The organism is Streptomyces sp. NPDC005811 (assembly GCF_040630405.1).
Classification (GTDB): Bacteria; Actinomycetota; Actinomycetes; order Streptomycetales; family Streptomycetaceae; genus Streptomyces.
This window is the reverse complement of the sequence record NZ_JBEXXK010000011.1, coordinates 57,672-114,425: the sequence shown is the minus strand read 5'-3', so window position 1 is coordinate 114,425 and position 56,754 is coordinate 57,672. Positions and strand designations below refer to the sequence as shown.

49 protein-coding genes and 4 pseudogenes (2 of these 53 running past the window's edge) are annotated in these 56,754 nt (G+C 70.2%); 33 read left to right on the top strand and 20 right to left on the bottom strand.

Features of this window, described 5'->3' with window-relative positions; translation table 11 throughout:
• The 8 genes from ABZ490_RS14270 to ABZ490_RS14235 all read left to right on the top strand — a co-directional run.
• Positions 1 to 1,376, top strand: the 3' portion of a protein-coding gene (locus tag ABZ490_RS14270; protein WP_358989027.1) for an aldehyde dehydrogenase family protein. It extends 103 nt beyond the left edge of the window; only the last 1,376 of its 1,479 coding nucleotides appear in the window; its start codon lies beyond the left edge, outside the window; it ends in the stop codon at positions 1,374 to 1,376.
• 169 nt (positions 1,377 to 1,545) lie between these two features.
• Positions 1,546 to 3,042: an amino acid permease gene (locus ABZ490_RS14265; RefSeq protein WP_358989025.1), complete on the top strand. Its 1,497-nt coding sequence runs from the start codon at positions 1,546 to 1,548 to the stop codon at positions 3,040 to 3,042.
• A gap of 173 nt (positions 3,043 to 3,215) precedes the next feature.
• A complete protein-coding gene (locus ABZ490_RS14260; protein ID WP_358989023.1) occupies positions 3,216 to 4,556 on the top strand; it encodes a DegT/DnrJ/EryC1/StrS family aminotransferase in 1,341 nt (446 codons plus the stop codon).
• A gap of 103 nt (positions 4,557 to 4,659) precedes the next feature.
• Entirely contained in the window at positions 4,660 to 5,874 is a 1,215-nt protein-coding gene (locus ABZ490_RS14255) for a helix-turn-helix domain-containing protein (RefSeq protein ID WP_358989021.1), read from the top strand.
• 129 nt (positions 5,875 to 6,003) lie between these two features.
• Complete coding sequence (locus ABZ490_RS14250; RefSeq protein WP_358989019.1) at positions 6,004 to 7,371, top strand: L-serine ammonia-lyase; 1,368 nt, start codon at positions 6,004 to 6,006, stop codon at positions 7,369 to 7,371.
• Between the two features lie 95 nt (positions 7,372 to 7,466).
• On the top strand, positions 7,467 to 7,991 hold the full coding sequence (locus ABZ490_RS14245) for a hypothetical protein (RefSeq protein WP_358989017.1): 525 nt from the start codon (positions 7,467 to 7,469) through the stop codon (positions 7,989 to 7,991).
• 403 nt (positions 7,992 to 8,394) lie between these two features.
• On the top strand, positions 8,395 to 8,973 hold the full coding sequence (locus ABZ490_RS14240) for a hypothetical protein (RefSeq protein ID WP_358989015.1): 579 nt from the start codon (positions 8,395 to 8,397) through the stop codon (positions 8,971 to 8,973).
• Positions 8,970 to 9,437 carry a hypothetical protein gene (locus tag ABZ490_RS14235; protein ID WP_358989013.1) on the top strand — a complete coding sequence of 156 codons (468 nt, stop codon included), beginning with the start codon at positions 8,970 to 8,972 and terminating at the stop codon, positions 9,435 to 9,437. The genes ABZ490_RS14240 and ABZ490_RS14235 overlap by 4 nt, the downstream gene beginning before the upstream one ends.
• 115 nt (positions 9,438 to 9,552) lie before the next feature.
• Here ABZ490_RS14235 and ABZ490_RS14230 read toward each other — a convergent pair whose 3' ends face one another.
• Entirely contained in the window at positions 9,553 to 11,607 is a 2,055-nt protein-coding gene (locus tag ABZ490_RS14230; protein WP_358989011.1) for an RICIN domain-containing protein, read from the bottom strand.
• Positions 11,608 to 11,730: 123 nt separating this feature from the next.
• Positions 11,731 to 12,795: a LacI family DNA-binding transcriptional regulator gene (locus tag ABZ490_RS14225; protein WP_358989009.1), complete on the bottom strand. Its 1,065-nt coding sequence runs from the start codon at positions 12,793 to 12,795 to the stop codon at positions 11,731 to 11,733.
• Between the two features lie 808 nt (positions 12,796 to 13,603).
• Here ABZ490_RS14225 and ABZ490_RS14220 point away from each other — a divergent pair.
• The 7 genes from ABZ490_RS14220 (at position 13,604) to ABZ490_RS14190 (ending at position 21,139) form a co-directional block, all read left to right on the top strand.
• Positions 13,604 to 14,329: a GntR family transcriptional regulator gene (locus ABZ490_RS14220; RefSeq protein WP_358989007.1), complete on the top strand. Its 726-nt coding sequence runs from the start codon at positions 13,604 to 13,606 to the stop codon at positions 14,327 to 14,329.
• Between the two features lie 124 nt (positions 14,330 to 14,453).
• Positions 14,454 to 15,524, top strand: a complete 1,071-nt coding sequence (locus ABZ490_RS14215) for an Ldh family oxidoreductase (protein WP_358989005.1) — start codon at positions 14,454 to 14,456, stop codon at positions 15,522 to 15,524.
• On the top strand, positions 15,521 to 15,823 hold the full coding sequence (locus ABZ490_RS14210; RefSeq protein ID WP_358989003.1) for a putative quinol monooxygenase: 303 nt from the start codon (positions 15,521 to 15,523) through the stop codon (positions 15,821 to 15,823). The genes ABZ490_RS14215 and ABZ490_RS14210 overlap by 4 nt, the downstream gene beginning before the upstream one ends.
• Before the next feature lie 29 nt (positions 15,824 to 15,852).
• Positions 15,853 to 16,290: a cupin domain-containing protein gene (locus ABZ490_RS14205; RefSeq protein WP_358989001.1), complete on the top strand. Its 438-nt coding sequence runs from the start codon at positions 15,853 to 15,855 to the stop codon at positions 16,288 to 16,290.
• Complete coding sequence (locus tag ABZ490_RS14200) at positions 16,287 to 17,675, top strand: aldehyde dehydrogenase family protein (RefSeq protein WP_358988999.1); 1,389 nt, start codon at positions 16,287 to 16,289, stop codon at positions 17,673 to 17,675. The genes ABZ490_RS14205 and ABZ490_RS14200 overlap by 4 nt, the downstream gene beginning before the upstream one ends.
• A gap of 222 nt (positions 17,676 to 17,897) precedes the next feature.
• Positions 17,898 to 19,277 carry a C4-dicarboxylate transporter DctA gene (dctA, locus tag ABZ490_RS14195; RefSeq protein WP_358988997.1) on the top strand — a complete coding sequence of 460 codons (1,380 nt, stop codon included), beginning with the start codon at positions 17,898 to 17,900 and terminating at the stop codon, positions 19,275 to 19,277.
• A 920-nt stretch (positions 19,278 to 20,197) separates the two neighbouring features.
• Positions 20,198 to 21,139 carry an AraC family transcriptional regulator gene (locus ABZ490_RS14190; protein ID WP_358988995.1) on the top strand — a complete coding sequence of 314 codons (942 nt, stop codon included), beginning with the start codon at positions 20,198 to 20,200 and terminating at the stop codon, positions 21,137 to 21,139.
• Here the strand turns inward: ABZ490_RS14190 and ABZ490_RS14185 are convergent.
• The 4 genes and pseudogenes from ABZ490_RS14185 to ABZ490_RS14170 all read right to left on the bottom strand — a co-directional run bounded on the left by ABZ490_RS14185 (position 21,030) and on the right by ABZ490_RS14170 (position 23,376).
• Positions 21,030 to 21,455 carry an aquaporin gene (locus ABZ490_RS14185; RefSeq protein ID WP_358988993.1) on the bottom strand — a complete coding sequence of 142 codons (426 nt, stop codon included), beginning with the start codon at positions 21,453 to 21,455 and terminating at the stop codon, positions 21,030 to 21,032. The two genes, ABZ490_RS14190 and ABZ490_RS14185, sit on opposite strands and share 110 nt — an antisense overlap.
• Before the next feature lie 85 nt (positions 21,456 to 21,540).
• Positions 21,541 to 21,723 (bottom strand): annotated as a pseudogene (locus ABZ490_RS14180) (aquaporin); the annotation flags it as partial.
• A gap of 150 nt (positions 21,724 to 21,873) precedes the next feature.
• Positions 21,874 to 22,686: an MBL fold metallo-hydrolase gene (locus ABZ490_RS14175; protein ID WP_358988991.1), complete on the bottom strand. Its 813-nt coding sequence runs from the start codon at positions 22,684 to 22,686 to the stop codon at positions 21,874 to 21,876.
• A 39-nt stretch (positions 22,687 to 22,725) separates the two neighbouring features.
• On the bottom strand, positions 22,726 to 23,376 hold the full coding sequence (locus tag ABZ490_RS14170; RefSeq protein ID WP_358988989.1) for a DsbA family protein: 651 nt from the start codon (positions 23,374 to 23,376) through the stop codon (positions 22,726 to 22,728).
• 524 nt (positions 23,377 to 23,900) lie between these two features.
• On the opposite strand from ABZ490_RS14170, the gene ABZ490_RS14165 reads away from it, so the two are divergent.
• Genes ABZ490_RS14165 through ABZ490_RS14155 form a run of 3 tightly spaced genes read left to right on the top strand, consistent with a single transcriptional unit; the run spans position 23,901 to position 25,051 of the window.
• The gene (locus ABZ490_RS14165; protein ID WP_358988987.1) at positions 23,901 to 24,653 is read left to right on the top strand and encodes a hypothetical protein; all 753 of its coding nucleotides are present in this window, start codon (positions 23,901 to 23,903) and stop codon (positions 24,651 to 24,653) included.
• Positions 24,654 to 24,890 (top strand): hypothetical protein, encoded by a 237-nt coding sequence (locus ABZ490_RS14160; RefSeq protein ID WP_358988985.1) that lies wholly within the window; start codon positions 24,654 to 24,656, stop codon positions 24,888 to 24,890.
• A complete protein-coding gene (locus ABZ490_RS14155; protein ID WP_358988983.1) occupies positions 24,887 to 25,051 on the top strand; it encodes a hypothetical protein in 165 nt (54 codons plus the stop codon). The genes ABZ490_RS14160 and ABZ490_RS14155 overlap by 4 nt, the downstream gene beginning before the upstream one ends.
• Positions 25,052 to 25,218: 167 nt before the next feature.
• Here the strand turns inward: ABZ490_RS14155 and ABZ490_RS14150 are convergent, their stop codons facing one another.
• From ABZ490_RS14150 to ABZ490_RS14140, 3 genes and pseudogenes are all read right to left on the bottom strand, one after another.
• The gene (locus ABZ490_RS14150) at positions 25,219 to 25,632 is read right to left on the bottom strand and encodes a peptidase inhibitor family I36 protein (RefSeq protein WP_358988981.1); all 414 of its coding nucleotides are present in this window, start codon (positions 25,630 to 25,632) and stop codon (positions 25,219 to 25,221) included.
• A 203-nt stretch (positions 25,633 to 25,835) separates the two neighbouring features.
• Positions 25,836 to 26,442, bottom strand: a pseudogene (locus ABZ490_RS14145) (hypothetical protein); the annotation flags it as partial.
• 57 nt (positions 26,443 to 26,499) lie between these two features.
• A complete protein-coding gene (locus ABZ490_RS14140; protein ID WP_358989206.1) occupies positions 26,500 to 27,360 on the bottom strand; it encodes an alpha/beta hydrolase in 861 nt (286 codons plus the stop codon).
• Between the two features lie 224 nt (positions 27,361 to 27,584).
• Between ABZ490_RS14140 and ABZ490_RS14135 the strand changes: the two genes are divergently transcribed.
• Positions 27,585 to 28,427, top strand: a complete 843-nt coding sequence (locus tag ABZ490_RS14135; RefSeq protein ID WP_358988979.1) for a PhzF family phenazine biosynthesis protein — start codon at positions 27,585 to 27,587, stop codon at positions 28,425 to 28,427.
• 51 nt (positions 28,428 to 28,478) lie between these two features.
• Here the strand turns inward: ABZ490_RS14135 and ABZ490_RS14130 are convergent, their stop codons facing one another.
• On the bottom strand, positions 28,479 to 28,931 hold the full coding sequence (locus tag ABZ490_RS14130; protein WP_358988977.1) for an Lrp/AsnC family transcriptional regulator: 453 nt from the start codon (positions 28,929 to 28,931) through the stop codon (positions 28,479 to 28,481).
• Positions 28,932 to 29,085: 154 nt separating this feature from the next.
• Here ABZ490_RS14130 and ABZ490_RS14125 point away from each other — a divergent pair, with 154 nt between their 5' ends.
• The 3 genes from ABZ490_RS14125 (at position 29,086) to ABZ490_RS14115 (ending at position 33,199) form a co-directional block, all read left to right on the top strand.
• The gene (locus ABZ490_RS14125) at positions 29,086 to 30,270 is read left to right on the top strand and encodes an aminotransferase class I/II-fold pyridoxal phosphate-dependent enzyme (RefSeq protein WP_358988975.1); all 1,185 of its coding nucleotides are present in this window, start codon (positions 29,086 to 29,088) and stop codon (positions 30,268 to 30,270) included.
• 235 nt (positions 30,271 to 30,505) lie between these two features.
• Positions 30,506 to 31,816, top strand: a complete 1,311-nt coding sequence (locus ABZ490_RS14120) for an amino acid permease (protein ID WP_358989204.1) — start codon at positions 30,506 to 30,508, stop codon at positions 31,814 to 31,816.
• A gap of 90 nt (positions 31,817 to 31,906) precedes the next feature.
• Entirely contained in the window at positions 31,907 to 33,199 is a 1,293-nt protein-coding gene (locus ABZ490_RS14115) for an amidohydrolase family protein (protein WP_358988973.1), read from the top strand.
• Between the two features lie 1,147 nt (positions 33,200 to 34,346).
• On the opposite strand, the gene ABZ490_RS14110 is transcribed toward ABZ490_RS14115, so the two are convergent.
• A complete protein-coding gene (locus ABZ490_RS14110) occupies positions 34,347 to 34,541 on the bottom strand; it encodes a hypothetical protein (protein WP_358988971.1) in 195 nt (64 codons plus the stop codon).
• A gap of 127 nt (positions 34,542 to 34,668) precedes the next feature.
• On the opposite strand from ABZ490_RS14110, the pseudogene ABZ490_RS14105 reads away from it, so the two are divergent.
• The 4 genes and pseudogenes from ABZ490_RS14105 to ABZ490_RS14090 all read left to right on the top strand — a co-directional run.
• Positions 34,669 to 34,830, top strand: a pseudogene (locus tag ABZ490_RS14105) (carbohydrate kinase); the annotation flags it as partial.
• Positions 34,831 to 35,047: 217 nt separating this feature from the next.
• Entirely contained in the window at positions 35,048 to 37,573 is a 2,526-nt protein-coding gene (locus ABZ490_RS14100) for a GH32 C-terminal domain-containing protein (RefSeq protein ID WP_358988969.1), read from the top strand.
• 120 nt (positions 37,574 to 37,693) lie between these two features.
• Positions 37,694 to 38,185, top strand: coding sequence for a DUF2975 domain-containing protein (locus ABZ490_RS14095; protein WP_358988967.1), 492 nt, complete (start codon positions 37,694 to 37,696; stop codon positions 38,183 to 38,185).
• Positions 38,186 to 38,309: 124 nt separating this feature from the next.
• Positions 38,310 to 38,864 carry a GNAT family N-acetyltransferase gene (locus ABZ490_RS14090; RefSeq protein WP_358988965.1) on the top strand — a complete coding sequence of 185 codons (555 nt, stop codon included), beginning with the start codon at positions 38,310 to 38,312 and terminating at the stop codon, positions 38,862 to 38,864.
• A gap of 195 nt (positions 38,865 to 39,059) precedes the next feature.
• Here the strand turns inward: ABZ490_RS14090 and ABZ490_RS14085 are convergent, their stop codons facing one another.
• On the bottom strand, positions 39,060 to 39,494 hold the full coding sequence (locus ABZ490_RS14085) for a MarR family transcriptional regulator (protein WP_358989202.1): 435 nt from the start codon (positions 39,492 to 39,494) through the stop codon (positions 39,060 to 39,062).
• 85 nt (positions 39,495 to 39,579) lie between these two features.
• On the opposite strand from ABZ490_RS14085, the gene ABZ490_RS14080 reads away from it, so the two are divergent.
• The 3 genes from ABZ490_RS14080 to ABZ490_RS14070 all read left to right on the top strand — a co-directional run bounded on the left by ABZ490_RS14080 (position 39,580) and on the right by ABZ490_RS14070 (position 41,884).
• Positions 39,580 to 40,359 (top strand): oxidoreductase, encoded by a 780-nt coding sequence (locus tag ABZ490_RS14080; RefSeq protein WP_358988963.1) that lies wholly within the window; start codon positions 39,580 to 39,582, stop codon positions 40,357 to 40,359.
• 73 nt (positions 40,360 to 40,432) lie between these two features.
• Positions 40,433 to 40,888, top strand: coding sequence for an SRPBCC family protein (locus tag ABZ490_RS14075; protein WP_358988961.1), 456 nt, complete (start codon positions 40,433 to 40,435; stop codon positions 40,886 to 40,888).
• A 105-nt stretch (positions 40,889 to 40,993) separates the two neighbouring features.
• Complete coding sequence (locus tag ABZ490_RS14070; protein WP_358988959.1) at positions 40,994 to 41,884, top strand: MBL fold metallo-hydrolase; 891 nt, start codon at positions 40,994 to 40,996, stop codon at positions 41,882 to 41,884.
• Between the two features lie 39 nt (positions 41,885 to 41,923).
• Here ABZ490_RS14070 and ABZ490_RS14065 read toward each other — a convergent pair whose 3' ends face one another.
• The 3 genes and pseudogenes from ABZ490_RS14065 to ABZ490_RS14055 form a co-directional block, all read right to left on the bottom strand.
• Positions 41,924 to 42,361: a VOC family protein gene (locus ABZ490_RS14065; protein ID WP_358989200.1), complete on the bottom strand. Its 438-nt coding sequence runs from the start codon at positions 42,359 to 42,361 to the stop codon at positions 41,924 to 41,926.
• Between the two features lie 150 nt (positions 42,362 to 42,511).
• A pseudogene (locus ABZ490_RS14060) lies at positions 42,512 to 43,714 on the bottom strand (MFS transporter); the annotation flags it as partial.
• A gap of 379 nt (positions 43,715 to 44,093) precedes the next feature.
• The gene (locus tag ABZ490_RS14055) at positions 44,094 to 45,629 is read right to left on the bottom strand and encodes a DUF4331 domain-containing protein (protein WP_358988957.1); all 1,536 of its coding nucleotides are present in this window, start codon (positions 45,627 to 45,629) and stop codon (positions 44,094 to 44,096) included.
• Between the two features lie 853 nt (positions 45,630 to 46,482).
• On the opposite strand from ABZ490_RS14055, the gene ABZ490_RS14050 reads away from it, so the two are divergent.
• A complete protein-coding gene (locus tag ABZ490_RS14050; protein ID WP_358988955.1) occupies positions 46,483 to 49,398 on the top strand; it encodes an AAA family ATPase in 2,916 nt (971 codons plus the stop codon).
• Between the two features lie 322 nt (positions 49,399 to 49,720).
• On the opposite strand, the gene ABZ490_RS14045 is transcribed toward ABZ490_RS14050, so the two are convergent.
• The 4 genes from ABZ490_RS14045 to ABZ490_RS14030 all read right to left on the bottom strand — a co-directional run bounded on the left by ABZ490_RS14045 (position 49,721) and on the right by ABZ490_RS14030 (position 53,737).
• A complete protein-coding gene (locus ABZ490_RS14045) occupies positions 49,721 to 50,512 on the bottom strand; it encodes a hypothetical protein (protein ID WP_358988953.1) in 792 nt (263 codons plus the stop codon).
• 65 nt (positions 50,513 to 50,577) lie between these two features.
• Entirely contained in the window at positions 50,578 to 50,955 is a 378-nt protein-coding gene (locus tag ABZ490_RS14040) for a hypothetical protein (protein ID WP_358988951.1), read from the bottom strand.
• Between the two features lie 371 nt (positions 50,956 to 51,326).
• Positions 51,327 to 52,625, bottom strand: coding sequence for an MFS transporter (locus tag ABZ490_RS14035; RefSeq protein ID WP_358988949.1), 1,299 nt, complete (start codon positions 52,623 to 52,625; stop codon positions 51,327 to 51,329).
• Positions 52,622 to 53,737 (bottom strand): PLP-dependent cysteine synthase family protein, encoded by a 1,116-nt coding sequence (locus ABZ490_RS14030; protein WP_358988947.1) that lies wholly within the window; start codon positions 53,735 to 53,737, stop codon positions 52,622 to 52,624. Before ABZ490_RS14030 ends, ABZ490_RS14035 begins: the two co-directional genes overlap by 4 nt.
• Before the next feature lie 656 nt (positions 53,738 to 54,393).
• Here ABZ490_RS14030 and ABZ490_RS14025 point away from each other — a divergent pair.
• A complete protein-coding gene (locus ABZ490_RS14025) occupies positions 54,394 to 54,861 on the top strand; it encodes a hypothetical protein (RefSeq protein ID WP_358988945.1) in 468 nt (155 codons plus the stop codon).
• Between the two features lie 203 nt (positions 54,862 to 55,064).
• Here ABZ490_RS14025 and ABZ490_RS14020 read toward each other — a convergent pair whose 3' ends face one another.
• On the bottom strand, positions 55,065 to 55,208 hold the full coding sequence (locus tag ABZ490_RS14020) for a hypothetical protein (RefSeq protein WP_358988943.1): 144 nt from the start codon (positions 55,206 to 55,208) through the stop codon (positions 55,065 to 55,067).
• Between the two features lie 385 nt (positions 55,209 to 55,593).
• Here ABZ490_RS14020 and ABZ490_RS14015 point away from each other — a divergent pair, with 385 nt between their 5' ends.
• Positions 55,594 to 55,968: a BlaI/MecI/CopY family transcriptional regulator gene (locus ABZ490_RS14015; protein WP_358988941.1), complete on the top strand. Its 375-nt coding sequence runs from the start codon at positions 55,594 to 55,596 to the stop codon at positions 55,966 to 55,968.
• A protein-coding gene (locus ABZ490_RS14010) for a M56 family metallopeptidase (protein ID WP_358988939.1) crosses the window boundary here: on the top strand, positions 55,965 to 56,754 show its 5' portion. It continues 128 nt past the right edge of the window; only the first 790 of its 918 coding nucleotides appear in the window; it begins with the start codon at positions 55,965 to 55,967; its stop codon lies off the right edge, out of view. Before ABZ490_RS14015 ends, ABZ490_RS14010 begins: the two co-directional genes overlap by 4 nt.

The following is a 56,754-nucleotide window of genomic DNA, read 5'->3' as shown; positions in this document are numbered from 1 at the left end:
TGGAGAACCCCGGCCGCCGCGAGATCATCGCCCGGGTGCCGGCCTCCGGTGCCTCGGACGTCGACCGCGCCGTGGCCGCCGCCAGGGCCGCGTTCCCCGCGTGGCGTGCGCGGCCCTCCCGCGAGCGCGGCGCCCTGCTGATCAAACTCGGTGACAGGATCGCCGAGCACCAGGAGGAACTGGCCCGGATCCTCGCGTCCGAGACCGGCAACGCGCTGCGCACCCAGGCACGGGGCGAGGCCGCGTCCGCCGTGGACGTCTTCCGCTTCTACGGACAGGTCGCCTCGGAGCAGAAGGGCGAGACCCTCCCCCTGGGGGACGGGCTCCTGTCGTACACCGTGCGCGAGCCGCTGGGTGTGGTGGGCGGCATCGTTCCCTGGAACGCCCCGGTCCTGCTGTCCGCCCTGAAGATCGCCATGGCTCTGTCGACCGGCAACACCCTCGTCCTCAAGACCGCCGAACTCGCTCCGCTGGGCGTGCTGAAGGTCGCGCAGTGGGCCGCCGAGATCCTCCCCGACGGCGTGCTCAACGTCCTCTGCGGCACAGGCGAGACGGTCGGCGCGGCCATCACCGCGCACCCCGACATCGCCAAGCTGACGTTCACCGGCTCGACCGGCGTCGGCAAGGCCATCCTCGCGGCGGCCGCCGACCGGATCGTGCCGGTCACCCTGGAGCTGGGCGGCAAGTCGCCCGCCATCGTGTTCCCCGACTCCGACGACGACGCCACCGTCGACGGCGTGATCGCGGGCATGCGCTTCACCCGCCAGGGCCAGTCCTGCACCGCCGGCTCCCGGCTGTATCTGCACGAGGACATCTTCGACTCGTTCCTCGCCAAACTGACCGACAAGCTCGACCGGCTGAAGATCGGCGACCCGCTCGACGAGGAGACCGACATCGGCGCCATCGTCAGCGAGAAGCAGCACGCCACCGTCTGCCGCTACATCCAGTCCGGCCTGGACCAGGGCGGCAAGCTGATCACCGGTGGCGTCCAGCGGCCGATCGACCAGGACGGCTACTACGTGGCCCCGACCGTCATCAGCGGTGCCGAGGCCGACTGGGACGTCACCCGCGAGGAGGTGTTCGGGCCCGTCCTGGTCGTCATCCCCTGGCGCGACGAGGACGAGGTCGTGGCCGCGGCCAACGACTCCCCCTACGGCCTCGCCGGCTACGTGTGGTCGAAGAACATCGACCAGGCGCTGCGTACCGCGCACCGCCTGGACGTCGGATGGATCCAGATCAACCGCGGCGGCGGCCAGATCCCCGGCATGGCCTACGGCGGCATCAAGCAGTCCGGCCTGGGCCGGGAGTACTCCGTGGCCGGTGCTCTGGAGAGCTTCACCCAGCACAAGAGCTTCACCATCGCCTACACGGCCTGACCGCTGCGCGCACCCCCCACGCGCACCCGCAGCACCTCAACGACGTCCGACAGGCGTCGCCCAAGCCCCGCACCCGGACCCGGACCCGCACCGGTTCGTCATTCCTCAACTCCGCTCACGGCGGCGCCTGTCACCTGGACGGCTCCGCCGTACCCGAAGGAGACCTTCCATGGGTACCACCACCCCACAGCCGCCGGCCGCCGGCGTCGAACTCACCGATGACGGACTCGCGCAGAGCCTCAACAAGCGCCACATCCGGATGATCGCCGTCGGCGGCGCCATCGGTGTGGGCCTCTTCCTCGGTGCCGGCGGCGGCATCGCCAAGGCCGGCCCCGCTCTCATCGCCGTCTACGCCCTCACCGGCGTGTTCATCTACATCATCATGCGCGCCCTCGGCGAGCTGCTGATCTACCGTCCGGTCAGCGGCAGCTTCGCCGAGTACGCCCGTGAGTTCATGGGCCCCGCCTACGGCTTCATCACCGGCTGGGGCTACTGGACGACATGGACCGTCATCGGCATGGCCGAGATCACCGCCGCCGGCATCTACGTCCACTACTGGTTCCCCTCCGTCCCGCAGTACGTCACGGCGCTCGTCGTCCTCGTCGCGCTGGTGCTCCTGAACCTGCTGAAGGTGGGAGCCTTCGGCGAGGCGGAGTTCTGGTTCGCCTCCATCAAGATCGCCGCCATCCTGGCGCTGATCATCGGCGGCACCCTCGTCGCCGTCTTCGGCATCGGCGAGGCGGGCGACAACAGCGCGATCGCCCACCTGTGGAACCACGGAGGCGCCGCCCCCAACGGGTGGATGCAGGTCCTGCTCGCCTTCCAGATCGTCGTCTTCTCCTACCAGGGCGTCGAGCTGATCGGCATGACCGCCGCCGAGACCAAGAACCGCGAAACCGTCCTGCCCAAGGCCATCAACTCCATCCCCTGGCGGATCGGCATCTTCTACGTCGGCTCGCTCCTGGTCCTGCTGACGCTGTTCCCCTGGACCGAGTTCAGCGCGGGCGAGAGCCCGTTCGTGAAGGCCCTGACCCACATCGGCCTGCCGGCCGCGGGCAGCATCATGAACTTCGTCGTCCTCACCTCGGCCCTGTCGTCCTGCAGCTCGGGGCTGTTCAGCAACGGCCGCCTGCTCAAGCGCCTCGCCGCGGACGGTGTGGCCCCGGGCCGCTTCGCCACCGTCAACAAGGGCCATGTGCCCGCCGCGGCCATCCTGGCCTCCGGCGCCGCGATGATGCTCGGCGTCCTGGTCAACGCGGTCGTCCCCGACCAGGCGTTCGTGTACATCTCCTCCGTCGCCACCCTGGGCGCCATCTGGAGCTGGCTCGTCATCATCGTCTGTCACATGATCTACCGCCGCCGCCTGGCCCGCGGCGAGGTGCACGAGAGCTGGTTCAAGCTGCCCTTCGCCACCCCGCTGAGCTGGCTCGTCATCGCGTTCCTGACCTTCGTCACGGTGATCCTCGGCTTCGACCCCGACAACCGCATCGCGCTGTACGCCCTGCCGGTGTGGGCCGGCGCCCTGATCGGCGGCTACCTCTACGCCCGCCCGAAGATCGCCGTGAGAGAGGCGGCCGCGGCGCAGGCCGCACGGGCAGGCGTCACCCGTACGGCGACGGTCGTCGCCGGAGCGGGCGAAGAGCCCGCGGCGAGCGTCGCGGACTGACCCCACCGTCCGTCGCCGCCGCACCGGCGACCCGCGGGTCCCTCCCCTTGACCCGCACCCGGCGGGCTGCCGAACCACGGCGGCAGCCCGCCCTCATCAGTTGTCCTCCGCTTGTCCTTCTTGTCCTTCGCTTGTTCTTCGCTCGTCATCCGCAGCCTCAAGGAGCTCTCCTCGTGAACGCCCTCCCGTCCTCCGTCATCGCCCCCTGGGCCGATGCCACCAGCCTCCGGCGGCTGCACGAACTGGAGACCCTGCATCGCGAGGACGGCGCCGTGGCCGTTGCGGATGCGGTCAGCCGCGTGCTGGACGCCTACCACCACCGCATGACCACCGACGGCCTGGTGCTGTACGCCGGCACGAACGTCCTGTCCCCCGCGGTCCGCGCCGCCCACGACGGCGCCCTGTCCACACGCCCGGCTCTCGGCTGGCCCGGCGGAAAGCTCCAGACCGGCGTCGAGGAGATCGAGGAGCTCGAGGTCATCGCGACCACCCAGGTCGCCCGTGCGATGCGCGCGCGGTACGCCGAGGTCCGCTTCCTGACCGCGACCATGGCCAATCTCGCCCTCTACAGCGCCTTCACCCGGCCCGGGGACACCATCGCGGTCCTGTCGCCGGAAGCCGGCGGCCACGCCAGTCACCACGCCCACGCCACCGCGGGAGTACGCGGTCTGAACGTCTCCCACCTGCCGTACAGCAGCACGGACCTGGATGTCGACGCCGGTCTCCTCGACCGCTTCCTGGCCACGCACCGTCCCAAGCTGGTCCTGGTCGGCGGCAGCGTCAGCCTCTTCCCCCACCGGCTCGACGTACTGCGCGAGGCCGCCGACCGGGTCGGTGCTCTGCTGGCCTACGACGCGTCCCACACCGCCGGGCTCATCGCCGCCGGGTACGTGCAGGACCCGCTCGCCGAGGGCGCCCACGTCGTCACCTTCTCCACCTACAAGACTTTCGCGGGGCCCGCCGGAGGAGCCGCCGTCACCAACGACCCCCGGCTTGCCGAGGCGGTCTCGCACGCGGCCTACCCGGTCCTCAGCTCCAACTACGACCCGGCTCGCCTCGGTCCCCTGGCCGTCGCCGCCGCCGAGGCCGTCGAGCAGCAGCCGTCCTGGGCCGCGCCGACCATCACGGCGGCACAGCACCTCGGCGCGCACCTTGCCGAGCACGGCTACCACATCCTCGCTGCCGACCGCGGGTACACCCGCACCCATCAGGTGGTCGTCGACGCCTCCGGCCTGGGCGGGGGCGGCCCCGCCGTCGCCCGTCTGGCCGCCCACGGCATCTACGCCGGAACCTGCCGCCTGCCCTGGCAGCTGCCCGACGCTCCCGCCCAGGGCGTCCGGCTGGGCACCCAGGAGATCGTCCGCCGCGGAGCCGACGCCTCCACCATGGCCGACATCGCCGCGCTGATCCACCACGCCCTGACCCACCGGGGTACCGCGACCACCGACGGAGCCGCCGAGCTGCGCGCCGGCCTCGGACACGACCTGTGGACCCCCACTCGCCGGAGCGTCTAGCCAAGCGCCGCGCCTGCCTCGGTCCTAGCCTGAACGACACACTCGGCGCACGTCCCGGCACCCCGGTCCCTCCCGGCAAGCATCACCCGAAGAATGGCGCGGCATGAACACCAGCGACATCCAGGACATCGTCGACGAGATCGCCGCCGCCCTCGGCATGGGCGTCTCGGTCGACGACCTCAGCGGCCGGCTGGTCACCTACAGCGCCCAGCAGGGCCGTGCCGATGAAGCCCGTATCCGCGCGCTGCTGACCCGCGCCGTCCCGGACGACATCCGCGCCTGGGAGAACCAGCACGGAGTCGCCGGAGCCACCCGGCCGGTGGAGGTACCGCCCAACCCGGATCTCGGCATGCGTGCCCGCCTCTGTGTTCCCCTCATGCATCACAGCGTGAAGACCGGCACCCTGTGGATCCTGCAGTCGGAGGACGCCTGGTCCGCCGAGGCTCTCCTCCGCCGACTCACCGAGCTCGGCGAACAGATCGACACCCTCGCCGCGTTGCAGTACGAGAAGGCCAACCCTCGGCGGGACGAGCGCCGCAACCGCGAAGCCACCCTCCAGCACGCCTGCCAGGCCGATCCCACCGCGCTCGACGACCTCAGGTCATGGCCTGGGCTGTACGCCCTCGACACCGTCCACGTGCTCGTGTGCCTCCCCGCCGTCCCACGCGACGCTCAACGCCGGGGTGACATCGAGGCCGCCCAGCTTCGCGTGGCTCTCCACCAGACCCTGGCCGCCCACAGCCACGCCTTGGCGACATCGGTGCAGGACACCCACACCATCGTCATGATCCGCTCCAGCGTCGGCGCCGACACTCCGCTGAAGCTCCACCACGACCTCGCCGCCGCGGTCGCCGGCGCCGGGGCCCACGCCGGCTCACCGCCTCCGGTGTTCGTCGGCGTCAGCAGTCCCCTCAAGACCCTCGACCGGCTCCCCGAGGCCTACCAGCAGGCCGTCATCGCCGCTCAGGCAGCCTCCGTCGATCCCGCACTCGGCACGCTGGCCACCTGGGACGACACCGGTCCCTACCGATTCCTGGCGAAGAACCTGCGCCGGGACGCCCTCCACCAGTCCGAGCTGTACGACCAACTCCAGGCGGCGGACGCCACCGGCGAGCTTCTGCACACGCTGGAGATCTACTACGACAGCACGAGCGTCAACGAGGTCGCCAGCCGCCTTCACCTGCACCGCACCAGCCTCTACTACCGGCTGGGCCGCATCAAGGACGCCATCGGCACCGACCCCCTGGAGGGGCCGACGCGTCTGGAGCTCCACATGGCGATCAAGACCGCCCGCTGGATCCGCCGCCCACGCATCTGAACCCGCAGCCTCCCAGACCGCTGCCGGTCCACCGCACCGTCCCGCCCTGACAGCGGACCGGACCGGCAGCACCTCCACACCCACAGCACCGGGTGCGTCCAGCATCCCCTCACGACAAGGAGGGTCCCCGTGGCCGTCAGCGTCTTCGACCTCTTCTCCATCGGCATCGGCCCCTCCTCCTCCCACACCGTCGGCCCCATGCGCGCCGCCCGCCTGTTCGCGGAGCGGCTGACCGCCGACGGTCTCCTCGCCGACACGGCCGGTCTGCGCGCGGCGCTGTTCGGCTCGCTGGGCGCGACCGGCCACGGCCACGGCACACCGAAGGCCGTCATCCTCGGCCTGGAGGGACACGCGCCCGAGACCGTCGACGTCGACCGGGCCGACCTCGACGTCGAACGCGTCACCCACAGCCGTCGTCTGAACCTCGCCGGCACCCGCACGATCGACTTCGACCCCGGCTCGCACCTGATCCTGCACCGGCGGCGCTCGCTGCCCCACCACCCGAACGGCATGACGCTCACCGCCCACGACGCGGGCGGCAGGACGCTGCTGGAGAAGACGTACTACTCGGTCGGCGGAGGATTCGTCGTCGACGAGGAGGCCGTCGGAGCAGACCGGATCAAGCCCGACTCCACCCTCCTCACCCACCCCTTCTCCACCGGCGACGAGCTGCTGCGACGGTGCCGCGACACAGGGCGGTCGGTCTCCGGGCTGATGCTGGAGAACGAGAAGGCGTGGCGCAGCGAACAGGAGATCCGCGAAGGGCTGCTGAAGATCTGGGCCGTGATGCGGGAGTGCGTGCAGGCCGGCCTGTCCCGCGAGGGCATCCTGCCCGGTGGGCTCGGAGTCCGACGGCGTGCCGCGTCTTCAGCCAGGTCGCTGCGCGCGCAGGGCGATGCCCGAGGGCACGCGATGGAGTGGGTCACCCTCTACGCCATGGCCGTCAACGAGGAGAACGCCTCCGGCCGACGCGTGGTGACCGCACCGACCAACGGCGCTGCCGGCATCATCCCCGCCGTCCTGCACTTCTACCGCGACTTCGTCCCCGGCGCCGACGACGACGGAGTCGTCCGTTTCCTCCTGACGGCCGGCGCCATCGGCATCCTCTTCAAGGAGAACGCTTCCATCTCCGGCGCGGAGGTCGGCTGCCAGGGCGAAGTCGGCTCCGCCTGCTCCATGGCTGCCGCCGGCCTGGCCGAAGTGCTCGGCGGAAGCCCCCAGCAGGTCGAGAACGCCGCGGAGATAGGCATCGAGCACCACCTCGGGCTCACCTGTGACCCCGTCGGCGGCCTCGTCCAGATTCCCTGCATCGAACGCAACGGCATGGCCTCCGTCAAAGCCGTCACCGCCGCGCGCATGGCTCTCCGAGGCGACGGCAGGCATCACGTCTCCCTCGACAAGGCCATCAAGACGATGAAGGAGACCGGCGCCGACATGAAGGTCAAGTACAAGGAGACATCCCGTGGCGGCCTTGCCGTCAATGTCATCGAGTGCTGAAGCGTGGCACGTTCGTCGACAGAACGTCGGCCGTGGCTTCAACGTGACTGATTCCCCATGACGGTTGTCAAGCAGCGAGCCCTAGGCTGCGGTTCATGGAATCGTTGATCGCTGCCGTCCGCGAGCAGGAAGAAGCTGCCCGCTTTCTCGCTTGGCCGGGTGACTTCGACCTGGACCGAGGCGACCATGTCGAGGAAGTACACCTCGCCTCGGGCGCCGCGCTCGAGGGGTTCGCCGGCGACGGTGCAGGCGGCACGTACTTCTTCTGCGGTGAAGGCGGCGAGGAACGTCCCATCCTCTATGCCGACTCCGAAGGGGGTGCGGCTCTGGTTGCCATCGGCCTGCCCGAGCTGGTGCGGCTGCTGCTGGTCGTCCCCTGGTGGCGCGGCTGCCTGGCATTCACGGACGAGGAGAGTTGCGAGCTTGAGGCCGAGTATCTGGAGGACATACCGGACCTCATGGCCCGGAGAGACCGCGCCGCCGCCGCCCTTGGCCTCGGCCTTCCGGACCAGGCCGATGCCCTGGCCCGCTTGCGCGAGGTAGCCACCCAGTCGGGAGAAGGTTTCGTTCTCATTTTCACGCCGGAGGGCCACCCCTATGAGCCGCTCTTCACACCCTGAGACGTGCCACGGGCTCAGCCAGCGACGAGACCCCGCTGACTGTGCTGAGCATCGAAGGTGCGCTGATCACGTATGAGTGCCCATAGGACGTCGAGCTGTCGGCGGGCGAGGGCGAGGAACGCCACGACGCTTCTGGACAGCGGCACATGGGAAGGCCGGATCTCCTCCGGTGCCCTCTCCGGTGCGGGCGAATGGGGCAAGGCTCGGGCGAGGTGTACGACGCCGTCGAGCCGGCCACGAGCAAGACGCTGGGGCGTGCCGGCTCGGCCACGCCGTCCCACCTGGGGCGGGCGGTGGGGGCACAGCGTGAGTGGGCAGCACGGCCGTACACCGACCGCGCGGCGGTGCTGCGGCTGGCCGCGCGGCCCTTCGAACAGCACCAGGGGAGATCGAGACCTCGCTCATGCGGGAGTCCGGGGCCATCCGGCCGTTCGCGGCACTCCAGGTGACCAGCGGCGGCGCGGAGGAGTGCCACGAGGCCGCCGCGCTCGCCGGGGCGCCCTACGGTGGGCTGCCGCGCTCCGAGCAGAAGCGGCCGTCCTTCGCGCGCCGGGTCCCCGTGGGCGTGGTCGGTGTCATCGCCCCTCGCCGGTCTCATCGCCGATGCCGGAAGCACATGCATAGGACCGGGCGGCAGCCCTGCCTCCTCGACGACCCGGGCGGAGACGGCATGACGGCCGTCGCGAAGATCACCGATGACCGTCACGAACTGCTCACCTTCCACGATGTCCCTGCCGAACACGGGATTCACTTGCGGACCACCAACCCCATCGAGTCGGCCTTCTCCACGGTCAACCACCGCACCGAGGTCACCCGCGGCGCGGGCAGTCCCGCGGCTGCCCTGGCGGTGGTGTTCGAGCTGGTCGAGCCCGCCCGGACGCGATGGCGCGCAATCACCGGAGCCCACCCGGAGTCCCTGGTCCGCGCCGACGCACGGTTCGAGAACGGCGTCCTGTCCGAGCGCGAGGAGCAGGCCGCATGAACCTCCACGACATCCGGCAGAACCCCGATGAGCACGTCCGCTTCGCGGCCTACCTCGACAAGCTCGGGCGCGTTGCCGACGCGGACGAACCGGACCTGGTCAGTCGCGTGCTCACTGACCCGGACCGGACGATGGCCCGGTCCGCTGTGCTCCGGCACCTGGACCGTCGAGCCGCCGGCCTGTGCCCCGGATCCGCCTACGAGGGGTGGGCGCAGGCAATGACCCAGGCCACGATGGACGACCCGTTCCTGACCCAGCGCCTGCGGGAGTGGTCCCTCTTCCGCGCCATCACGCTCGAGCTGCCCTGGCAGCCGGAGGAGCTGCTCACCTCGTCCAACTGGCTCCAGCTCAAGACCGCCGCCGCAGCGAACACCGAGGCCATCGCGATCCTCGCCGAAGCCGGTCGCACCAAGCGGATCCGCAACACCGCCAGGATCGGCCTCAACCACCGCAGCGTGAGCTGAGAACCTCGCAGGGGCACCTGGCGGGCCGGCCCGGCCGTCCGCGGATCCGGCCGAGCCCGCCGGATCCGTCGGCGAGCCCGGCCGCGGGATGTCAGTCACCCCGCTGATCATCGGATCAGTTGACGCGGGTGATCTTCCAGAGCTGGTCGTCGACGCTGACGTCGTTCCACTGGACGACGGACGCACCGTTGGTGGTGGAGGACTGGGCCACCCCGGCCACCAGGCCGCTGCCCGCATTGACGAGTTTGTAGTAGCCGCCACCCGCGTCGGTCAGGGTCCACCTCTGGGAGTTGGCGCTCGAGGTGGTGTTCTGTACGACGGCCGCGCCGACGGAGGTGGAGGAGTTGCCAACGTCGAGCTTCAGGCCGCTGTGGACGTTCTGGAGGTTCCAGGTGCCGCCGCTCTGGGACTGGAAGGTCCACAGCTGGCAGTCGCAGGCGGAGTTCTGCCACTGGTCGGCTGCCGTGCCGGCGGTGGTGGAGGCGGCGGGGATCTCCAGGTATTTGCCGCTGTTCTTGTTCACGAGCACGTACTGGCCGGTGGACAGGGACGGCAGTGCGGTCTGGGTGAGGTTCCAGCGCTGGCAGGCGCAGCCGGTGCCGTCCCACTGACCGGCGACCGTGCCCGCCGTCGTGGAGGCGCTCGGGATCTCGAGGAACTTGCCGGTCACTCGGTTGACGGCGGTGAAACCGCCGGACGGGCTGGGGGCGACGGCCCATTCGTGGTCGAGGGTGCCGTTGTCGTCCCATTGGAGGACCTTGGCGCCGTTGGCGGTGGACTGGTTCTCCACGCCCAGCACCTTGCCGCTGGCCACGTTGAAGATCTTGAAGTAGCCGGACGGCTGGAGGACGAACCTCCACTGCTGGTCGGTGGCGTTGTCGCTGTTCTGCTGGGTGGCGTAGGTGCCGTTGGCGGTCGTACCGCCCGCGATGGTCAGCCGGAGGTTGCTGCCCGCGTTGGAGACGGTGTAGGTGGCTCCGTCGGAGATGCCGCCGCCCAGGTCGATGGTGCCGTAGGTGACGGGGTTGAGGGAGTTGCCGTTGTAGCCGCCGCTGAGCACCAGCAGGCTGTGGCCGTCGGGCAGCGGGAGCATCCCCCGGCTGTAGCCCCCCGCGACGGTCGACTGGATACGCGTCCAGGCGTTCGCGGCACCGTTCTGGGTGTTGAGGAACAGGTCCGTGCTGCTCTGCGCGCTGACCACGAGCGTGCCGTTGGAGCCGCCGGTGGGCAGCCAGGCGACGACCGGGTTGCAACAGGGGACGGTGCCGTCGGTCGTCCTCAGCGGGATGCCGGTGACGGAGCCGAACGCCTCAGGGTCGGAGGAGATCTTGTAGTAGACGGCGAAGTTCCCCTCCGGGGCACCCCCGTACTCGTACGTCATCACGTACTTGCCGTTGGGCAGCTGCACGACGGTCGCCATGCCGGGACGGGCGCTGTACGTGGACACCGCCACGTCGTCCACGACCGGGCCCCAGTTCACGCCGTCCGTGCTGACCTGATGGACCAGTTTCTGCCCGCGGGCGGGATCACGCTGGTCGGAGTAGTACACGACGAGCCTGTTGCCGTTCATCAGGAAGAACGGCTCCCACACCGGGGTGAAGCCGTTGCTGGCGGTGGCCTGACCGCCGGTGGCGATGTTGCTGACGAAGGTCCAGGTCAGCCCGTGGTCGGTGCTGGCATACATGTCGATCTTGGTCGCGGACCGGTCGGCGGGGACCGAGTCACCCGCGATCAGCAGGGTCCCGGCGGGGAAGTTGCCGACCGCGGTGGGCAGTTCGAACAGCTGCGGCTCCCAGCGCATCCCCCAGCCGTTCTGGGTGTCGGCGACGTCGGAGATCTTGGTCCAGGAGTTGCCGTTGTCGGTGCTGCGGTAGATCGGAAAGACGGGCCTGCCGGACGTGTACTGCTCGAACGTGGCGAGCAACGTGCCGCTGGAGGAGCCGCTGTGCTCCAGCCGTATCGCCCTCGGGTAGAGCGAGCCGGGGGCGGGGCTGCCGGACGGCGGGGTGTACATGGTCTGCGAGGGCCTGGCCAGCGCATGTGCCTTGTCTGCGGCGGGGAAGATCATCGTGCTGATCGCCACGACCAGGGCGAGCAGCAGCAGAAGAGGCGAGACGGGTCGGGAGGCCGATGCGGCGCCGGGTCTGGCGCCTGCTCGATCGGTGGACATGTGCGGCTCCATAACGGGATGGTGCGTGTGTTTCGGTGACCGCCGTTCTCCGGTCGGACCGGTGGAGGGCGGAGTCGAGGGGGCGCCGCGCCCGAGCGGATTTCGAAGGCCCTCAGGGGGCGCTCAGGCGGTGCGCGGCAGCGGTCGGCCTCGGCGGGACGGCGGAGGCGCGGTCGAGCCGCGGACCACGAGTTCGACCGGAGGCTCCTGCGCCTGCGGCGGTTCGACGTCGGGCTTCTCGATGGCGTGCACGAGCAGCCTGATCCCCTCCCGTGCCGCCGCGGCGAAGGGCTGGCAGACGGTGGTGAGCGGCGGGGAGACGTAGGCGAAGACGGGGTTGCCGTCGAACCCGACGACGCTGATGTCCTCCGGCACCCGCCGTCCGGCTTCCTTGAGGGCGTGGATCAGGCCGATGGCCATCTCGTCGCCCGCGACGAACACCGCCGTCACGGAGCCGTCCGAAGCCAGCGCGCGACCGGCCGCGTACCCGGAGGCGGCCGACCAGTCGCCGTTGAGCAGCGGCGGTTCGTGCGCGCCCCGTGCGGCGAGACCGGCCCGCCAGCCTTCGATACGGTCCTTGGTGGCGTACCACTTCCGCGGGCCGGCGAGGTGGTGGACGGTCTCGTGTCCGAGGTCCAGCAGATGTTCGGTGGCGGCCCGCGCCAGTTCGTGCGCGCCCACGCTCACGGTCAGCGTGCGCTTGGCGGTGAAGGACGGGGGCGCTCCGAGGAAGAGGACGGGGACGTCGACGCGGAGCTGGATCTCGCCCTTCACGACGGGCTCGGAGACGACGACGCCGTCCACTCCCTGTTCGAGGAGCGACTCCAGGGCGTCGGCGATGCCCTCCGGATCACCGTCCGGCGTGTAGACCACCCGCAGCGCGTACCCGGCGTCCCGTACGGCCTGTTCGATGTGCACCAGCAGGGAGGCGGTCCCGTATCCCGCGGTTCCCAGAGCTACGACGCCGAGGGAACGGGTGCGCCCGGAAGCGAGCGCCCTGGCCGCGTGGTTCAACCGGTAGCCGAGTTCCTCGGCGGCGGCGAGGACGCGGTGGCGGGCGTCGTCCGAGACGTACGGTTCGTCGTTGAGAACCCGGGAGACGGTCTTGCGCGAGACTCCGGCCAGTCGTGCGACGTCCGCGCTGCGCGGCACAGGTGTACTCACGTCGTGCCCCACTTCCGGTGTCATCGAGTCTCCTTCGGCTCTGTTCCCTGCAACGCGCTTGGTCAGCGACTATGACCACGCGGTCTGATCGCGCGGTCATGTCTACGCAGCCGAGCGGTCGACGTCAAGAGTTCTTGCAACCGCGCGATGCACGACGAAGGAGTTACGGCGACAGCACAGGAGTACCCAGAAGGGGCATCAATACTGGCCAGCGGCTATGCCTCTGAACCAGGTCCAACGAGGAAACGCTCACCGCGCAGCCTTGACAGTGAGTCCGCCCACCGCCCACTCTTCCCCGGCATTCAATCGATCAATTTTGTTTGATTCCGTTTGATTATGGTCGCTCGGCGATCCCTATGATGCCCGCCACGACCAATTCAGCTGCGGCAGGAGCCGGGCCGGAATCCCCGCGTGCCTGCTCGCTGACGCCGATCGGTTGCTGCCGGACGCGCTGCGCGACGACGCCCGCAACAGCCACGCCGACCTAGCCGCCGCGACCGACCCGAACGCGTCCACGGTGGCCAGCAAACTCGCCCAACTGCGGGCGCGCGGCGCGTTGTTCTTCGACGGGGACGTCGACCCGGCACTGCTGGGTGTCACCGTCTCGGCACTGCCGAGGATTGGGCATGGGCATGGGCATGCTGGCCAGACAACCCGTCGCCGACCGGCAGGAGACCCTTGCGCGTCCGCGGAGCTCGCAGCCAGCCGGGCGGCCACGCCCGACGCCCCGGCTTCGAACGCGCACTCTCCCCCGAAGCGCCCCAGCGGATGGCTGCGCCCGCCCCGTAAGCTGTATACACGAAAGTGTGCGTAGGGATGGACAGGGAGTCTCATGGCGCGGGCGGCCGGCAAGGGCGAGGCGGTTTACGAGCGGCTGAAGGGCGACATCGAGTCGTTGCGGCTGCGGCCGGGGGCCAAGCTCAGCGAGGTCCAGCTGGGTGAGGAGCTGAACGCTTCACGGACGCCGGTACGGGAGGCGATCCGGCGGCTGGCCCGGGAGGGACTGGTCGACTTCGTGCCGGGAGAGGTGGCCCGGGTGGCTCCGATCTCCCTGGGCGGGGTCCGGGCGTTGTTCGAGTTCCGGATGCTCCTGGAACCCCGGGCGGCCGCGTCGGTCGCCGCGGCGGGCTCGGCCGACGAGCGGGTGCTGGTCCCGTTCCGTGGTCTCCTCGACCGTCTCGAGGCGTTCGACGAGTCGTTCCGCGCGCTGGACTCCGCCGCCCAGACGGGCTCGTACCAGGAGTTCTACGGCATCACCGAGGCGTTCGACCAGGCGGTCATCGCGGCCTGCCGCAATCCGTACCTTGCCCGTACGATCCGTGATCTGCGCAGCCAGACCGTACGTCTGCGCCATCTCTCGCACAGTGGGCCGCGCCGCATGCTGACCTCGCTGGAGGAGCACCGCGCGATGCTGAAGGCGATCACGCACGGGGACGCCCAGGCGGCGGAGGCGGCCAGCCGACACCACCTCGCGCAGACCCTGCAGGCCCTCATCGACAGCCTGACCAGCCAGGATCTGGCACTCGGCACGGACGTGTCCCTGGACGTCACAGGCTGAGGGGCGATCGCCGGGTCCACGGGAAGCGCTCTGCCTCATCGCACCCGCGGACCTGTGGTTTCTTCACGCCGACTAATGTATACAGGAGTGGATACATCAGTCGACCGATGCGAGGTGCCCTCTCATGCCCTACACCGTCGGCGCCGCCGACCTGCTGGGGTTCGCCGCCGCCACCGCCGAAACACACGGCGTCCCGCCCGCGGACGCCCGGCTGCTCGCGGACACCCTGGTGACCGCGGAGCTGTGGGGGCACGCGTCCCACGGGATGCTGCGGCTGCCCTGGTACCTCGACCGGCTCGCGAGCGGGGCGACCAGGACCGTCGCCGCCCCGGAGATCGTCAGCGACAACGGCGCCGTGCTCGTGGTCGACGGCCACGACGGTCTCGGCCAGGTGCTCACCGACCGAGCGGTGACCTGGGGCGTCGAGCGCGCCCGCCGAAGCGGCGTCAGCGCGGTCGCCGTCCGCAACTCCGGCCACTTCGGGACCGCCGCCTACTTCACCCGCAGGGCCGCCGAGCAGGGCTGCGTCGCGCTGCTGGCCACCAACGCCAGCCCGGCGATGGCCCCCTGGGGAGGACGGGAGAAGCGGATCGGCACCAACCCCTGGTCGATCGCCGCGCCCGCCGGCCGCTACGGCACGGTCGTGATGGACATCGCGAACACGGCCGTGGCGCGCGGCAAGATCTACCACGCCAAGGAGCGCGGTGCCCCGATCCCCGAAAGCTGGGCGGCCGACGCGGACGGTGTGCCGACCACCGACCCGCGCCGCGCGATCGAGGGCCTGATCCTGCCGATGGCCGGCCACAAGGGCTACGCCATCTCCTTCATGTTCGACGTGCTGGCGGGCGTGCTGACCGGCAGCGCCTTCGGCACGTCCGTCGTCGGCCCCTACCGGCCCACCGGACGAAGCGGCGTCGGCCACCTGCTGATCTGTCTCGACATCCGCTCGATGGCCGACCCGACGGAATTCGAGCAGCGGATGGCGGCCCTGATCGAGGAGACAAAGGACACCCCGACCGCGCCCGGCACGGACGAGGTCCTCGTCCCGGGCGAGCCGGAGATCCGGACCGCCGAGCGCCTGCGCACCGAGGGCATCACGCTCGTCGACGACACCTGGGCCGCCCTCGCACGCATCGCCGCCGCAACCGGCGTACCCCTGCCCCTCCCCGCCGACTCCCAGGAGCTGCCCGCATGATCGCCCTGACCGTCTCCCTCCAGGTCACCCCCGGCTGCCGCGAGGACTTCCTCGCCGCGATCGAGGAGAACGCCGAGCGCTCCTTCACGGACGAGCCCGGATGCCGCTTTTTCGACGTCGTCTGCGACCTGGCGGACGAGCACCACTTCGTCTTCCACGAGCTCTACGACGACGAGGCCGCCGTCGAGGCGCACCGCAGCGCGCCGCACTTCAGGGTCTGGCGGGAGGCCGTGGCCCGGTACGTCGTCCCCGGCAGCCAGGTCAACACGCTCTCGCGCCGCCTGTTCCACCATTCCTGACCTCCTCGAACCCGTAAGGAGCCGCCCCCATGTGCACCGCCCAGCCCACCGCGCCGAACCTGCTCATCCGCCCCGACGAGGTCGAACGCTTCGACCGGGGCGGCGGTGTGGCCACCCTCCCCTACGTCGGGAAGTGGAACTCCGAGAAGGCCCTCGTCACCACCGGCCAGACCGTCTTCCAGCCGGGCACCGGACTGCCCCTGCACAGCCACAACGTCGAGGAGTCCGTCCTGATCCTCGAAGGCGAGGCGACCGCCGAGATCGACGGCGCGTTCTTCGACCTCGCGCCCGGCCAGGCCACCTGGGTGCCGGCCGACGTCCCGCACCGGTTCCTCAACCGCGGCGAGGGCGTCATGCGGATCTACTGGGTCTACGGCGGCCGGGACGTCACCCGCACCATCACCGCCACCGGCGAGACCTTCGCCCACCTCTCGGCGCACGACAAGGGAGGGGCTCCCACGTCATGAGCGGCACCATCCAGATCGTCAACCCGGCCACGGGGCGGCCGATTTCGTCCTACGACGCCTGGGACGCCGTACGGATCGAGGCGGCTGTGGAGCGCGCGCACGACGCCTGGCGGGCCTGGGCCCCGGCCCCCGTGGCGGAACGGGCCGCGCGGGCCGCCGACCTGGCGCGCGTCCTGCGTGAGCACAAGGGACAACTGGCCGAACTGACGGCGACGGAGATGGGCAAGCCGGTCGGTGAAGCGGAAGCCGAGGTGGAGAAGTCCGCCCTGACCGCCGAGTACTACGCCGGGCAGGGACCGGGCATCCTCGCCGACGAGCACGTGAGCGCGGTCGAGGGCGCCGACGCCTGGGTGGCGTACGAGCCCATGGGCCTGGTTCTCGCGGTGATGCCCTGGAACTTCCCCGTCTGGCAGGTCATGCGCTTCGCGATCCCGTCCCTGGTGGCGGGCAACGGCGTGCTGCTCAAGCATGCCTCGAACGTGACGGGCAGCGCACTCGCCCTCCAGGACGTCTTCGCCAAGGCGGGGTTCCCCGAGCACCTGGTGACCGCCCTGGTCGTGGCGGACGCCGACGTTCCCGATGTCACGGCACGCCTCATCGAGGACGACCGCGTCGCCGCGGTCACCCTGACCGGAAGCAACCGGGCGGGTGCGGCCGTCGGCGCGGCGGCCGGACGGGCGGCGAAGAAGTCCGTGCTGGAGCTGGGCGGTTCGGACGCCTTCGTCGTCCTCGACGACGCCGACGTCGAGGCCGCCGCGGCGGCCGCCGTACGGGCGCGCTTCACCAACTCCGGCCAGAGCTGCGTGTGCGCCAAGCGGTTCATCGTCGCCGAGGCGGTGGCGGACGCGTTCATCACCGCCTTCGTCCGGGGCGTGGAGGCGCTGCGGATCGGTGATCCGCGGGAGCGTTCGACGCAGGTGGGCCCGCTCGCCCGGGACGACCTGCGGACGGCGATCGCACGCCAGGTGGAGCAGTCCGTCGCCCTTGGCGCGCGGCTGCTCACGGGGGGCCGGCCCCTGCCCGGTGAGGGCTGGTTCTTCCAGCCCACCGTCCTCGTCGACACCGGCCCGGGGATGCCGGCCTTCGACGAGGAGACCTTCGGCCCGCTGGCCGCGGTGACCGTCGCCCGCGACGACGACGAGGCCGTACGGCTGGCCGAGGCCAGCGTCTTCGGGCTCGGCCTGAGCGTCTGGACGGCCGACACGCGACGCGGGGTGGCACTGGCCCGCCGTGTCACCAGCGGGGCCGCGTTCGTCAACGCCGTCGTCGCCTCCGACCCGCGCGTGCCCTTCGGCGGCACCAAGCGCAGCGGCTACGGCCGCGAACTGGCCGCCGCCGGCATCCGCGAGTTCACCCACACCCGCACCTACTGGGTCGCCCGCTGACCCACCGCGTCCCCGCGGCGCCCTGTGAAGACCCGCCCGGCCCTGTGCGCCGGGCGGGACCTTCGTGTGCCCGCGCACCTGCCGGTTTCCTGCCGAATCCCTGTCCGGACCCGGTGTACGCATCGTTTCCAAGTGATGTCGACAGAGGGCTATACAGAGATGTATTCACCTCTGTATACAGGAGTGAATCCCAGTCGTTCGAGCCTTCTGAAAGGAAGCACCATGTCCAGCTCTCCGCAGGCGACCGCTACGCAGCGCGGCGTCGGGTACTGGCTGCGCCAGTTGTGGGTCCAGGTCCTCATCGGTGTGGCGGCGGGCATCGTGGCCGGTGCGGCCTGGCCGGGCGCAGCCGAGCAGATGCAGCTGTTCAGCGACGGGTTCGTCGCCCTGATGAAGATGATCGTCGCGCCTGTGCTGTTCTGCACCGTCGTCCTGGGCGTGGGCAAGGTCGACAGCATCGGCCGGGTCGGCCGGGTGGGCGCGAAGTCGCTGCTCTACTTCGTCGTCCTGACGGGCCTGTGCATGGTGGTCGGTCTCGTGGTGGGCAACGTCTTCCAGCCGGGTGCGGGCATGCACATCGACGCCTCCGACCTCAGCACGCAGGACCTGCCGGAGAACGCCACCAGCACCCACCTCAACCTGGCGGACTTCCTCCTGTCGATCATCCCGACGACGATGTTCTCCGCCTTCACCGAGGGCGAGATCCTCCCGGTCATGCTCGTCTCGGTGCTGTTCGGCATCGGCATCAAGGCCGTCGGCGAACCGGCCGAGGGCCTGCTGCGGGGCGTGGAGAACCTCTCCAAGGTCGTCTTCAAGGTCGTCGGCTGGGTCATGCGTACCGCCCCGCTCGGCGCCTTCGGCGGCCTGGCCCTCACCGTCGGCAAGTACGGCATCGGCACCCTGCACCAGCTGCTGATCCTGATCACCCTCTTCTCCGTGACCTGCCTGCTCTTCATCCTCGTCGTCTTCGGCGGGCTGCTGCGCTACACCGGCCTGAACCTGTTCAAGCTCTGCCGCTACCTCAAGGAAGAGCTGATGATCATCCTCGCGACCTGCTCCAGCGAGGCCGTCCTGCCCCGCATGGTCGACAAGATGACCCACCTCGGCGCCTCCCGCCCGGTCGTCGGCCTCACCCTGCCGGCCGGCTACTCCTTCAACCTCGACGGCACCGCCATCTACCTCACGATGAGCTCCCTCTTCCTGGCGCAGGCCCTGGACATCCACATGTCCCTGGGCGAGCAACTGGTGATGCTCGGCATTATGATGATCACCAGCAAGGGAGCGGCCGGCGTCCCCGGCGGCGCGTTCGTCGTCCTGGCCGGCAGCGTCGGCATCATCGGCCATGTCCCCATGGCGGCCCTCGCCCTCATCGTCGGCATCGACCGCTTCCTCAACGAGGGCCGCATCCTCACCACCGTCCTGGGCAACGCCGTGGCCACGATCTTCATCGCCAAGTGGGAAGGCGAGTTCGACCTGGAACGCGCCAAAGCCGTCCTCGACGGAAAGGACGTGCCGCCGCCCCTCCGCGAAGCCGACGAACACGGGCGCGAGCACCCGGCAACCGATCTCCCCGGCACCGCCACCGCGCCAGCAGCGGGCTGACCCCTCTCAGGTCCGGGCGCCCGCGCGGCACCCCACCGCCCGACGGACGGCGGCCGCCCTCGGCCCTGACTCCCGAGCCACTCGCCCCTTCCCCGAAACCCGGCCCCACGACACGCCCCCACCGCAGCGGCGGCCTCCCGTCACCGTTTCCGCGGCTCGGCAACGGAGCCTCCGGGTTTCTGCGGCTCGGCAACGGAGCCTCCGGCGAGAGGCTCGAACACCGCCATGGCCCGGCTGACCCCGCCGCAAGAACACCCCGCACCGCAGATCCGCCGGCCCGGCTGGGTGCGGTCGGTGTTCTGGCCGCCGCTCGGCGTTGGCGGTCCGGCACGCGATCAGCGTCCGTCACCGGACGAAAAAGCCACGCGGCACCGGAGAGCACGGCTGGGCCTCCGACGTGGACGAAACCCGACAGCAGGACAACCCGAGCGCGCACCGCTCCTTCCGAACCGCCGAGTACGGCGGCGGCAAGGGACCAGGCCGGACGCGGTCCGAGGAGTGGGGTCCGGCGAGGTGGACAGTTGCAGTCTTGCCGTAGCAGTGACCAGCTCGGGCCAGCGCTCGTATGCGGTGGCGCCTTCGTCATGGCAGGCCTGCACCAGGCGATGGAAGAGTTGCAGCGGATCGAACCCCGATCCGGGCGACGCGTGCCGCGTGGGCGGCGATCAGCTCGGGCTGCTCGTCGAGCGTCGCCGGGTGTGCCCCCTGCGACAGGTCAGCCGGCATCCGCCCCCTGCTCGTCGTCATCGCCGTGCTTCGCTTTGATCCGCCCGATCCGCGCCGCATGCCGCACCGATCGGGAACCCAGGGCACCTGGAGTCTCTCGTCTGCAAGCGACCGCCCACGTCCGCAGAACGTACCGGCCGTGCACCCCTCAAACTGAGAGTGAACAGGATTCCTTCCCCGCATGGTGACTACTGGTGACGGTGAGAAAACGACTCGACAGCCCGCGCGAGATCGCGGACATCGGCTTCGCACCCGCGGTCGGCACACCGACCGGCGTCGAGATCATGTCTCTGGCGGAGCTGCGGGAGCGGGCCCCCTTCCGCATGGGCAAGGCAGGGCTGAGGCAACCGCAGCGGCCGACCTTCCACCACCTGGTCACCCTCTCCAGCGGCACCTTGTGGCACACGGTGGATTTCACCGGCTATGCCCTCAAGCCGGGCTCCTGGCTGTGGATCCGGCCCGGCCAGGTGCAGCAATGGGGTGATCTGCACGAGGCCGAGGGCACTCTGATCCTCTTCGAGCGCGACTTCCTGGATCCGGGCACCGTGGCGGCAGCGCGCCTGGACGATCCGCACGCCCCGGTGCTCCAGATTCCCGACACCGAGGACCGTCACGCGTTGGAGATGGCCGTGAACCATCTGGCGCTGGAGTTCCCTGCGCTGCGCGGTATTTCGCTGGAGGCCCACATGGCGGTGCTGCGCCACCTGCTGGCGGTTCTGGTGCTGCGCCTTTCGCAGCGCACCATGCCCGTCGGCAGTCCGGCCCCGGAGCCGGGTGAGACGTTCGTGCACTTCCGTGATGCGGTCGAACGCGACTTCACCCGCACACGCCGTCTGGAGGACTACGCCCGGGCTCTCGGCTACTCGTCCCGCACCCTTTCCCGGGCGACACTGGCCGGTGCGGGGGTGGGGGCGAAGGAGTTCATCGACCGGCGGGTGATGCTGGAGGCCAAACGCCTGCTGGCGCACGGCAGCCTGCCGGCGTCCCGGATCGCGGCGCAGCTGGGCTTCACCAGCGCCACCAACTTCAGCAAGTACTTCCAGCAGCGCGCCGGTCAGTCTCCGATCGCCTTCCGTGCGAGCGTGCGCGGCCGCTCCTCGGAGAGTGGCCGGGGCGATGTGCCCGGTACCGGGTGACCAGGGCGGTGAGGGCCGCGCCTGCGAGCGGTGCCAGCAGATAGATCCACAGAGGTGACCAGTAGACGGGCTGGTGGGCCCAGAGGGCGGGGCCGAACTGGCGGGCGGGATTGGCGGACCCGCCGGTGAGGGTGCCAAAGGTGACGATGACCACGGCGGTTGCCAGGGGCAGCGCGAGCGGGATCCACCGCGCCCACACGGGGCGGGACATCAGCAACAGGGCGACCGTGAGAATCGCCGCGGTTGCCGCACCTTCGGCGGCGAACACGGCGGCGGCCGACCATGTGGGAGCGGGCCGGACCGCGGCGTAGTCCATACGAGCGTCGACCACCGGGCCCCAGGCGGGCCAGGCCGGTGCCGGCCAGGGAACCCGCGAGCTGGGCGGCGACGTACGGCAGGACTCGGCGGCCGGGGAAGGCGCCGGTGACCCACAGGGCCAGGGTGACGGCCGGGTTGAGGTGCCCGCCGGAGCGACGGCCCGTCGGGGAGGACAGCGCCCACGCGAGCGCCGCCCCGACGATCACGGCCACGACGGTGAGCCTGAGGTGCGGCCCGGGCAGAGCCCGGCTGAGCGGGGAGGCCATCACCCATCGAACGGCGGTGACCAGGACGAACAGCACGCCGCCGGTGAGCGCGAACTCCACGGCGGCCGCGGCCCGGGCGGTCGTGCCGCCCTGGACCGCGGGCCTCCCGACGGCCCGCCACGCGCGCGCACGGGTGGAGGTGAGCATCGGTCAGCCCCAGGTCATCTCGCCGGTGGCGACCTTGGTGCCCAGCTCCAGGGCCACCAGCAGGCCGAGGTCCGGGTGGCGCTCGATGAGCGCGGCCTTCAGCGCCTCGGAGTCGTTGCCGCTCCTGGCCAGCTCCTCCTCGAACCCGGCGAGGTAGGTGCGGGTGTAGGTGATCACCGAGGCGTCGGTGGGAGAGTCGGCGGAGCGGTGGCCGGCGACCACGAAGCGCGGGGCGAGCCGTTCCATCTCCTCGAGCGTCTCGGCCCAGGCGGCCCGCTCGCGCGGCGTGGGGGTGTCGGCGGTCCACACGTGCAGGCCGGCGAAGAGCAGCACCCCGCCCACGACCGCGCGGTCCTCGCTCTGCCACAGGTACTCGGTGCGCCAGACCAGGTCGGGGTGGCCGCCGCGGAGCTCGAAGTCGTGCCCCTCAAGGCTGACACGGTCCCCGTCCAGCACCTCGGGGACGATCACTTCGGTGGGCAGGTTCCTGCCCAGGTGCGCCCAGGTCTTGAGCTTCTTCTCCCAGCTGGCCTTGATCCGCTCCACCGTGGTGGCGGTGGCGACGATCCGGGCGTCCGGGAACGCCTTGCGGATCACTTCCAGGCCGAAGTAGTAGTCGGGGTCGGAGGTGGTGACCACGACGGTGGTCAGCTCCTTGCCGCTGTCGATGATGTCCGCCAGGACCCGGTGCTGCTCGGCCAGCGTGAACTGGCCGTCGACCAGCAGGGCTTCGCGCTCGCCGGTGATCAGGACGGACGACTTGTGCAGTCCGGTGTCACCGGCGGTGTGGACGGTGTAGGTCAGGGAGGTCGACATGGTGGTGGCGCCTTTCAGACTGGTGCAAGGGTTGGGGGTTCAGGCGGTCGTGGTGGTGGCGAGGTGCTGGTCCAGGGCGCGGGTGAGCGCGTCGGCCGAGGAGACGGGGCCGCCGAGGCGGTCGGTGCCGTGTGCGGTGTGCAGCAGCAGCGTCGGGTAGCCGTCGACGCCCAGGCGGCGTACCTCGAGGAAGTCGGCCCGCGCCTCCGCACGGGTGGCGGGCGAGGCGTACGCGGCCGCCACCTCGTCGGCGTCCAGACCCAGCTCGGAGGCGAGGTCCCGGTAGACCGCGGGGGCGGAGAGGCTGCGGCCGTCGACGTACCAGGCGCGCTGCATCGCGGCAGCGGCGTCCAAGGCGTTCGCGCCCGGCTGGCTGCGCAGCGCGACCAGGCCCGTGGCGGCGTCGGCGGAGTCCATCACGACAGTGCCGTCCGCCAGCGCGGCACGGTAGCCGTCGCCGAAGGTGACGCCGGTCAGCTGGGCGATGCGCTCGTTGGCGCCCGGAATGTGCGGGTAGGCCGACACCGGCAGAGCTCGCGGGCCGGTGAAGAGGCCGCCGGACAGCACCCTCAGCTCGATCCGGTCCGCGTTGGCGGCGGCGAACTCGTGCAGGGCCGGGCCGAAGCCGTAGCACCAGCCGCAGTAGGCATCGAAGGCGTAGGTCAGTCGCATGGGCTTCGCGGAGCTCATCGTGTGTCGTCCTTTCCGGATTCCGTCACCCGGCCACCTGTCGCGGTCGGGCTGACACACGCAAAGCTATGGTCAGGACAGGGGTCCACTCGGATCCGGAGACGACGATCTATGGTGAAAAACCGACACTCTCGACGTCCGGGAGGCCCTGCCGTCCGGCACACCGGCGACGGCACCGCCCGCGGCGACGACATCTGCGAACACGGAGGCTTGGCCGTGCACTTCTCCGACCGCCGGCGGTGGCGCGTCCTCCAGACCCGGCCGCGCTGACCGCCCCGCGCGACCGGGCGGTGTCGCCGTGGTGACGCGGTCAGGCATCGAGGGGGCACCCGCCGCACAGCGAGGTCCTCGCGCAGAGCTGGTTGAGTCGAAGGTGCTGGTCTTGCTGGACTTGCCGGTGCAGTTCCAGGCGGGGAGGTTCAAGCCGGCCCGCCAGGTGGCCAGGTCGTCCCAGGGAGGTGCCCGCCGTGGTGCGGCGGCATGCTGGACTCCACAGTGCGGACCGGCGGAACGAGGTGACCGTCATGATCGACCTGGCGTCGCGGCTTTCCGGACTACCGGAATCACGCGGAGATGCACCCTGGCCGGGCCACGAGTACGTGAAGGGCTGGGGCGTGTTCGGCCTGCCCTTCTCGTCCGGGCACGTGCTCGCACTGAGGGTCTTCCCGGAGAGCTCCTTCGGCGCGTACCGGACGGTGTGGCACCGCACTCCCCACGGCCGGTGGTCGATCCACGTCGACGGGCCACGCCTGGAGACCTCCTGCCCCCGGTACTACGGGCCTGCCTGCGAGCACATCGGATTCGCCCGGATCCACCTCACCTGGACCGGGCCCGCGTCGCTGAGGGTGACGACGGACGCGCCCTCCCTGGACTGGACGCTCACCGCCCGCTCCACGCCCGTCCTCACTGCGATGAACGCCGTCAGCTCGGCACTGCCGCTCGCGAGCTGGCGTCCGCGAGTGCTGGTGCGAAGCCGGGAACTGATGGCCGGCGCGCTCGGACTGGGCCGCGTGGAGATGGCCGGCGTGATGCCGAGCGGGCACACCGGCACCCTGCTGCCCGAGCGGATGTACTACATCGCCGACGCCCGAGCCGTCCTCGACGGCACGGACCTCGGGCACCCGGTTCGGCTGGACCGCAATCCCCGCATCGGCGAGGTGCCGCTCCCCGCCCGCGGCATCCTGGCGATCGGCCAGGCGGCCTGGCAGATCCGGGACCCCGCGGAGTACGAACGGACCCGTGCGGAAAGCGGCCGGACGGATCCCGAAAGCCGGTGAGTGCCGACCAACCAGCCGCGCCGGACCACAGCCTCGACCGCCTCGACCAGCGCGTCCGGCTCCCAGCTCAGCCTCCCGGAGAACGGCGACCGCGCGGTCCACATCCTCCTGGACGTCTACGAGCGCGTCCTTCAGCGCAACCCCGGGCTGCCCGCCGGCATGCTGGTGATGGAGCACGGCCGCCTGGCCGACCCCGAACAGCAGGCCCGCGCCGTCGCACCGGGCATCCCGGCATGAGCACCCGGCAGACCGTCATCGGCGTCAAAGGCCCGGAGCACGCCATCACCTACGACGAAGCGCTCACCCTGCACACCGTGGGCACCGCGCGTCTGAACGGTGAGGAACACCGGTGTGGCGCCCTCGAGACTCAGAGGCGCGAGCTGTCGTCCTGCCGCTGATCGCCTTCGGTGCCCTGTGCTGCTGTGGACGGGTGAGTAGGCCGGGGAGCCTCGGCCGGGTAGCCGTGGCCGTCATGACCCGCACCGGGGACGGTGGGGCCGCGCCCCCTTGACGGCCCCACCGGGCGCCCGGCCCGTGCCGTGCTCACCCTCTCCGGCGTCCGGACTCAGCAGTTGGCGAGCCACTTGTGGGACAGCACCTTGAGGCCGGGGCCGCCGCTGACGCCAGGGCCCTTCACGCCCTGTCCGATGCAGCCGAGATACCCGGAGTAGCCCGTTCCGGAGTAGAGGCCGACCCCCTCGTACGAGGAGGAAGTCCCGTTGTTGTAGACCGACTTGACGTTGCGGTCGTCGGCCCATGAACACTTCACGGTCCCGCTGGTCCAGTCGCTGTCGGCGTTGCTCCAACTGCAGCGGTTTCCCGTGTAGTTGATTTGGTCCCAGACGCACAGGCTGCCGGAAGGGCAGTCACTCGCGGCGGCTTCGGCGGAACTCGGCGCCAACAGGCCCAGAGCCGCCACCGTGGCGGCGACGACGGTCGCGCTCAGAGTCCTGCGGGCTGTGCGTGTTGTGACGTTCATTCATGGTCCTTTCCCGTGAGTGATCTGCCGGCGGAGAACACGTCTCGGGCCGGCCCCTCGGCGGTGCGTGCGCCGATTGTGGAATGCCGACCTTGCCGAAACCTTGTCCGATCCGTACGCGCCTCCATGAGCCGTTCGGCGGCGTCGAGAAGGGCCCTGACCAGGGACGGAAGGGGTTCAGGACCAGGCACTCACCTTGTTCTTCATGGTCCGAGTCGGTTTCGTTCGGTGATGCTCTCGGGTCGTCTCACGGCCTTGCCCACGTCGTAGCGGGTGCCGGGCCGCCGGTCCTTCGAGCCAAGTGGCCTTCCAGGCACGGGCGTTGAGGCTTCAGGCGCATGGGCCGGCAGGTGATATGTGGGCGGACGTTTCTGAACCCTGGAGACGGTCCCAGGCCATCGCGTGGGCGGCGCCGTACCGGTCGGTGACCTGCGTCGTGGCCGCGTCCGGCTCGCCCCAGGTGTCCGCGCTTCGGTGGTCGCCCGCCCTGGGGACAGGCCAGGAAGTACTCCTTGAGCGAGGGCGTCGGCCGTCTCATGACGCATGCGCGGGGCGTCGTAGCCGGCGTCGAAGACGATGAGGATGTCGCGGTGACGTCGTCCTCGGGCCCGAGACGGACTGCGTCCAGGAGCTGGCACCCGGCGTCCGACCCGATTCGAGGGCGGCGACGAAGGAGTATGGCCGGCCGGGGATGAACTGGTTCGAGGTCCGTCCGCTGCTGCGCCCGTAGACATGGCAGAACAGGCGGTCCGCACCGGTGGGGGCGTCGGGGCGGAGCCAGTTGCTGATGTCGACGGCAAGAACCAGGCGCCGAGGCACGTCCACACTCAGCCGGGGATGAGGCCGGCCGACGGACCGGTCGAAGCCCTAGGTGCCCACCGCGCCTTGCACGAATCTCCGAAGGTGCGCACGCACGGCGTCGGGCTGCTCCAGCCAGGGCTCGTGCCCAGCGCCCTCGATCCGCGTCAGCGGAAGATCGAGCCGGAAAGCGAGTGATTCGAGGGCCGACAGAGGGCGGGGATCGTCGACCCCACCGAGGAGCTCCGCTCGCGCGGGCAGGCGCACACTGAGTTCGGCAAGGTGCTCATCGAGCGGGTCCGCGCGTCCTTCCTTGCCGAGTTCCCTGTTCATGGCCCAGTTGACGGGGCGCCGCTGCCGGGCACCCTGCGCGGCCCAGCGCCACCCACGTCCGGGATCGGCATGGTCGGTGAACCAGGCCAGCGTGAGCAGTTCGACTTCCTCCTCCTCCGTACGGCGTGGCAACTCCTCCAATGCGCGGAGCCGCTCCTGCTGCGCTGCGGACATACGGCGGTCACGCTGCGCTCGGTCCCCGGTGCGCCAGTCACCGACGAACGGCCCGCACATCAGCAGCATTCCGGCAACCCGGTCAGAGTGCGCCAGACAGAACCGGCTCGCCAGGTCGGTGCCGTAGGAGTGCCCGACCAGCACGGCCCTGGACACCTCCCATGCGTCGAGCAGCTCGGCGAGGTCGTCGACATGCCGGGCGAGGGAATGGCGGCCCTCCCACGGGGATCGGCCGGTGCCACGCTGGTCGTACCGGTACACGGGCGCGAGGTCCGCGACCATCGGCGCGACATCGCACAGGTAATCCGGCAGCCCCGGACCGCCATGGAGCATGACCACGGGCGGCTGCCGAGTCGTGTCCCCCAGTGCCATCCAACGTAACTGCGCCCCGTCGCTCATCGACACGAGGCCCTGCGTCTCCATCAAGGTCACCGCGGAGAACCTACCGATGTCACCGAGGTTCCGCCAAAGGTTAAAGAACAAGATCACCCCGGCAGCCTGCACACCTGCGTCGGCGGCCTCCTCCTGGTCACCCCGGCCGGCACGCGGTAATCAGTCCACTCAGCCGAGACTGGCTCTGTCCCGGTGGCGCGAGCAGCCGTTGAGATGAACCTCTTGGCGGCCGCTCCCGAAAGGTGTCGATGACCATGCCGCGTACCCGTTCGTTCGTTCAGGTCGACGTGTTCTCCACGAGCCCCTACTCCGGCAATCCGGTCGCGGTCGTCCTGGACGGGACGGACCTCAGCGATGAGCAGATGCAGCAACTGGCGCGCTGGACGAATCTGTCCGAGACCACGTTCGTCCTGCCGCCCACGGTCCCCGAGGCGGACTACCGGCTGCGGATCTTCACCCCCGGAGGCGAGCTGCCGTTCGCGGGGCATCCAACCCTCGGCTCCGCGCGTGCCTGGCTGGACGGCGGCGGCACCCCGCGGCACGCCGGACACCTCGTGCAGGAGTGCGCCGCAGGACTGGTCACCGTGCGCCGCGGTGAGGAGACCTTGTCCTTCGCCGCCCCGCCCCGGGTGCGTACCGGCCCGCTCGACGACGCGTATCTGAACCGGATCGTGGCCGCGTTCGGCATCACGCGGGAGCGGGTCCTGGCCCATCAGTGGGTCGACAACGGACCCGGCTGGGCCGTGCTCCAGCTGGCCACCGCCGAGGAGGTCCTCGCCCTCGAACCCGACCTGGCCCTGATCCCGGACGCGATGGTCGGTGCGATCGGCGCCTGGCCCGAGGGGTCCGCGTACGCCTTCGAGCTGCGTACGTTCGCCCCGGGCGCCGGTGTTCCCGAGGACCCCGCGTGCGGCAGCATGAACGCCGCCGTGGGTCAGTGGCTCACCTCCACCGGCGCCGCCCCCGCGGCCTACCGGGTCTCGCAGGGCGCGAGGGTGGGACGGGCCGCGAGTATCGAGGTCACCGCCGCTACGGACGGCACGGTCTGGGTCAGCGGCTCCGCCGTCATCTGCATCCGCGGCACCCTCACCCTCTGACCGCCGCACCGTCATGGGCCGTCATGGGCCGTCATGGGCCGTCATGGGCCGTCATGGGCCGTCATGGGCCTCAGGGGAGAGGGTCTTCATGGTGACGTAGCTGGTGACCGTGGCCACGCCGGGCAGGGCGGCCAGGTGGTGGGCGTGGAAGTCCTCGTACGCGGGCAGGTCGGCGACCTCGACCTGGAGCAGGTAGTCGAAGTTGCCGGTGATGTGGTGACAGGCGACCACCTCGGGCAGCCGGGTGATCCCGCGTTCGAACGCGACCACGTCCGCGCGGGTGTGCCGCGTCAGGCGGACCCCGGCGAAGACCCGCAGACCGCGGCCCACCGCGGCAGGATCGATCAGCGCCCGGTACCCGCGGATGACGCCGGCCTCCTCCAGCTGACGCACGCGGCGCAGGCAGGGGGACGGCGACAGCCCGACCCGGGCGGCCAGCTCGTTGTTGCTGATGCGGCCGTTGCTCTCGAGTACGGCCAGAATCGACCGGTCCACCTCGTCCATGGTGGCAGATTATTGCGCCGCGCCATTGGATACCACAATCGTGCTCTGCCGGTGAGCGCAATTTGCTGCCAAAGTTGCCGCGATCAGCTCATGTGCGAGCGATGGTCGGTCACGCTTCATGGCGTCGTAACCGACGTCCATCGAGGGGCAGGCCATGCCGGGCAAGAGCACCATCACCGTCCACTCGGATCGCGAGATCCATCCCACCCGCGCCGTGGCGCCACCCATCTACCAGACGGCGACGTTCTGGGCCGAGGACGGCGAGACGTTCGCGCAGGGCGCCGTCGAACCGCGCGGCAAGGACTTCTACACCCGCTTCGGCAACCCGAACCACGCACAGGTCGCGGCCGTGGTCGCGGAGCTCGAGGGCACCGAGGCGGCCATGGTCACCGCGTCCGGGATGGCCGCGCTCACCACCGCCGTCCTCGCCCTGGTCTCCGCCGGTGACCATGTCATCGGGCAGAAGTCCACCTACGGCGGCACCGGTTCGGTGCTGCTGAACCTGCTCCCCCGCCTCGGCGTGTCCACCACCCAGGTCGACCAGACCGACCCGGAAGCATTCGCCAGGGCCCTGACCTCCCAGACGCGCCTGATCCTGGTCGAGACGCCGAGCAATCCGCTGTTGCAGATCACCGACCTGCGCGCCGTCGCGGACCTGGCCCGCGCGCACGACGTGCTGACCCTGGCGGACAACACCTTCGCCACCCCGCTCAACCAGCGGCCCGCGGACCTCGGCATCGATCTGGTCTGGCACAGCGCGACCAAGTACCTCAACGGCCACTCCGACGTCTCCGCCGGAGTGATCGCCGGACCCGCCGAACTCCTGGACCGGATCTGGGACGTCGGCCTGCTCACCGGCGCCACCCTCGGCCCCATCGACGCCTGGCTGCTGCTGCGCGGCATACGCACCCTGCCCCTGCGCATGCCCCGGCACAACACCAACGGCCTGGCCCTCGCCGAGGCGCTCAGTGGGCACCCGGCCGTTGCGAAGGTGCATTACCCCGGCCTGACGACCCACCCGCAGCACGACCTGGCGGCCGGCCAGATGAGCGGCTTCGGCGGCGTGCTCGGCATCGAGTTCACCGGCGGCTTCGAGACGGCCGACGCCTTCCTCGGCAAGCTGCGCTACTCCCTGCGGTCGGCGAGCCTCGGGGGCGTGGAATCCCTGGCCGTGCACCCGGCATCCATGTGGCGCGGCATGCTCAGCGAGGACCAGATCGCCGAGTCGGTTCCGCCGGGCCTGGTCCGGCTGGCCGCGGGCACGGAGGACACCGCCGACCTGGTCGCCGACGCGCTGGCCGCCGCCGACGCCGTACACACCACGACAGCGACCGCCTGAACCACCCGGCCGGTCACACGGTGCGCTGACGCCCGCCATGGGTGTGCCCACGTGATCGGCGCGGTTCTCGACATCATCGGCCCCTGCGCCCGGCAGTTCGACGAAGAGGTGCACCTCCATGCCCAGCCCGCAGAACCATCGCCTCGCCGACCCCACACCCGCTCGAGCAACCACCCACGATTCACCCCACAGCGGCACCCCGCTCGTCCGTGGGCTCAAACAACGTCACCTGTCGATGATCGCCCTCGGCGGTGTCATCGGCGCGGGCCTGTTCGTCGGCTCCGGCGCCGGTATCGCGGCGGCCGGACCGTCGATCGCCGTCGCCTACGCACTGTCCGGCGTGCTCGTCACGCTGGTGATGCGCATGCTCGGCGAGATGTCGGCGGCGAACCCGGCCTCCGGCTCGTTCTCGGTGCACGCCGAGCGGGCCATCGGGCCCTGGGCGGGCTTCACCGCCGGCTGGATGTTCTGGACGCTGCTGTGCGTGGGCGTCGGCGCCGAGGCGATCGGCGCCGCCGGCATCATGACCGGCTGGTTCCCCGGCACCCCGTCCTGGATGTGGGTCCTGCTGTTCATGACCGCGTTCTGCGCCACGAACCTCGCGGCGGTCCGTAACTTCGGGGAGTTCGAGTTCTGGTTCGCGGCACTCAAGGTCGGCGCGATCTCCCTCTTCCTGGTGCTGGGCGGCCTCGCGATCCTCGGCGTACTGCCGGGCACGCACGCCCCGGGCACGGCGAACCTCGCCGGTGCGGGCGGCTTCCTGCCCCACGGCGTGAACGGCCTGGTCGTCGGCCTGCTCACCTCCGTCTTCGCCTACGGCGGCCTGGAGACGGTCACCATCGCCGCCGCCGAGTCCGAACACCCTGTGCGCGGCGTCGCCACAGCCGTACGCACCGCGATGTGGCGGATCGCCGTCTTCTACGTCGGATCCATGCTGGTCATCGTCACGCTGATCCCGTGGAGCGACCCCGCCGTCACCACCAGCGGCCCGTACGTGGCGGTCCTCGACCACCTCGCCATCCCCGCCGCCGGCCCGCTCATGAACGTCATCGTGCTCGTCGCCCTGCTGTCCGCGATGAACGCCAACATCTACGGCTCCTCCCGCATGGCGTACTCCCTGATCGCCCGCGGACAGGGCCCCGAAGCCCTCGGCAAGGTCTCCGGCGGGGTGCCGCGGCGCGCGGTGATCGCCTCGTCCGCCTTCGGCTTCGTCGCGGTGCTGCTCAGCTACTGGTGGCCGCAGACCGTCTTCACCTGGCTGCTCAACATGGTCGGCGCGGCCGTGCTGGTGGTGTGGGGTTTCATCGCCGCCGCCCAGCTGCGGATGCGTCGCCGGCTGGAGCGGGAGGCACCCGAGAGGCTCGTCGTGAAGATGTGGGCCTTCCCGGCCCTGACCTGGGTGGCGCTGGCGGGAGTGCTGGCGATCCTGGCCCTCATGGCCCGCCAGGGCGACACCCGCGTGCAGCTGTACTTCACCGGCGGCCTGACCCTGGCCCTCTCCCTCATCGGCTACCTGCGGCAGAGAGCCGTGACCGCCCGCGCCTGATCTGCGCGTCCGCGAGCAGAGCCGCAGCGGCAGCGGCAGCCACCACCTGATCTTGATCGATCCGCAAACGTCCACAAAGGAGCGCAACCCATGAAAACCCTGCTCACCGGCGGCACCGTGGTCAGCATGGACCCGGCTGTCGGCGATCTCGTCCGCGGTGACGTCCTCATCGACGACGGCGTGATCGTCGGGGTCGCCGAACGGATCGAGGCCCCGGACGCCGAGCCGATCGACGCGACCGACCGGATCGTCCTGCCCGGATTCGTCGACAACCACCGCCACACCTGGCAGACCGCGTTCCGGGGCATCGGCGCTGACTGGACGTTCGCCGAGTGGGCGTCGGCCATGCACGGCACGCTCAAACCCCACTACCGGCCCGAGGACGTCTACGCGGGCACCCTCCTCGGCCGCCTGGAGGCCCTCCACTCCGGCGTGACCACGATGCTGGACTGGTACCACGTCGCGCAGACGCCCGAGCACGAGGACGCCGCCGTCGCCGCGCTGCGCGACGCGCCGGGACGGTCGGTCTTCTGCCTCGGCGCCGGCTGGGGATCCCCCGGCCCCGTCGACGCCGCCGTCCGCCGCGTCCGCGCCGACCTGACCGGGGACGGTCCGGTCACCATGGCGCTCGGGCTGCGCGGCGTCGAGGCCACCGGGACGGACACCGTCGCCCGGGAGCTCGAGCTGGCGGCCGAACTCGGCCTGCGCACCAGCCTGCACGTGGACATCGCGAGCGGGGCGGTCGCCCATCTGCGCGAGCACGGTCTGTTGCGGGACACCACCACGTTCGTGCACGGCAACGGGCTCAGCGACGAGGAGCTGCGGATGCTCGCCGACGCGGGGAGCTCGCTGTCGATCAGCCCGGACGTCGAGCTGAAGATGGGCTTCGGATCGCCGACGACCGGCCGGGCCCTGGCCGCCGGCCTGCGCCCGACCCTCTCCGTCGACGACGTCCCGTCCGCCGGCGGCGACATGTTCTCCACCATGCGTACGGCCTTCGCCGTGCAGCGCGGCCTGGACGGCGGCCTGCGCTCCCGCGACCTGCTCGCCTTCACCACGATCGACGCCGCCGCCTCCTGCGGACTCGCCACCCGAACCGGCAGCCTCACACCCGGCAAGGACGCCGACATCATCCTGCTGCGCGCCGACGACCTCACCGTCTTCCCCGTCACCGACCCGGCTGCCACCATCGTGAGCGCCGGCCACCCCGGCCTGGTCGACACCGTCCTCGTCGCCGGCCGGGTGGTCAAACGCGACGGCGTACTGGTGGACGTGGACCTGGCGGCCCTGAGGACCCGACTGGTCGAATCCCGTAACCGGATCGCAGCCGCAGCCGGCATCCCGCTCGACGGCACCTGGCGCCCCGAGCCGGCATCGAAGTAGGCGCGCCCTGCGTCGCGGACCTCTGCGTCTCGCCGCTGCCGGAGGTGCGCTGCAGAGCCGGTCGGAAACTCGGATCCGCCTCAGCGGTCACGGACTCCCAGCAGACCCTGCGGAAGCGTGACGCTTGAATCCACCATGGGGAAGTCCTCGCTGACGACACCTCGCACCAGGTCTGAACTGCGGAGATCGACCTGCGACAGCAACGGTGAGGCGCCGTTGGGTGGTCGAGCGGCGCTCTCAGCAGCGACGTCGCCACCACGGCATCTCAGGCGGTGTTTGCCGGGTCGTGACAGGTTCGGCGGAGCAGGATCTCGTCCAGAACGACGACCACGTGGCGCAGTTCACGCGCGGCGCGGGGCGGCAGCATCATGAGAGCCTCTGCGAGAGAGTCGCGGGCCCACTCCTCGCCGCAACATGGGCAGATGAACTCGGCTTCCCAGGGTCTCCACCGACGCCGAGTGCCATGCACGTGAGCTGTCCACACACTGACAGCGGCAGACACCTGTCCGGGCAGCCATCGATGACTCTCCAGCTGTCGGATGGCTGCGTTGGCGGACCCGGACAGGCCAGGAACATCACGGAAACGCACCCAGGGGTTCCCGAGATGCCCGTGCTTGCGACGTGCCGCAGGTTTCCTACGCGGCACGGCCCCTTCGAGGAACGTTCATGCTCGCATCATCGCATGACGGCGCCGGCGAAGATCTGGTGGCGCCCGCAGCGCGCGCCGCCGACAGGCAAGGGTCCATGCGCAGGGGGCCTGTTCGCCTGCTCGTGACGTGCCGAAGTTCCGTACGGCGCGGCGGCCGGCGCACTGGCGGCTGCCGTCGGGGAGTTCGTCCAGCTCCTGCTCGGCGAGTGTGGCGCGCACGTCCTCGGTGATGTGAAGCGGGTAGATCAGGTGGAGCTTGCGGGGCGGCGGGATCGGGCCGGGCGGGTGACGCACTGGTCGATCACCCACAGCAGCCCACCCGTCCCAGCCCGGGCGACGTCGAGGTGCGGACCTTGATCCGGGAGAACGGGACGGCCGTCGCAGTTCCCCCGCGCGCACCCAAGGAGGAGCACTCGAAGTAGCCGTCTCCGATCCTCGTTGCAAGCTGGACCTCCCCCGCCGAGGCCGTCCTACCATGTCTGTTCTGCCGTACCGCACTCAGGAAAGCGGCTCGGGAACTTCACCGGGCTTGACGGGCACGATGGCAACGCGAGTGCAGCCCACGGCTTTCAGTTCGGTGCGGCGGTGCTTTGCCGACCGCTTGTCGTACCCGCCGGCCGATGCCTGCGGGGTGCCGTCCGGGTCGGTCCACAGCAGACCGTAATTCTGTGTCGCGCTCGTCGTGGAGATCATCACTCTCGTCATGGAGATCATCACTGCCCCGCCCCCGGCGGCCGTAAGCACGCCGCGAGTCCCGAGGACGATCACACGACCGCCGATGGCAGGACACCGGCCTCTTCACCACCCCACCTCGGCGCCCCGCGGACTTCTCGACGGCCGGCTCGCCGCGCTGTGGCTTGACGATGTCGCGGAGGCCGTCCGGTTCGCCGCCCGGACAGCGGCTCCGAACTGCTCGGTCGCCGGCCCGAATCCGCCGTGGCGGGACCAGTCGGCACAGCTCGCGACAGCCGCTCGCACCTGACGGGCAGACAGGTCGCGCCGGGCAATCCCGTCCGAACCGTTGACGCGTTGGCCGGATGACGCCCATGATCGGGCCACTCGATGTCAGCGTTGACACAAGTCATCGTTGACATCTCTCCCCGGTCGGCGGTGTGGACGACATCGTGGACCAGGGCGTCACATTGTCGGGCCGCCCGCGCAGGCTGTGCTGCGTGGACGGCCGCAGCACAGGAGACACCATGAGCTCTGGACGTGTATCCCGGCGTGTCCGCGCGCGGATGACCGCCGCGGCGGCCGTCTGCGCCCTGTCCGCCGCCCCGCTCTCCCCCCAGGCCGCCGCGGCCGACACCCCGCCGTACTCCGAGACCTATCGTCCCCAGTTCCACTTCACTCCGGAGAAGAACTGGATGAACGACCCCAACGGCCTCGTGTACTACAAAGGCGAGTACCACCTCTTCTACCAGTACAACCCGAGCGGCAACGGGTGGGGCGACATGTCCTGGGGCCACGCGGTGAGCACGGACCTCGTCCACTGGCAGCAGCTGCCGCTCGCCCTGTCGCACGACGACAAGGAGATGGTCTTCTCCGGCAGCGCCGTCGTCGACGAGAACAACACCACTGGTTTCGGCACCAAGAAGAACCCGCCCATGGTGGCGATCTACACCAGCCACAGCACATCCACCGGCATCCAGTCACAGTCACTCGCCTACAGCACCGACCGCGGCCGCACCTGGACCAAGTACCAGGGCAATCCCGTCATCGACATCGGCTCGAGGGACTTCCGCGACCCCAAGGTCCAGTGGTACGCGCCCACCAAGAGCTGGCTGATGACGGTGTCGCTGTCCGCCGAGCACAAGGTGCGGTTCTACTCCTCCAAGAACCTCAAGGACTGGACGCAGCTCAGCGAGTTCGGACCGGCCGGCGCCACGGGCGGCGTGTGGGAGTGCCCCGATCTGTTCCCCCTCGCCGTCGACGGGGACCCGAACACCATCAAGTGGGTCCTGGTCGTCAACATCAACCCCGGTGGCGTCGCGGGCGGTTCGGCGGCCCAGTACTTCATCGGCGACTTCGACGGTACGAAGTTCACCGCCGAGGACGACGGCACCTACACCCCGCCCGCCGGCACCGTGCTGCAGGACTTCGAGGGCACCGGTTTCGGTGCGTGGACGGCCACGGGCACCGCGTTCGGCCCGGGACCGGCAGCCGGGACGCTCGACGGACAGCAGACCGTCGCCGGCTTCGACGGCAAGGGCCTCGCCAACAGCTTCCACTCCGGGGACGCCACCACCGGCACCCTCACCTCGCCCTCCTTCACCGTCACCAGCCCCTACCTGAACTTCAAGATCGGCGGCGGCCGGCACCCGCACCAGCCCGGGAGGATCCTCGCCGACTTCGAGGACGGCACCTACGGCGACTGGACGACGACCGGTGACGCCTTCGGCCCGGCACCGGCCACCGGCACCCTCCCCGGGCAGCAGCAGGTCTCCGGTTTCCAGGGCGGCGGCCTGGTCGACACCTTCCTGAACGGCGACGCCGGCACCGGCACCCTCATCTCACCCGAGTTCACCATCGACAAGCGATACGTCAACTTCCTCATCGGCGGCGGCAACCACCCCGCCGACTCCGCCGACCCCACCGCCCTCGAACTCCTCGTCGACGGCCAGGTCGTCCGCAGCGCCACCGGGAAGGACGCCGAGGCACTCGAGACGGCCTCATGGGACGTCCGCGACCTCGCCGGCAAGAAAGCGCGGATCAGGGTGGTCGACGACAACACGGGCGGCTGGGGCCACATCAACGCCGACCAGATCGTGCTGTCCGACATCCAGGCCCAGCCCGGCTCCCAGGAGACCTCCGTCAATCTGGTCGTCGACGGCCAGGTCGTCCGCAGCGCGACCGGCTCCGACAGCGAGACGCTGGACTGGGCCTCCTTCGACATGCACCCCTACCTCGGCCAGGAAGCGCGGATCCAGCTCGTCGACATGAACACCGGCGGCTGGGGCCACATCCTCGCCGACCAGTTCACCGCAGCGGACTCCCCCGCCCTCTCCGTCCTTCAGCGTGCCCACTGGGCGGACTACGGCAAGGACTACTACGCGGCCGTTTCCTGGGAGAACGCCCCGGGCGGCAAGCGGTACATGGTCGGCTGGATGAACAACTGGGACTACGCGGGCGCCATCCCCACCTCCCCCTGGCGCGGAGCGCAGAGCATCCCCCGCCAGCTGGCGCTGCGTACCGTCGACGGCCGCGTCCGGCTGACCAGCGAGCCGGTGAACAGCGTGAAGTCCCTGCGGCAGGCCTCCCCGGTGACCGCGACCGCCGGCCTCGTGACGAACACGTCGAGGGCACTGGCCGGTCCCGCCGTCGACGGCAAGGCGCTCGACATCGAGGCCACCTTCTCCCCCAAGGACGCCGAACGTTTCGGGCTCAAGGTACGCACCGGCGCCGCAGGCGAGGAAACCGTCATCGGCTACGACACCACGACCCAGGAGCTGTACGTCGACCGCACCCACTCCGGCGCCGTGGACTTCAACAGCACCTTCCCCGGGATCCAGACCGCGCCTCTGAAGGCGGCGAACGGCAAGATCAAACTGCGGATCCTCGTCGACTGGTCGTCCGTCGAGGTCTTCGGCGGCGACGGTGAAGCGGTGATCACCGACCAGATCTTCCCCGACCCGGCCAGCCAGGGGGTCCAGGTCTTCGCCGAGAACGGCTCGGCGAAGCTGGACAAGGCCACCGTCTGGCACCTCGACCCCACCCACGACTGACGCAACGGCCACACGTCGCGTCAGCCACCGCAACGGACCGCCGCCTTCCTTCCGTCCCACCCTTGCATCTCCTATCGAATATCGATAGTTTTCCATCGTGATTCGATAGAAGGACTGGTCATGGGAAAGCTGACTGTGCGTGCGCTGCGCGCGGTACTCGTGGTGGTGCTCGCCGGCACCGTGTTCGTGCAGGCGTTGATGGTGTGGACATTGGTCAGCGGGAACGACCCGGAGGACGGAACGCTCCCGCTGACGGCGTTGCGCCTGTTCACGATCCTTGGCATGGTGTCGGCCCAGGTCGCCCTGATCTGCGTATGGCGGCTGGTGACGATGGTGCGACGCGGAACCGTGTTCTCCCCGTCCGCCTTCCGGTACGTGGACGGCGTGATCGGCGCCATCGTGGCGGCCGCCCTCGTATGGTTCGCGGTCACGGCCGTCAACGCGCCGGGCCAGCGGGACGACCCGGGCGTCACCGTCATCATGGGCGGGATCGGCCTGGCCATCCTGGGGGTCGCGCTCATCGTGCTCGTGCTGCGCATGCTGCTCGCACAGGCCGTCGCCCGCGACGGCGAAGCAGTGCAGATGCAGGCCGAGCTGGACGAGGTGATCTGAAGCCGATAGCCGATCACCGTCGAGAGCCTGTTGGATCGCAGGCCGCGATACGACCGCCGGGGAGACGTCCGTGAGCAACACCGCAGCAGGCGAGGCAACCGCTCACCCTTTCGCCGTCCGACCGTTGGACACGGACACCTGGCCGGCGTTCGCCCGACTGATCGAGGCGAACAACGGCGTGTGGGGCGGCTGCTGGTGCATGGGCTTTCATGTCAAGGTCGGGAAGGGGCGCACCTCCCAGCAGAACCGGGCCGAGAAGGAGCAGCGAGTCCGTGAGGGGCGGACCCGTTCCGCCCTCGTCTTCGAGGGCGACGACTGCCTGGGCTGGTGCCAGTTCGGCTCGCCGACCGAGCTGCCGGAGATCAAGAGCAAGCGGACGTACGAGAAGGACCTCGTGGTGCTGCCGGACTGGCGCATCACCTGCTTCTTCACCGGGAAGGGCCTGCGTAGGCGCGGTGTCGCTCATGCTGCGCTCGGCGGGGCACTGACCGAGATCGCCCGCAAGGGGGGCGGCACGGTCGAAGGCTACCCCGAGGAGACCGACGACCGTTCGGTGTCGGGATCGTTCCTGCACACCGGCCCGATGGCCGTCTTCGAGGACTACGGTTTCACCCGGACTCGGCCGATCTCGCCCCACCGCTGGGTCGTCAACCTCACCATCGCCCCAGCCCGAGGCTGAACCGCCGGCTGATCGAGCGGCGACGGCCCTGGGCGCACTCACTGAGGGCGTCCCGGCCTGCCCGCATTCCCGGCCGGACAGCGCGCTCGGGCACCCGGAGGGGTGAGTCAGGCGCTGGAACCGGCCCGACGTCTCCGGCTCCGGCGCAGGTCGCGGGTCCGTCCGCGATGGAGGGGCCTCGACCGTCCGCCGCTGTCAGGCCTGGAGGCTCTCGGCGCGGGAGAGAGCCCGCTTGAGCAGGCCCTCCAGCGCGTCCTGCTCGTCCTGGGTCAGGCCGGTGAACAGGGGTTCCTCGGTCAGGACCGTCAGCAGCCGTTCCCGCAGCCCGGTGCCCTCCGGGGTCAGGACGAGCTGCTTGGCGCGGCGGTCGGTGGGGTGGGGACGGCGCTCTATCAGCCGCAGGGTCTCCAGCTTGTCGATCACGACGGTGGCATTGGACGGTTCGCAGCTCATCCGCCCGGCCAGCTCACGCATGGTCATCGGAGCGATCATCTCGCGCAGGGCCGAGGCCTGCGCGACGGTCAGACCGAGCCCGGACACCCATTCACGCATGCGCGCACTGCTCTGCATGTCCAGGTCGTGCACCAGCTTGCCCAGCTCCCACTGAGCTTCCGCCTGCTCCTGTGTCATCGCCATGACCCCAGACTACCAAACTGCTTCAACCCATGATAGATATGATTTGAAGCATTCAAGCCATATGCATTGGAGGGGCCTCATGAACCTCAACCTCACGGGCAGGACCGCCGTCGTCACCGGTGCCGGCCGGGGCATCGGTCTGGCCACCGTCCGGACCCTGATCGACGAAGGTGTCCGCGTCGTCGGCGCCGCGCGCACCATCACGCCCGAGCTGAAGGAAACCGGCGCCCACGCCGTGTCGGCGGACCTGAGCACCGCGGAAGGCGTCGCCACCGTCATCGACACCGCTCTGGTCGAACTGGGCGGCATCGACCTGCTGGTGAACAACGTGGGCGGCGGGGACGAGGCGGTCATGGGCTTCCTCGACGCCGGCGACACCCAGTGGACCCGCATGTTCGACATCAACGTGCTCGCCACCGTCCGCGCCACGCGCGCGGCCCTGCCCAGCCTGATCGAGCGTCGCGGGGCGATCGTGAACATCTCCTCCACCGTCGCCCGGCTGCCGACCGGGGTTCCGGCCAGCTACAGCGCCGTCAAGGCAGCGGTCACCGCGCTCGGCAAGTCCCTGGCCGAGGAGTTCGGCCCCCAGGGCGTGCGCGTGAACACCGTCTCCCCCGGCCTGGTCCGCACCACCGTCTACGAGGACCCCGACGGCCCGGTCGCCCAGCTGGCCGCGGCGGCAGGGGTCGGCCTCGCCGACTTCGTCCAGCAGATCGCGAAGTCCCAGAACATCACGACCGGCCGCATGAGCGAGGCCGCGGAGGTCGCGGCCCTGGTCGCATTCCTGCTGTCCGACGTGGCCGGCAACATCACCGGCGCCGACTACGTCATCGACGGCGGCACCGTCAAGACGGTCTGAACCAGCTGCCGACCCCGCCGCGGCGGGGTCGCAGAATCCAACACCTCAACCCCCAACCACGGAGGCCAGACCCATGGCTCACGTCGTCTCCGCGTCCGCCGAGCGCACCATTGACGCTCCCGCCGACGAGGTCTACCGGTACCTGACGGACATGCAGCTTCACTCCCGGTTCCTGCCGCCCCCCTTCTACGACTTCCACGTCGAGGAGGGCGGCGTGGGCGCAGGCAGCGTCATCCGATTCAAGATCGACTTCGCTGGGGGCGTCCGGGAACTCCGGATGAAGGTCACCGAGCCGGAGCCGGGCCGAACCCTGGTCCAGACCGACACCAACAGCTCCGGCCTCGTCACGACGTTCACCGTGACCCCGCAAGGCGCGCAGACGCTGGTGAACATCACCTCCGGCTTCGACGGCGAGAGCGGCGTCGCCGGCTTCGTCGAGCGGATCATCGCGCCGCGCAGGCTGCACCGCATCTACGGCAAGGAACTGGCCCGCCTCGACGCCTACGCCCGCGAGCAGCGCGCCGGTTAGCAGCGGTACGTCGGCTGGAGCAGGGCCCCGCCCTCACGCCGTACTCGACGGTCCACACCAGTTGTCAGTCATCAGCGATCAGCGATCAAGGAGAAGGAGTCAACCATGAAGATGCTCACCTTCAAGGCAACGACCCACGAAGCGAAGCCCGCCCGGATCGGCGCGCCGATCAGCGCGGCGGCCATGGAGTCCGTGATCGACGAGCCGGGGCCGGTCGAGGTCGAGACGATCGGCGCGGACTGGGAGGCGCCCATCACGGGACTGCTCAACATCAAGCACCCGAAGGCCGTTGCCGCGGGGATCACCGAACACAAGGAGCCCATCAAGATCTACGCCCACGTCGTGCGGCACCCCACGCGGGGTTTCTTCCTCGTCGACACCGGTGTCTCGCGGCGGCTGCTGGAGGACCCCGTCGGCGTGGGAGTCGGAATGATGCTGAGGAAATTCGGGGGCATCGAGAAGATGCGCCCTCAGCAGAGCACCGCGGAGATCATCGAAGCGGAGGGAGTCCCCCTGAACGGCGTCTTCATGACCCATCTCCACCTCGATCACGTCTCCGGCCTCCCGGACGTCCCCAAGGACGTCCCCCTCTACACCGGCGCCGACGAGGCGGAGGCATCGCTCTTCCTGAACCTGTTCGCCCAGGGGACGAACAACCACCTCCTGGCCGGACGCCCGCCGCTCGAGGAACTCCAGTTCACGAAGGACCCGGGCGGAAGGCTCGAAGGTGTCAACGACGTGTTCGGCGACGGCTCGTTCTTCGCGATCCTGACCCCGGGGCACACCACGGGACACGTCTCCTACCTCGCCCGCACCGCAACGGGTCCGGTGCTCATGACCGGTGACGTCAGCCACACGCGCTGGGGCTGGGACAACGGCGTCGAGCCCGGAACGTACATGCAGGAGCGCGCAGCCAGCATCAAGAGCCTGCTCGCCCTGAAGGCGCTCAGCGAGCGCCACCCGAACATGACGGTCAGGCTGGGCCATCAGGAGTAGGCAGGACTCCAGCGGCAGCATCCGGAAGAAACAGGCCCGTCAGACCAGACAGAACTCGTTGCCTTCCGGGTCTGCCATCACCACGTGATCCGGCCTGCCCTGCAACTCCTCCTCGCGGACCACGGTCGCGCCGGCAGCGACCAACCGCTCCACCGCCTCGACCACGCGCGGCCAGCGCACCTCCCACGGTGTTTCACGACCGCCACCGACCTGGACGTCGAGGTGCAGCCGGTTCTTCACCACCTTCGGCTCCGGCACCTTCAAGAAGGACAGGGCGGGGCCGGCGCCGTCCGGATCCGAGAGGTACGCCCCGTCATCCCACTCGTCCTCCGGAACCTCATGATGACGAAGCCACTCCTCCCAGCTCCCGAACCCTGCGGGCGCGGGCTTCTCCGCGTAGCCCAACGCCAGCGCCCAGAACGCGGCCAGTTCTGCCGGGAACGCGCAGTCGATCGTCAAGCTCCACTTGGTCGCCATGAGCCCTCCCCCGTCGGAGGAACGGACTGTACCGCCCGCCTCCGACACCTCCTGCCGCCGCCTCGCGCATCCCCTGCGGCCTGCCCACGGATTGCCGTCCCTGCGAGACAGTGCGCTCCGCCGGCCGCGTCGCCGAGCAGCGGCTCGCCCGAGCCACAGGAGACATGCCAGCAGGGGGACCGCCGCGTAGGTCGCCATGCCCACACTGGAGCCCAGCCCGTCCATGAGCGCGCCGAGGACGAGATAGCCGGTGCCGATGAGCGCCGACTCCACGAAGGTGATCATCGACAGCAGGCTCGCCCGGTGGCGTGACGGCACGGCCTCGTTGAACACGTTGTCCACGATCACGGCGGTGATCTCGGGAATCCCGACCAGGGCCAGGAACGCGGCGAGGGTGACCCAGACAAGGCCGAGACCGCTGAGACCGAGTGCAGCGGCGAGTGTCAGGAGAGACACCGGGACCATGACCCGGTACCCGATGCGTCGGTCCGCTCGGTCCGACAGCAGTGAAGTGAGCCCGCCGGCGAAGAATCCCGCGGATATGACCACACTGACCAGTGCGGTGCCGGCTCCCTGATCGGAGAGGGTCTTCTGCGTGAAAATGATGTACGGCGTCAACGTCGCGTGCATCAATCCGGACACCACGACAAGCGTCACGAGCGTCGGCGTGGCGACCCGAAGCATCGCCCGCCATGGCGTGGCGTCGCCGTGCCCCTCCCCCGCTCCGTCCTGCTCGTCCACCGCGTCGGCGCCGCGGATCTCGGGCACCCGTGACATCAGCACGGCCACGGCCAGGGCGAGGCACGCCGCCGAGCCGACGTAGACGGCTCCCCAGGAAATCCGCTGAAGTTGGCCGCCGAGGACGATGGCGGCTCCCGACGTGACCGTCCCGAGCATGGTGAACCGGGACTTGATCTTGACGTAGCCGGCCGTTGCGCCACGCCGCACGAGCAGGTCGTACAGGAGGGCGGTGTCCGCTCCGGACACACACGCCATGCCCACGCCCTGCCCGATGAACAGCGCCAGGAACACCCAGTAGGTGGAGGACGCCACCTGACCGAGCAGACAGCCGGCTATCAGCACCTGACCGATCACGAGAGCGGCACGCCTGCCGATACGGTCGGCGATGACTCCCGTCGGTAACTCCGCAAGTCCGCTGACCAGGTAGAGCAGCGTCTGGAGCAGGGCCACTTGCCCGGCGGAGAAGCCTCGCTCCTGGAGGAACAGCACGAATACACCGCGCTGGAACAGCGTGTTGGTGAGCACCGCGTAGACGTAGAACGGGCGCGCGACCCGCCGTGATGCCTGGTCGACCACAGCCGACCCGCTGAGGACCTCCGTGCTGCCGGTCATACTGCGGGCTCCCCGATGGCTCCGGTGATCACTGGTGTCGGGCCCAAGCCGCCGACCGGAACCTCCAGTCCCTACGTCGCCCAGACATCGCCCGCCGACCAACGATCTTCACACCAGGCGGGCCCCCAGCACCAGCACGCCCCGCGTCGTCCTGACCACCCGAGGAGACCCGGATCCTCACCTTCGCGCTGGGCGCGGCGGGGACCCTCTCCGAGCGGACGCCGGAGGACCCCGTGCCGCAGACTCCGTCGACTCGGCGCGACAGCGCTGTCGGCGGCCTTCCGTCCAAGGGCGAGCCCGAGGGGGAAGGCCGCCTGCTTCGCGGGTCGGGGAGCGCACAGGTCTGACCGACGACGAGTCGGCGTTCTCGTCGTGCCGCTCAGTTCCGCCCCGGCATGCGCCGACGCCACCACGCCAGAGCCGCGCCGATCAGCAGGATCCCCACCACGCCCGTGGCCGCCGACGCGGCGATCAGGACGGTGTTGCGCGTGCCGTCGGCGGAGTCGGCCGGCTGCAGGGCGTCGCTCACCTGGTTGAGAACGTCATGGCCACCGGTCGTGCCCTTCGCGAGCGGGCCTCGCGAACCCGGCACGGGCTCGGCCAGATAGGGGAAGGAGTCGCCGAACCTCTGGTCGTTGACGTCGACCGCGTCACCCAGGTCGTTCTTGGAACCGACCAGCTCCCCCTCGACGACCTGCAGTGCGATGTCCACGACGTCATCGGTGAGCCGGCGCCCATTCGGGAAGCCCGCCTGGTCGCCGTCGAGCACACCGAGCCGTTTCGGCGTGGCGGCCGGCTTGATCGAGGTGTTCAGGCGCAGCATCTCCGCCGGTCGCACGTTCGGCGGCTGGTTGAGGCCCTTGACGCCTTTGAGGAAGACATCGAGGAGATCATTGCGTGGTTCCGCGGGCGCCTTGATCTTGTAGACGGTCTCGATGAGCCTCGGAAGTTCCGGGTTGGTGACGTTCTTCAGGAACTGACCGTCGTTCCAGGGCGAGGACGCGTTGAACTTGTCCTTGTCCTTCAGCGGATTGACGACCTCGTTGACCAGCGGGTTGCCCAGACGTGAGACCTGCTCGTAGGAGCCCTGGGCGTTCCTTCGCTGGGTGGTCGACCAGATGCCGACGACCGGCTGGCTCTTCGACTCGGTGATCATGTCGGTGGGCAGTTGCAGGGCGACCGAGTTGACGTTGTAGCCCTTGAGGGTGTCGTTGCCGACCTCGGAGAGGTCCCCGCCGTACAGCAGATCGAACACGCGCAGGTCGAGGAAGAAGGGGTCGTCCGCCTGGCCCGCGAACGTCCGGGCGCCGTCGGCGAGCTTACGGACGGCCTGCCTGCGCAGGGTGCCGTAGTCCGGCATCGACGCCTTGCCGACGTTCGACGGAGCCACCGGCATGTCGTCGGCGAGCTTCGTCCTCGACACGACCTGCTGGTTGTGCAACTTGAACAGCTCGATGTCGTAGGTCTGCGTGACGTTCAGGTCCGGGTCGTCCAGGCCGGTGACCGGGCCCGTGTTGTAGAGGAAGGTCTTCTTGGACTTCGTGTGCGTCCTGAAGGTGTAGCGCAGCAGCAGTTCACCCTGAGCGTCACCATTGTTGTCGATGTGGATGTCGTACTGGGCGTCGTCCGCGAACGTGTAGAAGTTCGGGCCGCCCGCCGGATCCTCGAACGGGATCCAGTTCGCGATGATCGTCGTCGTCTCCGGACTGTCCGGACTGACGAAGGCGTACACGTCCGTGTTGTCGTACCGGGGCTGCCCCGAGATCAGCGGAGCCTCCCGGTGACTGGAGGCGGATGCCGCCCCCGGTCCCAGTGTGGCCACGCCGGCTGCTGCGAGTCCCCCCGCGGCCAGTGCACCCGCTATGAGGGTCGCGAGGCCCCTGTGCCCCGCGCCGCTCCTGGAGATAGGTGTCATACCGTCCGTCCTCCATGCCGACTTCCCTGACACCCGAGGATTCGGAACAGCCACCTCTGAGGATTGGTGAATATTGACTGATCTGCCGGATCTATCAGTTGATCTGTCGATAGGTATCGACTCCCCCTGGCGTCTCGCCTTCACCGATGACATGGCGGACGCTCCAGGATCCCGTCCATCGCCGCGTAGATGCGTCGCGCCCACTCCGCCTTCGTCTCGGCGCCGTCCGGGATACGGCCCCTGAGTGGGCGCGGGCGATGGAGGCCGCTGCGCGGACACCGGCGGGCGTCAGGCGCGAGTCGCGCCATCCGCAGACGACTCCCTGGACGTGCCGCGTCGCCTCTGGATGGGTGACGACCTGCTGATCGCGGCCCGCCACGCTGGTCGTCGGGGCCCGTACCCGTGACGCTGTTGCCGATGAGCATGGCCCCTGCGGGCCATGGCGGCACCAGGCTGCCGATCCTGGTGGGGAAGGCCGTGACACCGCCGATCCGGCCGACTGGCTCGGTGAGCACGCCGGGGTCGAGGTCGTGTGCCGGGACGGCTCGCTCGTCAACCTTGCGGGGAATCACCGAAGGCGCTCCATCAACGGTGCAGGTCAACGACAGCTTTCACCTCTGGCAGCGCCTGCCCCGCCCGGGTCGGCACGGCCGCGCACCGCGCCTGCGTGACCGCCGCCGCCAGCCGCCCGATGAGCCCGACGGCCGACAGACGACAGACGCGATCTCCGGTTTCGCCGACGTGGCGGTCCTGACGATCACCAGGAGAGAATGGTGCGTGGGGGGACTGTGAAGAAACGGGGGTAACTGTGCGCGCCGACGCGGAAGTTGGGGACTACGGGAACGGAACTCGGTTGCTGGGCCGCTCCGTCGAACTGGCCCGGTTCGACGCGCTGCTCGACCGTGCGGCAGTCGACGCGCGCGGCACGGCGCGAGGCGAGGAGTTCCCTGACAGCGGCCGTTCCCGGCTCGTCGACATCACCGGTGAGGCCGGTATCGGCAAGAGCCGACTGCTCGGCGAGGTCTGCGCACGGGCGCGTCGGCGCGGAATGACGGTCCTGCGCGGCAGAGCCACGGAGTACGAGCGGCAGGTGCCGTTCCAGGTGTTCACCGACGCGCTCGCCCACCTCGACCCGCACACCCTGGACGGCTTGCAGGAGACTGACGCGGTGGCGCCCCTCCTTCGGCGAAGCGGCGCGGTCGACCGTTTCGGACTGCACCGGTCCACGGCCGTCCTGCTCACCCGGCTCGCCGCCCCGTCCGGGCTGCTGCTGGCTCTCGACGACCTGCACTGGGCCGACTCGGCGTCACTGGAGCTGCTGGACCATCTCGTACGCCATCCCGTGCACGCCCCCGTCGTGCTGGCCGTGACACGCCGTGACCGCCAGAGCCCCGAGTCCCTCGCCGCCAGGCTCACCCGAGGACTCGACACCGGCACGGTCGTCAGACTCGGCCTGAGACCGCTGAGCGCACGCGACTGCGCCGAACTGGCGGGCCCCGGCCTGCCGCCCGCCGAGACGGCCGCGTTGTACGCCACGAGCGAGGGCAACCCGTTCTACTTCCTGACCCTCCTTCAGGCCCACCGCGAGGGTACGTCGCCCGAGCCCTCGGCGCCGCCCGGGCTCGGCGCCCTGCTGCTGGACGAACTGACCGTGCTCAACTCCTCCCAACGCGGCATCGCCGAGGCCGTGGCCGTACTGGGCGAGCACGCCACCCCGGCGATGGTGAGCCGGGTGACCGGCCGTTCCGGTACCGCGTTCACCGCTGACGTCCACGCTCTCACTCGCCGCGACCTGCTGCGCTCCGCCCCGCAGGGCCTGCTGACCCTGCGGCATCCGGTCGTGCGAACCCTCGTCCACGAGAGCACGCCCTTCTTGAGGCGCGTCGAGATCCACCGGCTCGCCGCGCAGGAACTGTTCCGCGCGGGCGCCTCCGCCGCAGAGCGGGCCCACCATGTGGAGAAGTCGCTGACCGCCTGGGACCCGGCAGCGGTGGCCGTGCTCGACGAGGCTGCCGCACGAACCGCCCGAACGGCCCCGGCAAGCAGCGCCCACTGGCTCGATGTGGCACTCCGCCACCTTCCGCACGCTCCCGAACACGACTCCCGGCGGCGTGAGTTGATCCTGAGGCGGGCTCGCGCCCTGGCCGCGTGCGGTGGCCTGCGGGAGAGCCGCGACCTGCTGCAGGAGCTGATCGCCACCCCGGGGCAGCCACCCGGTGGCCCGACCGCCGGCGAGGACCGGAGCCTCAGAGTGCGCGCGGTCGTCCTGTGTGCGCTGGTGGAGCGTCATCTGGGGCACTGCACCGAGGCTGTCGCGCTGTTGCGCCGCGAGCTGGCCCGCGGGCCCGCACCGGCCGACGTCGTCCGGCTCGGCCTGGAGCTCGGCTCGGCGGCGCCCCAGGACAGCGACACCTCGTACGCGCGGGTGCGCACCGAGGTCGAGGCCGCGCTCGCGGCGGCCCGCTCCACGGGGGACGAGGTCGGGGAGGCGGGCGTCCTCGCCGTCGCCGCCCTGGGAGAGGCGTACGAGGGCAACATGAGCGCGGCGCACGGACTCGCCCGGCAGGCCACCACCCTGGTCGACTCCCTGCCCGACAACGACCTCACCGCGCTGTGCGAACCACTGGCCCGGCTCAGCTGGGCGGAGGCGTTCCTGGAGCACTACCCGGACGCGGAGCGGCACGCGGAGCGCGGCCTCGACATCGCGCGCCGCAGCGGCCAGCTCTATGTCGTGCCCCATCTGCTGCTGTGCCTGTCCCATGTCCGGGTCCAGACCTGCCGGATCTCCTCGGCGCTGGAACTCGCCGACCAGGCCGAGGACATCGCCCGCGGGATCGGCAGCGACCAGTTGCTCGCGTTCGTGCTGGCGAGCAAGGCCGCGGCGCTCGTCGCCGGCTGCCCGCCGGGTGATCCGCGCGCCCTCGCCGTCGCCGAGGAGGCGGTGGCCGCCGCCGGTACCGGGGTCGACTGGTGGGCTTCCACGGCCTGGTGCATCTTCGGCTGGGCCGCGCTGATGGCCGGCGATCCGGTCCGCGCCCGGGACGCGATGCTCCGGGCGGGCGGCCCCGAACTGCAGCGGATCCAGCCCTCGATGCGACCGCTGTACCTGGAGATCCTGGTCACGTCCGCACTGGTGACGGGCAGACCCGAGGAGGCCCGCGGCTGGGCCGAGCGGGCGCGTAAGGAGGCGGAACAACTGGGGCTGCCGATGCAGCGGGCGTCCGCGCTGCGCAGCACCGCCCATCTGCCGCTGGCGCAGGGGGACATGGCAGCGGCGGCGGACCTGTTCGCGGAGGCCGCGGCGGAGAGCGCCCGCTGCGGAGCGGTCTTCTGGGAGGCCCACTCCCTGCTGCTCGGCGCCCCGCTGGAAGCGGCGGCGGGCCGTGGCCCGGGCGGCACGCACGCCTGGCTCAGGGGGCGCCGGCTCGCCGAGGCGGGCGGCAGCGGGATGCTGGTGAGCCTCGCCGACGCCACCCGTCCGCGCGGTGGCGGATCCGGGGCTCCGTACGATTCTCCGGACCGCGCCGAACTCGCCGAGCGGCTGGCAAACCTGACCGCCCGGGAGCGGGAGATAGCCGAACTGGTGGCGCAGGGGCTCACCAGCCAGGCCGTCGCGGACCGGCTCTACGTCAGCCGGCGTACCGTCGAGACCCATGTCTCCCGCATCTTCCGCAAGACGGGGGTCTCCTCGCGTACCGCCCTGGCCACGCTGATGGCCCGCCGCCGCACCGGGAGCCGTTTCGGGGACGCCCGCATGGAGCAGGACTGAGCGTGGCAGAGGCTGCCGGCGAGGACGAAGACGAAGCGGTAGGAGCCGTCGGAGCCGGCCTTGGTGGTGGTGCTCAGGGTGCCCGTGCTGCTGGTCTTGACCGTATTGAGGGTGGTGTAGGTGCTGCTGCCCTTCTTGCGGAACTGCAACCGCACCGGCTCCGGGGAGGCGTCGGCGGTCAGCTCGGCGGCACGCCTCCTGCAGGGGTAGCTGTATCCGTGAGATCCGTCGCCGCCCCGGGGTGCTCCGCTGCCTGGGCGGCCCCCGGAAGAACGAGCATCGAGAGGACGGTCGCTGCACGCGTGGACCCCGCGGAAGGGGCTCAGGGCGTGGGAGAGCCGAAAATGTCGTCGAGGTCGAAGCTGTGGTCGGGTGTCGGGTAGAGGTCCGTCGGCTCGTAGCCCGGTGTGGGGAGGTCGGCGGGGTCGGCGGTGGGCTTGCCGTCCGGGCTGCACACCTGCGGTGCGGAGGGCTCGGACAGTTCGTGGTCGGCGACCCGCTGCGACCGGAAGTCCACCGTGGCGCGACCCCAGAGGTCCTTGCCGCCGCCGACCTCGACCTCCTTGGGCAGTTCCTTGCTCATCAGCGGCTTGCCGACGGTGACCGAGACGAGGGCGCCCTCGCAGGGGCTGCGGTCCGTCGCGTAGAGGGACGCGGGCAGAGCGATCTTCCGCTCGGCGCTCGCGTCCACGTGGAGTTCGGTGCGTTTCACCCGGCGGATGTCGAAGTAGTAGTCGGGTCGCGTCCCGTCCGCGAGCCGATCGCCGTCGGGGCTGTTCGCGACGCCGTACACCAGCTTCCAGAACTCGACCTGCACGGTGATCTTCCGGCAGAGCGGGCCGTTGTACCCCGGCAGACTGACCACCTTCACCCCGTCGCCCTCGTAGTTCTCCTTGGGCGTGTCGATGAAGCGCCGAACCCAGTCCCCGGACTCCTCGGCCGTCCACGCCGTGTTGTCGTGGCAGCCGGACGCCTCGGTCGGATACGGGGGTGCGAGAGACGGGGTCGGCGAAGGGCTCGGCGAATCGGACCCGCCCGTGGCGCTCCCGGACGGATCCCCGTAAGGGGAGGCGCCCTGGGCGCTCGAACAACCCCCGGTGAACAGAACGGCCACGGCGAGGGCCGTGACGCCATGCCCGGCGGAATGTCTCGGCCCGGGTACGCGCCTCGGTACGTACCTCACTGGGCGAACCAGTTCCTGGCCTCCGCGGAGCTGAAGCCCCGCAGCACGACGAGGGCGAGGGCGATGCCCGGGAGGACCGAGACGCCGCCTCCCTGGAGCAGGCCCAGCACACCGATCAGCAGGCCCAGCGCCTCGATGACGATGACCGTGACACGTATCCCGTTCAACCGCTTGCCCGCGAGAACGCCGCACAGCAGGAGCGCCCCCGCGATCAGCAGCGACAACACCGCCACGAACCGGAGCAGCCCGACCCCCTCGTCCCGGCCGTGGTCCGCCGCGTCGCTCACCACGGCCAGCAACACGGCGCCGGCCGCCAGGTTCAGTACGGCCTGGACCCATACCCCCACCAGCGCCAGCCTGACATTCCTCGGCATCTGCGCTTTCCCGCCCGCTGTCGTCATGAACGCAAGGAAACGGCACAGGTGTCAGGGGCACGTCGGTAGAAATACAGACTCCACGTACGTATCCGCCGTCGCGGTCCCGCCGGACGACGGTCGAAGGTGGCAGGTGCCGGGCTGTCGCGGATCACTTCGGCAAGGGCTCTCACACCCGCCCGGTGTCATCGACGATGGCCGACACTCATGGCAAGGACCGTCGCAGTACTGCCGTGCGCTCACACGGACGGCCGCCGATGGATCCTCCCCTGCACCCACACACCGTAGCCCCGCGATCGCCGGGCAGTGGGGGCGAGGCCAAGGGGTGAGCCGACGTGATGCCGGCTCACCCCTGTCCCGAGTCGGTCCGGTCAGGTCACCGCGGGCTCGGGGGCAGCGGCCGTCTGCGTCAGACGGCCGGTGCGGTGCAGCCCGAAGAGGGAACCTGCGCACGCCACGCCGAGCACGAGCAGTGTCAGCCAGGGCAGCGCGGACATACCGGCCGACCGCGCTGCGTCCAGTGCCGCTCCGGTGAGCAGGTTGCCCACGGTGATGCCGACACCGCAGATGGTGTTGTAGAGCCCGTAGTGGGTGGCGACGAGCCGATTGCCGGAGAGGCGGACGATGGTGTCCATCTCGAAGGGGTACGCGATCATCGTGCCCAGTGCCAGGAGCAGCGCGGCCAGGGTGGGTGGCACGGCGGCGAGCAGCCACCGTCCCGGTCCCGCGTCAGGCACGGGTACGGCGGTGGCCGCGAGGAGCGGCAGGAACGCGAGGCCCATGCTCAGCAGCCCCCAGGTCAGGGCCTGTCCGGGGGCCAGACGCCGCTTGCACCACGCGGTCACCCGCGTCTGTCCGAGGATCGTGGCCAGCCCGGAGGCGGCGAACAGCAGCGCGACCGCCGCTGTCCCGGACTCCCCCTCGCCGCCCAGTCGTCGTACCTCCAGGGGAAGCGCCAGATAGACCTGGAAGGACAGGACGTACGAGCCGATCATGGCGGTGGCGAAGAGCAGGAAGGCACGGTTGCGCACCACGCCCCGCCACTGCGACAGCACGCTCTGGCTCGTGGCGGCGGCCGTCTCCGCGGCCTGCTCCGAGCGGCGGGCCGGGAGCGCCCGGATCTGCACGACGCTGAGCAGCGCGAAGATCGTGGCCGCCACGAGGCAGGTGACCCTGAAATCGACGCCGGTCAGCACCATCCCCACCAACGGGCCGAGGAGGATCCCCGCCTGGTAGAAGACGTTGAACAGGGCGAAGGCCTCCACTCGGCGCTCCCCCGCGTCGGCCGCGAGGTAGGCCCGGACGGCCGGGTTGAACAAGGCTCCCGCGAAGCCTGTGGCCGCCGAGGCCGCCAGCAGTCCCGGGACCGAGTCGACGAGGCCGAGGGCCGCGAAGCCCACGGTGCGCAGCACACAGCCCGCGACGATCAGGGGCTTGTAGCCGAGCCGGTCGGCGAGTGTGCCGCCGATGAGGAACATGCCCTGCTGGCTGAAGTTCCGCACGCCCAGGACGAGTCCGACCAGCCAGCCGGCCAGGCCGAGGGTCCCGGAGAGGTGCTGGGCCAGGTACGGCATCAGCATGTAGAAGCCGAGGTTGATCGTGAACTGGTTCAACAGGAGCAGTTGGACGCTCCGCTCGTACGAGCGGATCTGGGTGAGCGTGGCTTTCACTTCTCGCCGCCGCCTTCCCCAGCGGTCGTTCCGGCCGTCCGCGCCAGGGGGTCGCTCACCGTCGTGCAGCGGGTCCAGCGGGACACTTCTTTCTCCCCCGGACTGCCGATGACGTCCGGTTCAGCCGACGGGGTCACACCGAGCAGTCCGTGCTCGGCGCAGAACTGGTCGTCGTAGACGGTTTCCAGGTACCGCTGTGGTCCGTCCGGGAAAACCGCTGCGATGCGGGTGCTCCGGGAGGTGGTACGAGCCAGCCAGCCGGCCACCAGTGCGACCGCGCCGACGCTCCAGCCGCCGGTTGCGTAGTGTGAGGCGGCCAACTGGCGGCAGGCCCAGACGGATTCGGCCGGGGCCACCCAGTGGACCTCGCTGAAGTGCTCGTAGGCGACGTTGCGCGGATGGATGCTGGAGCCGAGGCCACGCATGAGGCGGGGCCGGGCGGGCTGGCCGAAGATGGTCGAGCCGATGGTGTCCACGCCCACCAGCCGCATCTCGGGGTGCAGTTGGCGGAGCACGCGGGAGATGCCGGCCGAGTGGCCTCCGGTGCCGACGCTGCACACGAGTACGTCGATGTGGCCCAGTTCCGAGGCGAGTTCATGGGCGAGAGGGGTGTAGGCGGCGACGTTGTCGGGGTTGCCGTACTGGTCGGGGCACCAGGCTCCGGGGTCTTCCGTGAGCCGTTCGGCGACGCGGTCTCGGCGTGCCTGCTGCCAGCCTCCGGTGGGGTGCGGTTCGGGCACCATGTCGACGGTGGCGCCGTAGGCGGTGAGCAACCGCTTCATCGACGGTTCGAGGCCGGGGTCGGTGACGAGGACGACGGGGTGGCCGTAGACCATCCCGGCGAGCGCCAGGCCGAGGCCCAGGGTGCCGCTGGTGGACTCGACGATCGGGTGCCCGGGCTGCAACTCACCGCGGGATCGGGCCCGTTCCACCATGTGCAGGGCGGGGCGGTCCTTGATTCCGCCGGGGTTGAAGCCTTCCAGCTTGGCCCAGAAGCCGCGGTCGGCCGGGGTGAAGGGCTGGGAGACGCGCAGCACGGGGGTGTTGCCGACGAGCCCCGGGAGGGCCGTCGCACCGGCAGGGATGAAGTCACTGCTGGCAAGGGAGTACATGGTCTTCGCTCTCGTTCGTGTGTGACGCGTACGGACGCTCATCTCGCGCGTGGCCGGGCCTGGCGCGCGGCGGATCGGTCGGGCAGACCCGCGAAGGGGCGTCTATATGCGCCGGCGGCAGGTGACAGCGAGAGCGGACCGGCCGCCGCCGGGAAGCCGTGTTCGGGCCCTGTCAGGGAGCGTTTCCTCGGGGATCCTTGTGGCATCCGTCAGCGACACCGGTGTGGCTGTGTCTTGCACGATCCGGACGGACGACGGGGAGACGACCGCCGGACCGAGGCGGGAAACGTGACAGTCGTCGGACTCGGAGGCGGCGAGGAATCCGGCGCCCGAGTGCTCTCCATGCCACGGAACCGCCCTCGACCCGGCGGTCGAGCGATCATGCGGCTGCTCCGCCGGATGGGGTCGATCGCCCGGGCAGACCAGCAGCACCAAGAGAAGGGCGTACAGCGTGCCCCGAACGAGGTGGCTCGTCCGAAGCAGACGTGCGGCTGAGGCACGGGCAGGAGTGGGCGGCACGGGTCCTCCGCATGACGGTCACTGCCTTTGCCGGAAAGTTCTCGGCAGAAGCAAGGATCAGGTGGGGGGGTGAGGGCTCAAGCCGTCGACCGTCCCCGCGCCATCCCGTGGAGGCCGTGCGCAGGAGGTCAGACGCCGTGATCCGGGAACCGGCACGAAGACGTGCCGACGGATCGGAAGGCTCTGACCTAGATACGAAGCACCGCAGCTTCCGCCGTGAGAGTTATGGGCGCAGCGCAGTCTCCTGGCACGGCACGACGCATCTGCAAGGAACCCGGCACTTCCGCGCTGTTCTCCGGGGCCAGCGGCGATACACAGGGCAGGGCTACAACGGGGCCCTGTGGGGGCTGTCCCAGCACGCAATCGGCACCGGCGTGATGCTGTCCGTGCCCGGCATGGCCCTCAAGGCCCTCGCCCACGCGTTGCGCCGGCATGGCGCAAGCAAAGCTTTCCCGCCCGGCATTGGGCTCAAAGTGAACGCCGATCGACGGGGTGTCTGCACCGGCGGTGAGGTGACTCACCGTGTCCTCGGGGCTGCCGGCGTGCAGGTACAGCACACCGAGCAGGAGAAGGCCCAGACTCAGCACACGCCACAGAGCCGCTGATGAGCGGATCCTCTGCGCGTGGGAGGGAGTGCGGGCCGTGATCACACCGTGATCGTAGACCCGGGCGGGGCAGTCCGCGCGACTGTCTGCCGGGGACAGCGCGTGAACAAGCCATTCGAGGGAGCGGCGCCATCGTACGGTGTGCACCTGGCCCGTTCCACGCCTCGGCCGACCTCCGGGCTCGGGGCAATCGCAATCGCGATTCATCCGTCACGCCAACCGAGTTCGATCAGGAGGTTCTTGGCGACTTCGGCGACTTCGGCGTCGGCGACGACGTAGTAGCGGGAGGCGACGATCTGGCTTCGGGGCGCGAAATCGCGACGGCCGCCGGTGAGGGGGCGTGGCAAGCTCCGGAGCCGGCTCCGGCCAGAACAGCCCGAGCACGGTCTCGACCATCCGCAGGTCCGAGCCGATGATCGCGGTCTGTTCGACGGAGAACTCGCTGTGGGAAAGGAAGTCCACCGGCACCCTCGTAGGGCCGCTCGCCGTTCTCGCCTGTGGCTCCGGGCCTCTGGCGGGTGGCGGTCGTGCCCCGATGCCGCGGAGACTGCCCCCGGAACGGGACTGAGGCCGTGCATCCCGAGCAGGCCCAGCAGCGGAGCGCACACGAGCAGCACGAGGGACCGCGACGCAGTGTGCGGCCGGATGAGCCGTCGGTGGCGGGTCGGAGGAGTCAGTGGCCGGCCGTCTACTATGGGCCTGCGTATTCGGCGGCGAAAGGGAGTCGGGGCCATGCGGCGGCTGGGGGATCTTGAGGCCGAGATCATGGACCGGCTCTGGAGCTGGCAGCGTCCGGCGACGGTGCGCGAGATAGTCGACGACATCAACGAGACTCGCCCCGTCGCCTACACCACCGTGATGACGGTGACCAACATCCTGTACACCAAAGGCTGGCTGCTGCGCGCCAAGCAGAGCCGGGCCTGGCTGTACACCCCGGTCCGCAGCCGGGAGGCGTACGCCGCCGCGCTCATGGAGGACGGTTTGGGAGCGAGCCAGGACCGGCCGGCCGCGCTGGTCCACTTCGTCGAGAACATGTCCGCCGACGAGGTCGCCGCCCTGCGCAAGGCCCTGCGGAACGTGAGCCGGCAGGCCAGGGCGAATCGGTGAACCCGGCACCCGCCCTGGTCGGATACACGGCAGCGGTGGGGTTCGTCGCCCCGGGTCTGCTGCTGCGCAGCAGCTGGCCACACCGGGCTCCCGCCCTGGCGGCGGTGGTGTGGCATGCCCTGGCGGTCTCGTTCTCCCTCGCGATCGCGCTCACTGCGGCAAGTCTGGCGATGCCGACCGAGCACCTGCACGCGGGGCTGGTCGGACTGCTGCACACGTGCGGGTTGGACGAGGGCGCTCGTCGGCCCGACCCCGACCCCGACACCGCCGACCGCCTGGCCGTCGGCGTCCCCGCCGTCCTCGGGGTCGCCGTCGTCGCAAGCTTCGCCTTCCATCTCCTACGGGCCCGCCGGGCGCGCACTCGGCACCGGGCGGCTGTCGATCTGGTGGGGCGTCACTCGACCCGCCTGTGCGCCACCGTCCTTCCCTACGACGTCCCCACCGTGTACTGCCTGCCCGGCCGCGGACCCCGGGTCGTGATCAGTGAGGCGGCCGTGCGTCGGTTGACGCCCGAGCAGCTCAGCGCTGTGCTGGAACACGAGCAGGCCCATATCTCGGGCCGTCACCACCTTGCCCTGGCCGCTGCGGAGGCGTTCCATTCGGTCTTCCGCCGGTTGCCGCTCGCCCGCCACCTCCGGGAGCAGACGGCGCTGCTGGTGGAGATGATCGCCGACGACCGGGCGTTGCGCCGTCACTCCCGCGACGTGCTCGCCACGGCCATGTACGAAATGGCGGCGGCCCGCGCCCCGAAGGGCGCCCTGGCCGCCGGCGGGCAGTCGGTGCTCA

Coding starts and splice junctions, on each gene's coding strand:
- ABZ490_RS14265 (WP_358989025.1), top strand. CDS start 1,546: ATGGGTACCACCACCCCACAGCCGCCGGCCGCCGGCGTCGAACTCACC.
- ABZ490_RS14255 (WP_358989021.1), top strand. CDS start 4,660: ATGAACACCAGCGACATCCAGGACATCGTCGACGAGATCGCCGCCGCC.
- ABZ490_RS14245 (WP_358989017.1), top strand. CDS start 7,467: ATGGAATCGTTGATCGCTGCCGTCCGCGAGCAGGAAGAAGCTGCCCGC.
- ABZ490_RS14240 (WP_358989015.1), top strand. CDS start 8,395: ATGCGGGAGTCCGGGGCCATCCGGCCGTTCGCGGCACTCCAGGTGACC.
- ABZ490_RS14235 (WP_358989013.1), top strand. CDS start 8,970: ATGAACCTCCACGACATCCGGCAGAACCCCGATGAGCACGTCCGCTTC.
- ABZ490_RS14230 (WP_358989011.1), bottom strand. CDS start 11,607: ATGTCCACCGATCGAGCAGGCGCCAGACCCGGCGCCGCATCGGCCTCC.
- ABZ490_RS14225 (WP_358989009.1), bottom strand. CDS start 12,795: ATGACACCGGAAGTGGGGCACGACGTGAGTACACCTGTGCCGCGCAGC.
- ABZ490_RS14220 (WP_358989007.1), top strand. CDS start 13,604: ATGGCGCGGGCGGCCGGCAAGGGCGAGGCGGTTTACGAGCGGCTGAAG.
- ABZ490_RS14215 (WP_358989005.1), top strand. CDS start 14,454: ATGCCCTACACCGTCGGCGCCGCCGACCTGCTGGGGTTCGCCGCCGCC.
- ABZ490_RS14210 (WP_358989003.1), top strand. CDS start 15,521: ATGATCGCCCTGACCGTCTCCCTCCAGGTCACCCCCGGCTGCCGCGAG.
- ABZ490_RS14205 (WP_358989001.1), top strand. CDS start 15,853: ATGTGCACCGCCCAGCCCACCGCGCCGAACCTGCTCATCCGCCCCGAC.
- ABZ490_RS14200 (WP_358988999.1), top strand. CDS start 16,287: ATGAGCGGCACCATCCAGATCGTCAACCCGGCCACGGGGCGGCCGATT.
- dctA (WP_358988997.1), top strand. CDS start 17,898: ATGTCCAGCTCTCCGCAGGCGACCGCTACGCAGCGCGGCGTCGGGTAC.
- ABZ490_RS14185 (WP_358988993.1), bottom strand. CDS start 21,455: ATGGACTACGCCGCGGTCCGGCCCGCTCCCACATGGTCGGCCGCCGCC.
- ABZ490_RS14175 (WP_358988991.1), bottom strand. CDS start 22,686: ATGTCGACCTCCCTGACCTACACCGTCCACACCGCCGGTGACACCGGA.
- ABZ490_RS14170 (WP_358988989.1), bottom strand. CDS start 23,376: ATGAGCTCCGCGAAGCCCATGCGACTGACCTACGCCTTCGATGCCTAC.
- ABZ490_RS14165 (WP_358988987.1), top strand. CDS start 23,901: ATGATCGACCTGGCGTCGCGGCTTTCCGGACTACCGGAATCACGCGGA.
- ABZ490_RS14155 (WP_358988983.1), top strand. CDS start 24,887: ATGAGCACCCGGCAGACCGTCATCGGCGTCAAAGGCCCGGAGCACGCC.
- ABZ490_RS14150 (WP_358988981.1), bottom strand. CDS start 25,632: ATGAACGTCACAACACGCACAGCCCGCAGGACTCTGAGCGCGACCGTC.
- ABZ490_RS14140 (WP_358989206.1), bottom strand. CDS start 27,360: ATGGAGACGCAGGGCCTCGTGTCGATGAGCGACGGGGCGCAGTTACGT.
- ABZ490_RS14135 (WP_358988979.1), top strand. CDS start 27,585: ATGCCGCGTACCCGTTCGTTCGTTCAGGTCGACGTGTTCTCCACGAGC.
- ABZ490_RS14130 (WP_358988977.1), bottom strand. CDS start 28,931: ATGGACGAGGTGGACCGGTCGATTCTGGCCGTACTCGAGAGCAACGGC.
- ABZ490_RS14125 (WP_358988975.1), top strand. CDS start 29,086: ATGCCGGGCAAGAGCACCATCACCGTCCACTCGGATCGCGAGATCCAT.
- ABZ490_RS14120 (WP_358989204.1), top strand. CDS start 30,506: ATGATCGCCCTCGGCGGTGTCATCGGCGCGGGCCTGTTCGTCGGCTCC.
- ABZ490_RS14115 (WP_358988973.1), top strand. CDS start 31,907: ATGAAAACCCTGCTCACCGGCGGCACCGTGGTCAGCATGGACCCGGCT.
- ABZ490_RS14110 (WP_358988971.1), bottom strand. CDS start 34,541: ATGATCTCCACGACGAGCGCGACACAGAATTACGGTCTGCTGTGGACC.
- ABZ490_RS14100 (WP_358988969.1), top strand. CDS start 35,048: ATGAGCTCTGGACGTGTATCCCGGCGTGTCCGCGCGCGGATGACCGCC.
- ABZ490_RS14095 (WP_358988967.1), top strand. CDS start 37,694: ATGGGAAAGCTGACTGTGCGTGCGCTGCGCGCGGTACTCGTGGTGGTG.
- ABZ490_RS14085 (WP_358989202.1), bottom strand. CDS start 39,494: ATGACACAGGAGCAGGCGGAAGCTCAGTGGGAGCTGGGCAAGCTGGTG.
- ABZ490_RS14080 (WP_358988963.1), top strand. CDS start 39,580: ATGAACCTCAACCTCACGGGCAGGACCGCCGTCGTCACCGGTGCCGGC.
- ABZ490_RS14075 (WP_358988961.1), top strand. CDS start 40,433: ATGGCTCACGTCGTCTCCGCGTCCGCCGAGCGCACCATTGACGCTCCC.
- ABZ490_RS14070 (WP_358988959.1), top strand. CDS start 40,994: ATGAAGATGCTCACCTTCAAGGCAACGACCCACGAAGCGAAGCCCGCC.
- ABZ490_RS14065 (WP_358989200.1), bottom strand. CDS start 42,361: ATGGCGACCAAGTGGAGCTTGACGATCGACTGCGCGTTCCCGGCAGAA.
- ABZ490_RS14055 (WP_358988957.1), bottom strand. CDS start 45,629: ATGACACCTATCTCCAGGAGCGGCGCGGGGCACAGGGGCCTCGCGACC.
- ABZ490_RS14040 (WP_358988951.1), bottom strand. CDS start 50,955: ATGCCGAGGAATGTCAGGCTGGCGCTGGTGGGGGTATGGGTCCAGGCC.
- ABZ490_RS14030 (WP_358988947.1), bottom strand. CDS start 53,737: ATGTACTCCCTTGCCAGCAGTGACTTCATCCCTGCCGGTGCGACGGCC.
- ABZ490_RS14015 (WP_358988941.1), top strand. CDS start 55,594: ATGCGGCGGCTGGGGGATCTTGAGGCCGAGATCATGGACCGGCTCTGG.